The 57341-nt window shown below is 61.9% G+C and carries 49 protein-coding genes and 2 pseudogenes (2 of these 51 only partly in view); 36 read left to right on the plus strand and 15 right to left on the minus strand.

The features are described from left to right. The 5 genes in view from hisB to hisF are tightly spaced (at most 27 nt apart) and all read left to right on the plus strand, a layout consistent with a single transcriptional unit that may run on beyond the window. On the plus strand, positions 1-131 hold the 3' portion of the coding sequence (gene hisB / locus QQ992_RS01400) for an imidazoleglycerol-phosphate dehydratase HisB (protein ID WP_009682881.1). 463 nt of this gene lie to the left of the window's left edge; 131 of the gene's 594 nt are visible here — the last part of the coding sequence; its start codon lies off the left edge, out of view; its stop codon occupies positions 129-131. Then, positions 132-770, plus strand: a complete 639-nt coding sequence (gene hisH / locus QQ992_RS01405) for an imidazole glycerol phosphate synthase subunit HisH (RefSeq protein ID WP_016714499.1) — start codon at positions 132-134, stop codon at positions 768-770. It begins immediately after the preceding gene. Further along, positions 771-1031, plus strand: a complete 261-nt coding sequence (locus QQ992_RS01410; RefSeq protein ID WP_016714500.1) for a DUF2164 domain-containing protein — start codon at positions 771-773, stop codon at positions 1029-1031. A gap of 27 nt (positions 1032-1058) precedes the next feature. Then, entirely contained in the window at positions 1059-1796 is a 738-nt protein-coding gene (hisA, locus tag QQ992_RS01415) for a 1-(5-phosphoribosyl)-5-[(5-phosphoribosylamino)methylideneamino]imidazole-4-carboxamide isomerase (RefSeq protein WP_016714501.1), read from the plus strand. A gap of 10 nt (positions 1797-1806) precedes the next feature. After that, complete coding sequence (gene hisF / locus QQ992_RS01420; protein ID WP_013970495.1) at positions 1807-2577, plus strand: imidazole glycerol phosphate synthase subunit HisF; 771 nt, start codon at positions 1807-1809, stop codon at positions 2575-2577. Between the two features lie 135 nt (positions 2578-2712). Here the strand turns inward: hisF and choV are convergent, their stop codons facing one another. From choV to QQ992_RS01435, 3 genes are all read right to left on the minus strand, one after another. Beyond that, positions 2713-3891 carry a choline ABC transporter ATP-binding protein gene (choV, locus tag QQ992_RS01425; protein ID WP_286112015.1) on the minus strand — a complete coding sequence of 393 codons (1179 nt, stop codon included), beginning with the start codon at positions 3889-3891 and terminating at the stop codon, positions 2713-2715. Beyond that, the gene (gene choW, locus QQ992_RS01430) at positions 3888-4736 is read right to left on the minus strand and encodes a choline ABC transporter permease subunit (protein WP_174244689.1); all 849 of its coding nucleotides are present in this window, start codon (positions 4734-4736) and stop codon (positions 3888-3890) included. Before choW ends, choV begins: the two co-directional genes overlap by 4 nt. 81 nt (positions 4737-4817) lie before the next feature. Continuing rightward, positions 4818-5765 (minus strand): choline ABC transporter substrate-binding protein, encoded by a 948-nt coding sequence (locus tag QQ992_RS01435; protein ID WP_105947359.1) that lies wholly within the window; start codon positions 5763-5765, stop codon positions 4818-4820. A 453-nt stretch (positions 5766-6218) separates the two neighbouring features. On the opposite strand from QQ992_RS01435, the gene QQ992_RS01440 reads away from it, so the two are divergent. From QQ992_RS01440 to QQ992_RS01470, 7 genes are all read left to right on the plus strand, one after another. Then, positions 6219-7595, plus strand: coding sequence for an L-serine ammonia-lyase (locus QQ992_RS01440; protein WP_016714505.1), 1377 nt, complete (start codon positions 6219-6221; stop codon positions 7593-7595). Between the two features lie 406 nt (positions 7596-8001). Further along, positions 8002-9108: a choline metabolism transcriptional regulator GbdR gene (gene gbdR, locus QQ992_RS01445; protein WP_019096860.1), complete on the plus strand. Its 1107-nt coding sequence runs from the start codon at positions 8002-8004 to the stop codon at positions 9106-9108. Positions 9109-9228: 120 nt separating this feature from the next. After that, the gene (locus QQ992_RS01450; protein WP_286112016.1) at positions 9229-9729 is read left to right on the plus strand and encodes a sigma-70 family RNA polymerase sigma factor; all 501 of its coding nucleotides are present in this window, start codon (positions 9229-9231) and stop codon (positions 9727-9729) included. Between the two features lie 88 nt (positions 9730-9817). Continuing rightward, positions 9818-10780, plus strand: a complete 963-nt coding sequence (locus tag QQ992_RS01455) for a FecR family protein (protein ID WP_286112017.1) — start codon at positions 9818-9820, stop codon at positions 10778-10780. A gap of 245 nt (positions 10781-11025) precedes the next feature. Then, complete coding sequence (locus QQ992_RS01460; RefSeq protein ID WP_286112018.1) at positions 11026-13809, plus strand: TonB-dependent receptor; 2784 nt, start codon at positions 11026-11028, stop codon at positions 13807-13809. Between the two features lie 25 nt (positions 13810-13834). Further along, a complete protein-coding gene (locus QQ992_RS01465) occupies positions 13835-16618 on the plus strand; it encodes a M16 family metallopeptidase (RefSeq protein ID WP_286112019.1) in 2784 nt (927 codons plus the stop codon). Continuing rightward, the gene (locus QQ992_RS01470; RefSeq protein WP_286112020.1) at positions 16615-18282 is read left to right on the plus strand and encodes an ABC transporter ATP-binding protein/permease; all 1668 of its coding nucleotides are present in this window, start codon (positions 16615-16617) and stop codon (positions 18280-18282) included. The genes QQ992_RS01465 and QQ992_RS01470 overlap by 4 nt, the downstream gene beginning before the upstream one ends. Positions 18283-18400: 118 nt before the next feature. Here the strand turns inward: QQ992_RS01470 and QQ992_RS01475 are convergent, their stop codons facing one another. The 5 genes from QQ992_RS01475 to choX all read right to left on the minus strand — a co-directional run bounded on the left by QQ992_RS01475 (position 18401) and on the right by choX (position 22331). Continuing rightward, the gene (locus tag QQ992_RS01475; RefSeq protein ID WP_043202844.1) at positions 18401-18658 is read right to left on the minus strand and encodes a hypothetical protein; all 258 of its coding nucleotides are present in this window, start codon (positions 18656-18658) and stop codon (positions 18401-18403) included. A gap of 254 nt (positions 18659-18912) precedes the next feature. Continuing rightward, positions 18913-19386 carry a thioesterase family protein gene (locus QQ992_RS01480; RefSeq protein WP_286112021.1) on the minus strand — a complete coding sequence of 158 codons (474 nt, stop codon included), beginning with the start codon at positions 19384-19386 and terminating at the stop codon, positions 18913-18915. Between the two features lie 10 nt (positions 19387-19396). Beyond that, positions 19397-20362 (minus strand): L-carnitine dehydrogenase, encoded by a 966-nt coding sequence (locus QQ992_RS01485; protein WP_286112022.1) that lies wholly within the window; start codon positions 20360-20362, stop codon positions 19397-19399. Positions 20363-20381: 19 nt separating this feature from the next. Beyond that, entirely contained in the window at positions 20382-21266 is an 885-nt protein-coding gene (cdhC, locus tag QQ992_RS01490) for a 3-dehydrocarnitine:acetyl-CoA trimethylamine transferase CdhC (protein ID WP_060499148.1), read from the minus strand. A gap of 120 nt (positions 21267-21386) precedes the next feature. Next, positions 21387-22331, minus strand: coding sequence for a choline ABC transporter substrate-binding protein (gene choX / locus QQ992_RS01495; protein WP_286112023.1), 945 nt, complete (start codon positions 22329-22331; stop codon positions 21387-21389). A 147-nt stretch (positions 22332-22478) separates the two neighbouring features. Here choX and QQ992_RS01500 point away from each other — a divergent pair, with 147 nt between their 5' ends. Beyond that, a complete protein-coding gene (locus tag QQ992_RS01500; protein ID WP_286112024.1) occupies positions 22479-23423 on the plus strand; it encodes a GlxA family transcriptional regulator in 945 nt (314 codons plus the stop codon). 165 nt (positions 23424-23588) lie between these two features. Here the strand turns inward: QQ992_RS01500 and QQ992_RS01505 are convergent, their stop codons facing one another. Further along, positions 23589-23990 carry a lysozyme inhibitor LprI family protein gene (locus QQ992_RS01505; RefSeq protein WP_019096853.1) on the minus strand — a complete coding sequence of 134 codons (402 nt, stop codon included), beginning with the start codon at positions 23988-23990 and terminating at the stop codon, positions 23589-23591. 285 nt (positions 23991-24275) lie between these two features. On the opposite strand from QQ992_RS01505, the gene QQ992_RS01510 reads away from it, so the two are divergent. From QQ992_RS01510 to QQ992_RS01540, 7 genes are all read left to right on the plus strand, one after another. After that, positions 24276-25253 (plus strand): dipeptidase, encoded by a 978-nt coding sequence (locus QQ992_RS01510; RefSeq protein WP_003257506.1) that lies wholly within the window; start codon positions 24276-24278, stop codon positions 25251-25253. 76 nt (positions 25254-25329) lie between these two features. Then, positions 25330-25860 carry a DUF5943 domain-containing protein gene (locus QQ992_RS01515; RefSeq protein WP_008091518.1) on the plus strand — a complete coding sequence of 177 codons (531 nt, stop codon included), beginning with the start codon at positions 25330-25332 and terminating at the stop codon, positions 25858-25860. Positions 25861-25875: 15 nt separating this feature from the next. Then, positions 25876-27936 carry a dimethylglycine demethylation protein DgcA gene (gene dgcA / locus QQ992_RS01520; protein WP_019096852.1) on the plus strand — a complete coding sequence of 687 codons (2061 nt, stop codon included), beginning with the start codon at positions 25876-25878 and terminating at the stop codon, positions 27934-27936. A 198-nt stretch (positions 27937-28134) separates the two neighbouring features. Then, positions 28135-30087: a dimethylglycine demethylation protein DgcB gene (gene dgcB / locus QQ992_RS01525; protein ID WP_286112025.1), complete on the plus strand. Its 1953-nt coding sequence runs from the start codon at positions 28135-28137 to the stop codon at positions 30085-30087. After that, positions 30087-31319, plus strand: a complete 1233-nt coding sequence (gene etfA, locus QQ992_RS01530) for an electron transfer flavoprotein subunit alpha (RefSeq protein ID WP_286112026.1) — start codon at positions 30087-30089, stop codon at positions 31317-31319. Before dgcB ends, etfA begins: the two co-directional genes overlap by 1 nt. A gap of 10 nt (positions 31320-31329) precedes the next feature. Further along, the gene (etfB, locus tag QQ992_RS01535) at positions 31330-32100 is read left to right on the plus strand and encodes an electron transfer flavoprotein subunit beta (RefSeq protein ID WP_119368552.1); all 771 of its coding nucleotides are present in this window, start codon (positions 31330-31332) and stop codon (positions 32098-32100) included. A 743-nt stretch (positions 32101-32843) separates the two neighbouring features. After that, complete coding sequence (locus QQ992_RS01540; protein WP_286112027.1) at positions 32844-33755, plus strand: RHS repeat-associated core domain-containing protein; 912 nt, start codon at positions 32844-32846, stop codon at positions 33753-33755. A gap of 48 nt (positions 33756-33803) precedes the next feature. Here QQ992_RS01540 and gbca read toward each other — a convergent pair whose 3' ends face one another. Next, positions 33804-35096 carry a glycine betaine monooxygenase oxygenase subunit gene (gene gbca, locus QQ992_RS01545; protein ID WP_012270112.1) on the minus strand — a complete coding sequence of 431 codons (1293 nt, stop codon included), beginning with the start codon at positions 35094-35096 and terminating at the stop codon, positions 33804-33806. A 307-nt stretch (positions 35097-35403) separates the two neighbouring features. Between gbca and gbcB the strand changes: the two genes are divergently transcribed. After that, positions 35404-36504: a glycine betaine monooxygenase reductase subunit gene (gbcB, locus tag QQ992_RS01550; protein ID WP_105947343.1), complete on the plus strand. Its 1101-nt coding sequence runs from the start codon at positions 35404-35406 to the stop codon at positions 36502-36504. A 147-nt stretch (positions 36505-36651) separates the two neighbouring features. Here gbcB and QQ992_RS28000 read toward each other — a convergent pair whose 3' ends face one another. Then, entirely contained in the window at positions 36652-37524 is an 873-nt protein-coding gene (locus tag QQ992_RS28000; RefSeq protein ID WP_404943662.1) for a methyl-accepting chemotaxis protein, read from the minus strand. 30 nt (positions 37525-37554) lie between these two features. Beyond that, a pseudogene (locus QQ992_RS28005) lies at positions 37555-38331 on the minus strand (MCP four helix bundle domain-containing protein); the annotation flags it as partial. 223 nt (positions 38332-38554) lie between these two features. Here QQ992_RS28005 and QQ992_RS01560 point away from each other — a divergent pair. From QQ992_RS01560 to QQ992_RS28015, 4 genes and pseudogenes are all read left to right on the plus strand, one after another. Beyond that, on the plus strand, positions 38555-38782 hold the full coding sequence (locus QQ992_RS01560; protein WP_016714521.1) for a hypothetical protein: 228 nt from the start codon (positions 38555-38557) through the stop codon (positions 38780-38782). Next, the gene (locus QQ992_RS01565) at positions 38779-39081 is read left to right on the plus strand and encodes a cell division protein ZapA (protein ID WP_286112029.1); all 303 of its coding nucleotides are present in this window, start codon (positions 38779-38781) and stop codon (positions 39079-39081) included. Before QQ992_RS01560 ends, QQ992_RS01565 begins: the two co-directional genes overlap by 4 nt. Positions 39082-39482: 401 nt before the next feature. Next, positions 39483-40325: pseudogene (locus QQ992_RS28010) on the plus strand (PDC sensor domain-containing protein); the annotation flags it as partial. A 207-nt stretch (positions 40326-40532) separates the two neighbouring features. Continuing rightward, positions 40533-41237, plus strand: a complete 705-nt coding sequence (locus QQ992_RS28015) for a methyl-accepting chemotaxis protein (protein WP_433963113.1) — start codon at positions 40533-40535, stop codon at positions 41235-41237. Positions 41238-41374: 137 nt separating this feature from the next. On the opposite strand, the gene QQ992_RS01575 is transcribed toward QQ992_RS28015, so the two are convergent. Beyond that, positions 41375-42415: a threonine aldolase family protein gene (locus QQ992_RS01575; protein ID WP_286112031.1), complete on the minus strand. Its 1041-nt coding sequence runs from the start codon at positions 42413-42415 to the stop codon at positions 41375-41377. A gap of 338 nt (positions 42416-42753) precedes the next feature. Between QQ992_RS01575 and QQ992_RS01580 the strand changes: the two genes are divergently transcribed. The 7 genes from QQ992_RS01580 to fdhA all read left to right on the plus strand — a co-directional run bounded on the left by QQ992_RS01580 (position 42754) and on the right by fdhA (position 51688). Beyond that, entirely contained in the window at positions 42754-44007 is a 1254-nt protein-coding gene (locus QQ992_RS01580; RefSeq protein WP_003255681.1) for a serine hydroxymethyltransferase, read from the plus strand. 15 nt (positions 44008-44022) lie between these two features. Then, positions 44023-45273, plus strand: coding sequence for a sarcosine oxidase subunit beta family protein (locus QQ992_RS01585; RefSeq protein WP_003255680.1), 1251 nt, complete (start codon positions 44023-44025; stop codon positions 45271-45273). Positions 45274-45287: 14 nt separating this feature from the next. Further along, positions 45288-45623: a sarcosine oxidase subunit delta gene (locus tag QQ992_RS01590; RefSeq protein WP_012270119.1), complete on the plus strand. Its 336-nt coding sequence runs from the start codon at positions 45288-45290 to the stop codon at positions 45621-45623. Next, entirely contained in the window at positions 45620-48634 is a 3015-nt protein-coding gene (locus QQ992_RS01595; RefSeq protein ID WP_105947337.1) for a sarcosine oxidase subunit alpha, read from the plus strand. Before QQ992_RS01590 ends, QQ992_RS01595 begins: the two co-directional genes overlap by 4 nt. 77 nt (positions 48635-48711) lie before the next feature. Next, positions 48712-49344 (plus strand): sarcosine oxidase subunit gamma, encoded by a 633-nt coding sequence (locus QQ992_RS01600; protein WP_286112032.1) that lies wholly within the window; start codon positions 48712-48714, stop codon positions 49342-49344. A gap of 12 nt (positions 49345-49356) precedes the next feature. Then, positions 49357-50214, plus strand: coding sequence for a formyltetrahydrofolate deformylase (purU, locus tag QQ992_RS01605; protein ID WP_286112033.1), 858 nt, complete (start codon positions 49357-49359; stop codon positions 50212-50214). Positions 50215-50488: 274 nt separating this feature from the next. Then, a complete protein-coding gene (fdhA, locus tag QQ992_RS01610) occupies positions 50489-51688 on the plus strand; it encodes a formaldehyde dehydrogenase, glutathione-independent (RefSeq protein WP_012270123.1) in 1200 nt (399 codons plus the stop codon). 101 nt (positions 51689-51789) lie between these two features. Here the strand turns inward: fdhA and QQ992_RS01615 are convergent, their stop codons facing one another. Continuing rightward, positions 51790-52755: an RHS repeat-associated core domain-containing protein gene (locus tag QQ992_RS01615; RefSeq protein WP_286112034.1), complete on the minus strand. Its 966-nt coding sequence runs from the start codon at positions 52753-52755 to the stop codon at positions 51790-51792. 224 nt (positions 52756-52979) lie between these two features. Here QQ992_RS01615 and QQ992_RS01620 point away from each other — a divergent pair, with 224 nt between their 5' ends. Next, positions 52980-53561, plus strand: a complete 582-nt coding sequence (locus QQ992_RS01620) for a DUF2780 domain-containing protein (protein ID WP_286112035.1) — start codon at positions 52980-52982, stop codon at positions 53559-53561. Positions 53562-53683: 122 nt separating this feature from the next. Here the strand turns inward: QQ992_RS01620 and yihG are convergent, their stop codons facing one another. Beyond that, on the minus strand, positions 53684-54571 hold the full coding sequence (gene yihG / locus QQ992_RS01625) for a 1-acylglycerol-3-phosphate O-acyltransferase, YihG family (protein ID WP_286112036.1): 888 nt from the start codon (positions 54569-54571) through the stop codon (positions 53684-53686). Positions 54572-54753: 182 nt separating this feature from the next. On the opposite strand from yihG, the gene rloA2 reads away from it, so the two are divergent. The 3 genes from rloA2 to creC all read left to right on the plus strand — a co-directional run. Continuing rightward, positions 54754-55254 (plus strand): retropepsin-like aspartic peptidase RloA2, encoded by a 501-nt coding sequence (rloA2, locus tag QQ992_RS01630; RefSeq protein ID WP_019096441.1) that lies wholly within the window; start codon positions 54754-54756, stop codon positions 55252-55254. Positions 55255-55357: 103 nt separating this feature from the next. Then, a complete protein-coding gene (gene creB, locus QQ992_RS01635) occupies positions 55358-56038 on the plus strand; it encodes a two-component system response regulator CreB (RefSeq protein ID WP_286112037.1) in 681 nt (226 codons plus the stop codon). Beyond that, positions 56038-57341, plus strand: the 5' portion of a protein-coding gene (gene creC / locus QQ992_RS01640; protein WP_286112038.1) for a two-component system sensor histidine kinase CreC. Its footprint extends 130 nt past the window's final position; the window shows 1304 of its 1434 coding nt (coding positions 1-1304); it begins with the start codon at positions 56038-56040; its stop codon lies off the right edge, out of view. The genes creB and creC overlap by 1 nt, the downstream gene beginning before the upstream one ends.

The raw sequence follows: 57341 nt of genomic DNA on the forward strand, positions 1-57341 counted from the left end.
ACCTGCGTGGCCACAACACCCACCACCAGATCGAAACCGTGTTCAAGGCTTTCGGCCGCGCCCTGCGCATGGCCGTGACCCTCGACGAGCGCATGGCGGGGCAAATGCCGTCGACCAAAGGGTGCCTGTAAATGCAGACGGTAGCCGTAATCGACTATGGCATGGGCAACCTGCACTCGGTGGCCAAGGCGCTTGAGCATGTCGGCGCCGGCAAGGTGCTGGTCACCAGCGACGCTGCGGTCATCCGTGAAGCTGACCGCGTGGTGTTCCCGGGTGTAGGCGCGATCCGCGACTGCATGGCCGAAATCCGCCGCCTGGGCTTCGACAGCCTGGTGCGCGAAGTGAGCCAGGACCGTCCGTTCCTCGGTATCTGCGTCGGCATGCAGGCACTGCTTGAGCACAGCGAAGAGAACGACGGTGTCGACTGCATCGGCCTGTTCCCTGGCCAGGTGCGCTTCTTCGGCAAAGACCTGAAAGAAGACGGCGAGCACCTGAAGGTGCCGCACATGGGCTGGAACGAAGTGGGCCAGACCATCGACCACCCGCTGTGGCACGACATCCCCGACCGCGCGCGTTTCTACTTCGTGCACAGCTACTACATCAACGCCGGTAAGCCGGGCCAGGTGGTCGGTCGTGGCCATTACGGTGTCGATTTCGCCGCTGCGCTGGCTGATGGCTCGCGCTTTGCCGTGCAGTTCCACCCGGAGAAGAGCCATACCCATGGCCTGCAGCTGCTGCAGAACTTCGTTGCCTGGGACGGTCGCTGGTAAATGAGCAGGTCGAAGACCAAGGCCCCGGTCATCACCCTGGCCCCCGAGCAGGAGCGCGACGCGCTCGACACCCTCAAGCGCTTCCTCGAAGACCGTTTCGAGCTGCAGCTGGGGTCGTTCGAGGTGGCCGAGGTCCTCGAGCTGTTCAGCAAAGAAATTGCACCCCATTACTACAACAGGGCGATTGCCGATGTTCAGCTGCACCTCAAGGAGCGGTTCGAGAGCATCGAAAGTGATCTGTGGGCGCTCGAGAAGCCCTGAAACCCTAAGAACAGACAGGTTCCCAAGATGCTGATTATCCCCGCTATCGATCTGAAGGACGGTGCCTGCGTGCGCCTGCGCCAGGGCCGCATGGAAGACTCCACGGTATTTTCCGACGACCCGGTGAGCATGGCCGCCAAGTGGGTCGAGGGTGGCTGCCGCCGCCTGCACCTGGTCGACCTCAACGGCGCCTTCGAAGGCCAGCCGGTCAACGGTGAAGTGGTCACCGCCATCGCCAAGCGCTACCCGACCCTGCCGATCCAGATCGGCGGCGGCATCCGCTCGCTGGAAACCATCGAGCACTACGTCAAGGCTGGCGTCAGCTACGTCATTATCGGCACCAAGGCGGTCAAAGAGCCGGAGTTCGTGGCCGAAGCGTGCAAGGCCTTCCCGGGCAAGGTCATTGTTGGCCTGGATGCCAAAGACGGCTTCGTTGCCACCGATGGCTGGGCCGAAGTCAGCGCGGTACAGGTTATCGACCTGGCCAAGCGTTTCGAGGCGGATGGCGTGTCGTCGATCGTCTACACCGACATCGCCAAGGACGGCATGATGCAGGGCTGCAACGTGCCGTTTACCAAGGCCCTGGCTGAAGCCACCCGCATCCCGGTCATCGCTTCGGGCGGCATCCACAACCTGGGCGACATCAAGGCCCTGCTGGACGCCAAGGCTCCTGGCATCATCGGCGCCATCACCGGCCGTGCCATCTACGAAGGCACCCTCGATGTCGCCGAGGCCCAGGCCTTCTGCGACAACTACCAAGGCTGAGGACTGAACCATGGCACTGGCCAAGCGCATCATCCCTTGCCTGGACGTGGACAACGGCCGGGTGGTCAAGGGCGTCAAGTTCGAGAACATCCGTGATGCCGGCGACCCGGTGGAAATCGCCCGTCGCTACGACGAGCAGGGCGCCGACGAAATCACCTTCCTCGACATCACCGCCAGCGTCGATGGCCGCGACACCACCCTGCATACCGTCGAGCGCATGGCCAGCCAGGTGTTCATCCCGCTGACCGTGGGCGGTGGCGTGCGTACCGTGCAGGACATCCGCAACCTGCTCAATGCCGGTGCCGACAAGGTATCGATCAACACGGCGGCGGTGTTCAACCCGGAGTTCGTGGGCGAGGCGGCGGACCGTTTCGGTTCGCAGTGCATTGTTGTCGCGATCGACGCGAAAAAGGTGTCCGGGCCGGGTGAAGAACCGCGCTGGGAAATCTTCACCCACGGTGGGCGCAAGCCGACCGGGCTGGATGCAGTCGAGTGGGCGAAGAAGATGGAAGGCCTGGGCGCTGGCGAGATCCTGCTGACCAGCATGGACCAGGACGGCATGAAGAACGGCTTTGACCTGGGCGTTACCCGTGCCATCAGCGATGCGCTGGGCATTCCGGTGATTGCTTCGGGTGGTGTGGGTAACCTGCAGCACCTGGCTGACGGCATTCTGGAAGGGCATGCCAGTGCGGTGCTGGCGGCCAGTATCTTCCACTTTGGCGAGTACACGGTGCCTGAGGCCAAGGCCTACATGGCTTCTCGCGGGATTGTCGTTCGCTGAACCATTGATTGGGGCTGCTTTGCAGCCCATCGCAGGCAAGCCAGCTCCTACAGGGACCGCACACAGCTTTGAGCGAGCGCTGTACCTGTAGGAGCTGGCTTGCCTGCGATGGGCCGCAACGCGGCCCCAATTGCATCACCCGTGATTCTTGCCAAGCAACGCGTGATAAAGCTCGGTATCCCCAAGAATCCCCACTACCCGATCGTTATCCTGCAACACCAGCTTGTTGCCCGTCTGATAACGAATCTGCAGCGCCTCGCGCATGCCGATATCGGCGTGCACCACGGTCGGCCTGCGCTCCAGTAGCTCCACATCCTGCCCTGGTGCCCAGTTCTGCATGTCCAGCCCGTTCTGGCCCTGGCGTGCACGCTTCAGCGCGCCGCCTTCGCCCAGGTCCAGCCACGAATCGATACCCGGGTCCAGGCACACCGAGCCGTTCACCCGCTTGCAGTCGTCCAGGCTGCGCATCAGGCTGCGGCCACACAGCACGTTCAGCGGGTTGGTGTGGGCAACGAAGGTGCGCACGTACTCGTCGGCCGGGTTGAGCACGATTTCTTCTGGCTTGCTGTACTGGATGATCCGCCCGTCTTTCATGATGGCGATGCGGGTGCCCAGCTTCAGCGCTTCGTCCAGGTCGTGGCTGACGAACACGATGGTCTTGTTCAGCTTGCTCTGCAGGGTCAGCAGTTCGTCCTGCAGGCCTTGGCGGATCAGCGGGTCGAGGGCCGAGAACGGTTCGTCCATCAGCAGGATGTCGGCATCCATCGCCAGCGCCCGGGCCAGGCCTACACGCTGCTGCATGCCGCCAGACAACTCGTCCGGCTTCTTGTTGCGCCATTGGGTCAGGCCCACCAGCTCCAGCTTTTCGTCGACCAGCTTGCGCCGCTCTTTCTCCGGGCGGCCCTGCATTTCCAGGCCAAAGCTGATGTTCTCGCGCACCGTCAGCCAGGGCATCAGGGCGAATTTCTGGAACACCATGGCAATGCGCTTGGTGCGCATCATCTTCAGTTCGGCCGGGGTGCAGTGGGCAATGTCGATGTGCTTGCCTTCGTGCTCGACGAACAGCTTGCCGCGGCTGACGGTGTTCAGGCCGTTGATGCAGCGCAGCAGGCTCGACTTGCCCGAGCCAGACAGGCCCATCAGCACGCAGATCTCACCCTTGTTGATGTCCAGGTTGGCCTTTTCGACGCCCACCACCAGACCGGTCTGCTTGAGGATCTGCTCACGAGTCTTGCCTTGATCCAGCAGCGACAGCGCTTCGCGCGGCTTGTTGGAGAAGATGACGTCGACGTCTTCGAAACGAATGATGCTCATGCCTCACCCCTTACCGGCAGTTCCGGTTGCTTGCAGATACGGTCGAGCATGATCGCCAGCAGCACGATCGCCAGGCCCGCTTCGAAGCCCAGGGAAATATCGGCGGTGTTCAGTGCGTTGACCACAGGTTTGCCCAGGCCGTCCGCGCCGACCAGGGCGGCAATGACCACCATCGACAGCGACAGCATGATGCACTGGGTGACGCCGGCAGCGATGCTTGGCATGGCGTGCGGCAGTTCGATACGGGTGAGCAACTGGCGGCGCGAGCAGCCGAACGCTTTACCCGCGTCCATCAGCTCTTGCGGTACGTCGCAGATGCCCAAGTAGGTCAGGCGGATAGGCGCGGCGATGGCGAACACCACGGTAGAGATCAGCCCCGGCACCACGCCCAGGCCGAACAGGGTCAGGGTAGGGATCAGGTACACGAAGGTCGGCACCGTCTGCATCAGGTCCAGCACCGGGCGCATGGCGGTATAGAACATCGGTTTGTGCGCGGCAAGGATGCCCAGCGGCACGCCGATCACCACGCACACCACCGTGGCGAAGGTGACTTGCGCCAGGGTTTCCATGGTTTCCTGCCAGTAACCCAGGTTGAGGATCAGCAGGAACGACAGGGCAACGAACACGGTCAGCGCCCATTTGCGCTGGATCAGGTGCGCCAGGGCGGCGAACAGGGCGATGAGTACGAATGGGTTGAACCAGGTCAGGGCACTGGTGACGCCATGGATCATGAATTCCAGGCCTTGGGCGATAGCATCGAAATAGTTGGCGCCGTTCTGGGTCAACCACTCGACAAATGAGGCGATGTACTGCCCCAGGGGTATTTTCTGATCGATAAGCATGATAGCGAGCTTCCACCTGCATAGATTGAAATCAACCCGGGGCAGGCACGGTCCTGCCCCGAGGTAGCGCTATTGCGTAGTACGTTATTGCGCGAGCTTGGCCTTGGCTGCCTCAAGGCCCGGTTTGCCATCCACGGTGGTTACGCCGGCCAGCCAGGCATCCAGCTTGCCCGGGTTGTCCTTGAGCCATTTCTTGGCGGCGGCCTCGGGTTTCATCTTGTCGTCCAGGACATAGCCCATCATGGTGCTTTCATCCTTGAGCTCGAACGACAGGTTCTTCAACAGCTGGCCGACGTTGCTGCACTCCTGCGCATAGCCTTTGCGGGTGTTGGTCAACACGGTCGCCTTGCCGAAGTCGGGGCCGAAGAACTCGTCCCCGCCGGTCAGGTACTGCATCTTGAAGCGGGTGTTCATCGGGTGTGGTTCCCAGCCCAGGAACACCAGCGCCTCGCCGCGCTTCTGTGCGCGGTCGACCTGCGACAGCATGCCGGCCTCGCTCGACTGCACGATCTTGAAACCGGCGTCCTTCAGGCCGAAGGCGTTCTTGTCGATCATGCTCTGGATGGTGCGGTTGCCATCGTTGCCGGGCTCGATGCCGTAGATCTTGCCGTCCAGTTCCTTCTTGAACTTGGGAATGTCGCTGAAATCCTTCAGCCCCTTGTCGTACAGCGCCTGGGGTACCGCCAGGGTGTACTTGGCGTTTTCCAGGTTGGCGCGCACGGTTTCTACCGTGCCAGCGTCGCGGTACTGCTTGATGTCGTTCTCCATGGTCGGCATCCAGTTGCCGAGAAACACGTCCAGGTCCTTGCCGGTGGCCAGTGACTTGTAGGTCACCGGTACCGAGATCATGGTGGTGTGGGTCTTGTAACCCAGTGCTTCAAGCACAACGCTGGTGGTGGCGGTCGTGACCGTGATGTCGGTCCAGCCGACATCGGAGAAACGTACCGTCTGGCACTGCTCGGGCTCGGCGGCCTGGGCCAGCAACGGCGCGGACAGCAACGCAACCAGCAACAGCGAGGGTGAACCTTTCATGGATGGACTCCTGTGATTTTGTCTTCGGGTTCGCGTGGGTCGCCGGGCTTTCTCAGGGTCCGGTCGACCAGGCCTGCAGAGGGCAGGATGCGTGGCCGTGCTTTACGAGTCGCTTTCGATAATCCTCCAGCGCCGGGCAATCGCCTACTGGTGGGGTCGTAACCAGTACGGAACGGGTCGTATCCAGTATGGGCGATGTCGCTTATGGATTTTTCCACCCCCTCAGCCGCATTTTTACGTCACCAGGCCGCCGGAAAACGGCGAGGTGAGCGCTGCTCTCCCTGTAAAAAACGCGCGGCGCTGCTGGACAAAAGTACGTCGGTTGCAGACGGCGAGGGGGGCGGTAAAAGCCCGATGATGCTGGCATTCAAGGCGGCCCGCTGTTTGAGCCTAGCAGCTGCCCCGCCCTGCGCATGGCGCGCAGAGACAAGCCCAGCAAGAGGTGATTCGACAATGGCCATCAGCGTGTTCGACCTGTTCAAGATCGGTGTCGGGCCTTCCAGCTCCCACACCGTCGGCCCCATGCGTGCTGGCGCCCTGTTCGTCCAGGGCCTGCGCGAACGCGGCGAGCTGGAGCGTGTTAAGCGGATCGAAGTGCGCCTCTACGGCTCGCTGTCGGCCACCGGTATCGGTCATGGCACCGACAACGCCACCATCATGGGCCTGATGGGTGAATGGCCTGACGCCATCGACCCCACCCAGATCGTGCCGCGTATCGCCGACCTGCGTGAAACCAACACCCTGCAGCTGGATAGCCGCCTGCCCATCGAGTTTGTCTGGGCTCGCGACATGCTGCTGCTGGACGAGAACCTGCCGTACCACCCCAACGCCATGACCTTGATTGCCGAAGGCGAGCAGGGCGAGCTGCACCGCGATACCTATTACTCGGTGGGTGGCGGCTTCGTGGTCGATGCCGCCCAGGCCGCCAGTGGCGTGCTGGACGCCGATCAGACGGTGCTGCCGTACGATTTCAACAGCGCCGCCGAGCTGCTGCGCCTGTGCAAGCAAAACGACCTCAGCGTGTCGCAATTGATGATGGCCAACGAGAAGGTCTGGCGCAGCGAGGAAGAGATCCGCGCCGGCCTGCACAAGCTCTGGGAAGCCATGCAGGAGTGCGTCAACAACGGCCTTAAATACGAAGGCACGCTGCCCGGCGGGCTGAACGTGCGCCGCCGCGCCGCCAAGCTGCACCGCAGCCTGCAGGAAGTCGGCAAGCCCAATGTGATCGGCTCGACCATGAGCGCCATGGAGTGGGTCAACCTGTTCGCTCTGGCGGTCAATGAAGAAAACGCCGCCGGCGGGCGCATGGTCACCGCGCCTACCAATGGCGCGGCCGGCATTATCCCGGCGGTGTTGCATTACTACATGCGCTTCAGCGACGCGGTAAACGAGTCCAACGTGGTGGAGTACTTCCTCGCGGCGGCCGCTGTGGGCATCTTGTGCAAGAAGAACGCGTCGATTTCCGGTGCCGAAGTGGGTTGCCAGGGCGAGGTTGGCTCCGCTTGCGCCATGGCCGCTGCTGGCTTGGCCGAAGTACTTGGCGCCACCCCGCCACAGGTGGAAAACGCCGCTGAAATCGCCCTGGAGCACAACCTTGGCCTGACCTGCGACCCGGTCGGCGGGTTGGTACAGGTGCCGTGCATCGAGCGCAACGCGATTGCGGCAGTAAAGGCCATCAACGCAGTGCAGATGGCCCTGCGCGGTGACGGCGAACACTTCATCTCCCTCGACCAGGTGATCCGCACCATGCGCGACACCGGCGCCGACATGCACGACAAGTACAAAGAGACCTCGCGCGGTGGCCTGGCGGTCAGCGCTATCGAATGCTGATGCGCCGGTTTTGATCTGGCTACCACACGACGCCCCATTCTGGGGCGTTTGTGTTTCTGCCAGTCGCCTGCCGGTCGTCGGATGTCGTTATCGGTGCTAGCGTTGTCGGTGACACTCAAGAGTGTCGTTTCTGGGCAACCTACACTGCGCGTGTCACCAAATTGCTCAGCCGTTACACGCACGGCGCCTAGCACGCCCGTTTGCGAACACCCAGCCAACACGATCCAAGCACCTGATTTGCCAACCAAAGGCGTCGTTTTCAGGTTTTTTTGGACAGCCGTTCAATTTCAGGCACGGCGTTTGCGTTGAGATTGGCAACCAAGCCCCAGCACACGAAACCGGGGCCATAACAAGAAATCAGTGCCCGCCTGAGGCACACCCTGCATTTGTGTGAGGAGAAATCGCGATGACGTCGTACACCTCCGGGAACCCAACCCAGAACCGCACAACACCCCAGTCCATCGGGTTTCTTCTATTGGACAATTTCACCCTGATTTCCCTGGCATCAGCCGTTGAGCCGCTGCGCATGGCCAACCAGCTGTCTGGCCGAGAGCTGTACCGCTGGCATACCCTGACCGTCGATGGCGGTCAGGTGTGGGCCAGCGATGGCTTGCAGATCACCCCGGATGCTGCAATCAACAATGCACCGCCCATCGACACCGTGATTGTCTGCGGGGGGGTTGGCATTCAGCGTTCGGTCACCCGTGAGCACGTTACCTGGCTGCAAGCTCAGGCTCGCCAGTCGCGCCGTCTTGGTGCGGTGTGCACCGGCAGCTGGGCACTGGCCTGTGCCGGCCTGCTCGACGGCTTCGATTGCAGCGTGCACTGGGAGTGCCTGGCGGCAATGCAGGAAGCCTTCCCACGCGTGAACATGAGCACCCGGCTGTTCACCCTCGACCGCAACCGTTTCACCAGCTCCGGCGGTACCGCGCCGCTGGACATGATGTTGCACCTGATCAGCCGCGACCATGGCCGTGAACTGTCGGCGGCGATTTCCGAGATGTTCGTCTACGAGCGCATCCGCAACGAGCAGGACCACCAGCGCGTGCCGCTCAAGCACATGCTCGGCACCAACCAGCCGAAGCTGCAGGAAATCGTCGCGCTCATGGAGGCCAACCTCGAAGAGCCGATCGACCTGGACGAGCTGGCGGTGTACGTGTCGGTGTCGCGTCGGCAGCTTGAGCGGTTGTTCCAGAAGTACCTGCATTGCTCGCCATCGCGCTACTACCTGAAACTGCGCCTGATACGTGCGCGGCAGCTGCTCAAGCAAACGCCGATGTCGATCATCGAAGTGGCGTCGGTGTGTGGCTTTGTGTCCACGCCGCACTTCTCCAAGTGCTACCGCGAGTACTTCGGCATTCCGCCGCGTGACGAGCGCGTGGGTTCCAACACCGCGCAACAGGTAGCGATGATGCCGATCCCGCAGGCCATGACCCTGTCGCCGCACAGCGGGCCTATGGCCGCTCTGAGCCAGGCGCGCAACGAGTCGACATTTGCCAGCGTAAGGCTCTGACACCGTATCGCCTTCTTCGCGGGCGTGCCCGCGAAGAGGCCAACACAAATCCACATGTTGATAATGATTCTCGACTACGGGTAACATCGCCGCCCCCGAAACCCTCTGGCATACCACCCCGTGGCGGACGACAAACTCCAGCTCTACCTGGCCCATCGGGCGGCATTGCTCGACTATGCCGCGCCGATCGTTGGCTGCCGCGCCCGCGCCGAGGATGTGGTGCAAGAAGCCTGGCTGCGCTTCAGCCGTCAGCAGGACGATGCCGACATCCGCCACCCGGCCAGCTACCTGTACCGCATCGTGCGCAACCTGGCGCTCGACCATACCCGCCGCACCGCCACCGAAAAAGTCCAGCCAGGGGGTGACGAGATACTCGTTGAACTGCCCTCGGCCAGCGCATCACCTGAGCAGGTCGTTACCCGGCAGAACGAACTGGGTGCCATCAGTCGCGCCCTCGAAGCACTGCCGCAACGCACCCGTGTGGCGTTCGAGATGCACCGCCTGGGCGGCCATACCCTGCAGGAAGTAGCCACTCACCTGAATGTTTCCGTCAGCCTGGTGCACCAGCTGGTGCGCGATGCCTTGAGCCACTGCATGGCATGCCTGGAGGATGACCTGTGAAAAAAAACCAGGCGGGTGCGTCTTTTGCGGAGCGGGGCGACTTTGTGCGACCCTGCGCGCCCTTCAGCCCCCAGGAGACTTGCCCGACATGACGTCAGCAGACCTCATATCCAGCCGCCGCGAGCAGGCCCTGGACTGGCTCCTGCGCCTGCAGCAGTCTCCTCACGATCATCAGCTGAGGGATGAGTTCGAGCAATGGTGTGCCAGCGACGCGGCCAATGCCCAGGCCTACTTCAAGGCTGAACGGGTCTGGCAACTTACCGGTCAGCTCGCGCCGACCACCACCGAACTGTGGCCCAAGGCCGAAGTGCTAACGCTGCCGGTCAAGCGTCAATTCAGGAGACGCTGGTGGCTGGGCGCGGCCGTTGCAGCTTGCTTGCTGGTGGCTGTTGCGCCTTCTTTGAGCCTGCGATTGCAGGCTGACTACCGCACCGCACAGGGTGAGACCCGCGACGTTACCCTGGCCGATGGCAGCGTGGTGCAGATGGACAGCGATACCGCCATTGCCGTGGACTACAGCGGTGATCATCGGGATGTGAAGCTGCTCGCCGGCCAGGCGTTCTTCGAGGTGATGCCCGACAAGGCCAAGCCGTTTCATGTGCGTGCCGATGACGTGAAGGTCACAGTGACCGGCACGGCGTTCAACGTCGAGTTGCGGCCTGGTCGGGTAGGGGTGGATGTGCAGCATGGTTCGGTACGGGTTGAGGACACTTCCGATGCGCAGTTGCTGGCGGCCGCACTGACGGCCGGGCAGCGGTTGCGCTATGCCGATCGACGAGTGCAGTTGCAAGCCTTCGTTCCGTCGCAAGCGGCTGCCTGGCGGCAGGGGCAGTTGATTGCCGATGACCAGACGGTGGCTGAACTGGTGCAGGCGCTGGCGCCGTACATGCAGGGCAAGGTGATGCTGCGTGACGATACTTTGGGAGCCAAGCGGGTAACCGGCGTTTACGACCTGCGCAGGCCCGAGGCGGCCTTGCGAGCAGTGATCCGGCCGCATGGTGGCGAGGTGCGTAGCTATGGCCCTTGGCTGTTGGTGCTGAGCAAACCTTGAAATTGCCGGGGCCACTTTGCGGCCCTTTCGCGACACAAGGCTGCTCCTACAGTGACCGCGTATTCCCCCTGCAAAATTAATTTCAAAATTTTCTGAAAATTCCCCGCACTGCCCCGTCTTCTCCCCCGCGCGCAACAACTGATACCGATTCGTATTCTATTTTGCAGCCCGGCGATTGCCGGGGGTGGGGATGTGGGATGACTGAAACATCAAGCCGGAAGCCGCGCAGCGCGCGGGGTTGGTCGTTGCGCCTGAAGAACGCTGCGGGGGCAGGGCTTCTCGGGCTAAGTTGTCTCACCGGCTTGCCACTGGTGCACGCCCAGACGGACGCTGCTCATGTTGTGCTTGGTCAGGTTCATGCGTTTGACATTCCAGGCCAGGACCTTGCCATTGCCTTGATTTCGTTCGGCCAGCAAAGCGGACTGCAAGTCAGCGTCGAACCCGCCCTGCTCGACGGCCTGCAATCCACGGCGGTCAGCGGCAATCTCAGCAGCGAGGCGGCGCTTTCTCGATTATTGCAGAGCAGCGGTATCGCCTGGGAGTTCATAGACGGCACATTCGTTTTCCGCTTGCTGCACAGCGACAAAGACGGCCCGCTGGAACTGCACAACACGGTGGTGCTCGGGGCCACCGAGGAAAACAGTTACGGTGGTGCGACTGTGATTGGTAGCAAGGCGATCCAGGCCTTCCCCGGCGCAAACGGTGATATCACCACGTTGCTGCAGATGCACCCCAGCGTGCAGTTCAGCAACAACCAGCAGAGTTCGAACACACCCGGAGAAATCGCGCCGGCCGATATCAGCATCAATGGCGCCAAGTACTACCAGAACAACTTCATGATCGATGGCATCTCGATCAATAACGACCTCGACCCGGGCGCTCACGGCTACAACGATGTCCGTCAGTTCGACTCGACGCCCAGCCGCTCCCACGGCATCGCACTGGATGCCGACCTGCTGCAGGAGGTCAAGGTATTTGATAGCAACGTGCCTGCCGAATACGGTGGTTTCAACGGTGGTGTGGTAGATGCCATTACGCGTCGTCCGAGCAAGGACTTCCATGGAAAGTTCTCCTATGCGATGAGCCGTTCAGCCTGGACCCGTTACCACATTACCGAGGCCGATCAGGAGAGCTTCGACCAGTCCTCGGACGAGCAGTACCAGCCGGAATTCGAAAAGACGATTGTTCGGGGGATGCTCGAAGGCCACCTGACAGAAAACTTTGGCGCCATTCTGGCGTTTTCTCAGAAGAGCTCTGTTCTGCCGCTCAACGCCTTCTCGGACGGCTACAGCAGCCCTACCGAGTCCAACCGCAAGGACCAGACACGCGAACTAACCAACTACATGCTCAAGACCTACTGGAGCGTGAACGATCAGCTCAGTCTGGATACTTCGTTCGTCTATGGCCCAAGCGAGAACACCTACTTTCGCGCCAACCAGCGTAATTCAGAGTTCGTGACCGAAGAGGGCGGCTATCAAGGCTCGATCAAGGCGACCTGGTTGGCCCCCAGTGCCACATGGACTCACACCCTTGCCCTGACCAATCTCAGCAGCTCGAGGGACTCGGAACTGGATGACTACATCAAGTGGTACTACTCCGAAACCAAAAACTGGGGGCGGCCACTGACCAACACTTCAAGCAGTGCCGAGGGTGGCTACGGGGACCTGGAGCAAACCCAAAAAGGACTCGACTATGCGGTGAAGGCTGAATGGCTGCCATTCACGCTGGGAGGCATGACCCACTCGCTGGTGACAGGCATGGATCTCTCCTACAAGCACGCTATCTGGAAGCGCCCTAGTGAAGCGAGCAGCGTAACCACATTTAAGCGTGACAGCGGCGACGTCTGCGGCAACGACCCCTATTGCTCAGTGGGCCTGTTGCTCAATGGAAGCACACGCCAATGGGCATCGGCGATGAACGTTTACAGGGCTGCCGATATCGATGTCGAAGAGAACAAGTACGCCTTCTACCTCCAGGACACGATGCAACTCGGAAAACTGAGCCTGCGGCCGGGCTTGCGTTTCGAGGGTGATGATTACATGGAGAAGAAAACCATCGCCCCGCGCTTTGCCGGCGACTACGACTTCTTTGGCGACCGTACGACGGTGCTCACCTTCGGCGCCAACCGATATTACGGGCGTAACCTGTTCAAGATGCGTTTGAACGATGGCCGTGATCAATACAATGTGCGCTACACACGTGCCAGTCAGGATGCGCCTTGGGTGGAAATTTCCCGAGCGAAGAACGACACGCGTTTCTCGACTTTGGATATTCCTTACGACGACGAGCTGACTGTCGGCCTCGAGCAGATTTGGCTTGATACCTTGTTCAAGCTTAAGTACGTGAACCGCAAAGGTCACGACAAGATCGTGCGCTCTTATCACAGTGTCGAGGGCTTGCCGGCGCTGGAAGGCTATGCCAGTAACTACTACATCTACACCAATCAGGGCGAGAGCAAGAGCGATACAGTAACTCTGGAAATCACACCCCAGCAGGAGTTCAAGTACCTCGGCACACGCACCAGCATGCAGTTCGCCGCAGGGTGGCAACGTAGTGAGGATTCATACACAGACTACGACTCGATCCTCAGCAGTGAGGAATACGACGGCAACCCCGTACTGTACGACGGCAAGCGCATGGACTTCGTCGAACTGCCGCCGAACAACTTCAATCGCCCATGGACCGCTCGGTTGACCACGATCACCGAGATCCCCGCCTGGCATATGAGCATCAGCAACTTCCTGCGTTTCCGTAGCAAGTACAAACAGATCATCGACACCAATCGCAAGGTCGACCTCAATGGCGAAACCCTCAGCGTGTATGAGGCGGCGCAGGTTGGCAGTGCGATGACCTGGGACATGCAAGTGTACTGGGAGCTGCCTACGGCGAAAGATCAGGCCGTGTTCGCGTCTGTCGACATCACCAACGTCGCGGACAAGATCAACCCTACCGTCAGCGCTGGCAGCCAGGCCGTGACCCGCTACGAAGTCGGCCGCCAGTACTGGCTGGAAGTCGGCTACCGCTTCTAACACCATAAAAATCGTGGATACCCTGATGAAAAAGCTCATCGCGGGCCTGCTCGGCCCGCTGTTGCTCGGCGCCTGCGCCACACTGCCCGAGCCCGACGCACCGCTGCCCTGGGATGCCCAAGTGGTGCAGGGCCAACTGGCCAACGGCCTGGCGTACCGGCTGGTGCGCGACACCTCTCAGCCCGGCCGGCTGGACCTGCGCTTGACGGTAAAGGCCGGTTCGGTAGACGAAGCCGACGACCAGGTCGGTGTAGCGCATATGGTCGAGCACCTGGCGTTTCACAGCCGAGCGGGCAGCCAGCAGAAGCTGCGTGAACGTATGGCCGGGTTCGGCTGGTTGCAGGGCCGCCACTTCAATGCCGTGACCAACTACGAGCGCACCCAGTACCTGATCGGTCCGCCAGCCGGGGTGCGCCAGGCGCCACAAGCGTTACAGGCCCTGCATGACCTCGCCTTCGCCCGCGACTACAACGCTCAGGACCTGGAGCGCGAGCGGCCCATCGTGATCGAAGAATGGCGCGGCGGCCTGGGTGTGGCCCAGCGTATGAACGAGCAGCGCACCGCCTCGCAGCGTGTGGGCTCACGCTACCCCGGGCACCGCACCATCGGCAACGAAGCAGCGATCCGCTCGGCCAGCCTGCACAACCTGCAAGCCTTCCAGAACCGCTGGTACCTGCCCAACAACATGGTGTTGTCGGCGGTTGGCGATTTTGAACCCGAGGCCATGCGAGCCCAGATCGAGCAGGCCTTCGGTGCGGCCAAGGCGGGTCAAGTACCGGGCCGCGAGCAGCGCGAGCTGGCGCTGGACGACACGCTGAAAGTGTTCCGCCTGCAAGACCCGCAATCGGGCAGCAATCAGGTGGCGATGCTGTTCCGCTTGCATGAACCGGACAGCCGAGGCACCACACGCTCCGCATTGCGCGAGCGGTTGATCGACCGCATGACCCTGGCGGCCATGCTCGACAGCCTGCGCCGTCAGCCGCGAGAGCCCGGAGTACGCAGCCTGATTGCGCAGAAAACCCTGATCGGCGAGCACTCCACCGTGCTGGGTATCGCCGCTGGCGTGGAAGGCCAGGCCCATGACCAGGCACTGCAGCAATTGCTGACCGAAACCGAGCGCCTGCGTCAGCACGGTTTCAGCGAAGCCGACTTGCAGCGTGAGCGCGAACATATCCGTGGATTGGGCGACAAGACCCTGGCCAAGCAGGCGCCGCGTACGTTCGAGCAGTGGGTCGAGCAGCTCAACAACGCCGCCGTGCAGGACACCGCCGTCTCCGACCGGCACGCTATCGCAGCGCGTTACCTTGAAGTACTGGCCAGCATTTCGCTTGGCGACCTGAACGACCGCCTGCGGCGCTGGCTCGCCAGCCCTGACCGGGTATTGCAGGTCAGTGCGGCGGGTACTTCCGAGGTTACCTTGCCGACCGTGGCGCAGGTCGAGGCACGCCAGGCGAAGCTGGCCGCAAAAGCGCTGCCTGCACCCGTGCAAGTAGCATCGGCAACCGAAGCATCCCCACGCCTGCAAATGCCCGCTGCGCCGGCGGCGGCCGCCATCGTCGAGCGCAAGCGCTTCCCGGAGCAGCGTGTGGAACATTGGCGCTTGAGCAATGGTGATCGGCTGGTCTGGCTCAAACGCAATGGCCCGGAAGGCAAGTGGCTGCTGCAGGCCGACTCGACCGCAGGCTATCAGCTTGCGGGCACCCCGGCCTGGCGGCTGCAAATGGCCGCGCAACTGGCCATGCACAGTGGCCTGCCCGGTATGGATGCGCAGGCCCTGGCAACCTGGCGTCATGAACAGCGCGCCACACTGGGTTTCGACCATCAGCCGCAGCGCCTGCAGCTCAACCTTGGCGCAGCGCCGGAGCAACTGCTGGCGCTGATGCAGAGCTATCGGATAACCCAGCTGGCCAGCATCGACCCGGAACTGTTCACCACCTCGCGGGACGTGTTGCTGCAACGCCTGCACAGCCGCCCGGATGACGTACGCGGGCTGCAGGAACGCCAGCAGCGTGTGCTCAAGTACGGTGTCGACCACTGGCCGTCACCGGATACCGGCGCCCTCGAACAATTGACGGCCGAGCAGCTGAGTGCCGACTGGAAGCTTCTGGCCGGTGCGCCCGTGACGTATTACCTGATGGCGGATATGGCACCCGAACCGCTGGAGAAAATGGTCCGTGAAATGCTCGCAACCCTCCCGCGCAGCGCTTCGCTGGCCAGCCAGCAAGCCTTGCAGCAGCCAGGCCAACGCCGTGAAGACCTGGCCATCGCGTTGGAACCACGCGTGGTATTGCAAGCCAGCAGCTTCCAGCCCCAGGCCTGGAGCCCGGAGGCAGCTGTGCGGGTATCGGTCTTGCGCGACCTGGCCAACCAGCGCCTGAAAGCGCAACTGCGCGGCGAGGCCTCGGGTGTGTATCGCCTGCGTTTCGACAGCGAGCTGAATGCCGATACGCAGCGAATCGAAAGCAGCCTGAGCTTTACCTGCGACCCGGCCCGGGTCGATGAATTGTGGGCCATGGCGCAGAAGACCCTCGCCAGCTTGCAACCTGACGCCGATTGGGCGGTGGCCGAGCGCCGCGAACTGCTGCGTCAGGAAAGCAAGCGCCGGGATGACCCGCAAACCCAGTTCAAGCGCCTGATCCTCAGTGACCGCCGCTGGCACGACCCTCGCTACCTGCAAACCCAGGCGCAATTGCCAGAGGCACTGACCCTGCCTGAATTGCAACGGCAGGCTCAGCAGTTGTTCCCACGGGCCAATCAGGTGCAACTGCGCCTGTTGCCTTCCGCTTCGGCGCTGGAGCAGGCGCTGTGAAAACCCTGCGCACCTTCTACCGACTGAGCCGCCCGTTCTGGCACGACCGTCAGCAGTGGCAGGCCTGGCTCATGCTGGCAGCGGTGATTGGCCTGGGGCTGCTGGTGGTGCAGATCAATGTGCTGATCAATAGCTGGAGCAAGACTTTCTACGACACCCTTGCAGCGTTCGACACGTCCGGCCTTTATGGCTTGGTTGGCGAGTACGCGCTGTACCTGGGCAGCTATGTACTGATCGTCGTAGCCATGGACTACATCCGCAAAGGGCTGGAACTGCGCTGGCGTCAGGCGATGACCGGGCGCCTGACCGATGCCTGGCTGGCTGACCAGGCCTTCTACCGCCTGGGGCTGACCGGCGAGCCGGACAACCCCGACCAGCGCATCGCCCAGGATATCGACCTGATGGTTGGCCTGAGCATCGAGCTGGTGGCATCCCTGGTCATCAACCTGGCGCAGGTAGGCGCGTTCATGGTGATCCTGTGGAACCTGTCGGGGGTGCAAACCTTCAGCCTGTTCGGCGAGACGTTCACGGTTCATGGCTACCTGGTGTGGATCGTGCTGGCCTACACCCTGGCCGGCAGCCTGTTGACCCACCTGATCGGCAAGCCACTGCACGCGCTGAACTACGCGCGTGAGCACCGCGAGGCGGACTTTCGCGCCAGCCTGCTGCGCAAGCGCGACCATGCCGAGCAGATTGCGTTGTACCGGGGTGAAGCCGTCGAACGCGAACACCTGGCCGGGCGCTTTCGCGCCATTGCCGACAACTGGTGGCAACTGATGGGCCGCGAACGTAACCTCAGCCTGTTCACGGTCTCCTATGAGCGTTTGAGCCTGATCATTCCGGTATTTGCCGCCTTGCCGGCATTCATGGCCAAGGCCATTACCCTGGGTGGGCTGATGCAGATCCGCAGTGCCTTCAACGCGGTGCACGGCTCGCTTAGCTGGTTTATCAAGCTCTATCACAAGCTGGTGCGCTGGAGCGCGGCATTGCAGCGGCTTGAGCAGTTCGAGCAGGCCATTGTCGCCAGCCGAGTGCAGGTGACGGCGACTGCGCGCGGTGACTGCCTGTGCACGCGTGGGCTTACGCTCTGCCGGCCAGATGGCAGTGCGCTGCTAAGCGACCTGGACCTGGAAGTGGGGCAGGGACAGTGGTTACGCCTGGGAGGGCGCAGCGGTCTGGGCAAATCGACCTTGCTGCGTACCTTGCAGGGCTTGTGGCCTTATTGCCTGGGTGACTGGCAGCTGCCGCCGGGGCGCAGCCTGTTGTTGCCGCAGAAGCCTTACATGCCGAATATGAGTTTGCGTGGGTTGCTGGGTTATCCACAGGTACGGTCGTTTGACGATGTGCAGTTGATCGATGTGTTGGGAAAAGTGGGGCTTGGAGGCCTGACCGGGCAACTGGACAAGCAGGCAGAGTGGGACCGTGTGCTTTCTGGCGGGGAGCAGCAGCGGTTGAGCCTGGCGCGAGCGTTGTTGTATCGGCCGGATACCTTGTACCTGGATGAGGCGACCAGCCAGCTGGACCTGGACAGTGCCCGGGGCTTGCTGGAAATGCTCAGGCGAGAATTGCCGGGTTGTACGGTGGTGGGGGTTACCCACCAGGAAGGACTGGCGCGATTGTTTGACCGAACCGTTGAGTTAGAGAAGCTGGCCGAGCCTGTTTAAGGCAGGCCTGGCCCTTTCGCGGGGTAAGCCCGCTCCCACAAGTTATCCAATATCTGGGGCGCAGCTCAGATCACTGTGGGAGCGGGCTTGTCCCGCGAAGAGGCCGGAACAGGAAAAATCAGGCCCGTTTGTTGAAATTCGCCAGCGCCGGCAACAACTGTTTGTCGATGGCCTGGCGCACCGCCGGCAGAATCGTCGCGCTGCCGGTATACATCTGCTCGACCATGCCCTTCAGCGCCCGCGCATTAGGCTCGGTCAGCCCCCGCACCACGGCTTCGCAAGCCTGTTCGGCACTGGCCCCGGCCGGAATCTCGAACCCGCGTGCGCGCAGGTGGCCTGCCAGGTCGTCCTGATCAATCAAATCCGCATGCATCATGGCTGTTGTCCCTTTTATCGCTAAGAGAGTGCTGCTGTGATTTACGACCGATTCTGTGACGCCCGCGACATACCCGCAACAACAACATGTCGGCATGGCTGCTTTGGCTAAGAACAGGTCGTTTACGGCTAAATCCACCTGGCGGGAACTGCGCACACTCAAGCCATCTACAGCAACCGAGGGTTTGGTCACCCTCATTCATACACAGTGGATGTTGCTCGCTCTTGGCCCCGGATGCTCACGGCTTTCCGGGGTTATTTTTTTGCAAGGCCCATTACACGGCCTACATGAACGGGCGGTTGAAGTTGATGTTGTTCGTCCACTAGCCCCTGTAGTAACCCCGTGCTGTTCTCGCTGAACGGCGCCGACGTCGGCCCCGCCAGATCTACATGCAGCAGCATCTGCTCACTGGCCGCCAGCGCCTCATCGAACCCGGCCCGGTGCAGGCTGTGGTACACCTGCAGACGCTTGCGATCAAAACCGATGATCTGCGTCTGCACCCATACCTCGGTGCCCAGTTTCACTTCATGCAGGTAGTTGATGTGCGCCTCCAGGGTGAACAGCGAGTTGCCGCTCTGCCCACGGCTGTCGGCATCCAGGCCGATGCGCTCCATCAGTGCATCGGTGGCGTAGCTGAAGATCAGCAGGTAGAAGGCATCGCGCAGATGCCCGTTGTAGTCGACCCAGTCCTCCTGGACTGGGGTGCGGTAAGTGATGAGTGCGGGCATCAAGGTTTCCTCAATCGCTGAACGACATGCCGTGCGTTTCTTTGCTGGCCTTCACGGCTTCAAGGACCGCCAGCAGGGTGTCATCACGATAGCGCTCCAGCGCGGCGATGCTGCGTTCGCCCAGTTGCTCCGCCGTGCCGTCCACCACATCGTCGATCAGCTTGTCGGTCAGTTCCGGTGCCGGCAGGTAGGTCCAGGGCAGTTTGAGTGCCGGGCCGAACTGCGACATGAAGTGGCGCATGCCCGCGTCGCCACCGGCCAGGGTATAGGTGAGGAAGGTGCCCATGAACGACCAGCGAAGGCCCGCACCGAAGCGGATCGCGTCGTCGATTTCACCGGTAGTTGCAACGCCGTCGTTGACCAGGTGCAGGGCCTCGCGCCACAGCGCTTCGAGCAGGCGATCGGCAATGAAACCGGGGACTTCCTTGCGCACATGCAGCGGGCGCATGCCAAGCGTGGTGTAGATGGTCTTTGCCGCCTCGATGGCCTCAGGCGCAGTGCGGTTACCGCCGACGATTTCGACCAGCGGCAGCAGGTACACCGGGTTGAACGGGTGGCCGACCACGCAGCGTTCGGGGTGGGTGGCAGACTCGTAGAACTCGCTGGGCAACAGGCCTGAAGTACTGGAGCCAATGATGGCATCAGGTTTTGCAGCGGCGCTTATCTTGGCGTGCAGGTCGAGCTTGAGGTCCAGCCGCTCTGGCGCGCTTTCCTGAATGAAATCGGCGTCGCGTACGCATTCCTCGATGGTGGCAACGAACTTCAGGCGGTCCTGTGATGCACCGGCCGCCAGGCCCTGCTTCTCAAGCGCGGGCCAGGCATTGGCAATACGCTTGCGCAGCGCCTGTTCGGCGCCAGGTGCCGGGTCCCAGGCGACCACGTCGAGGCCGTGGGCCAAGGCGCGGGCGATCCAGCCGCTGCCGATCACGCCGCTACCCAGGGCGGCGAAGGTCTTGATCTCGGTGATGAAGGGCATGCGAATTCTCCTGATGGTTTCAGCGGCGCTTGAGGTTCATTTTTTCCCGGCCTTCGGCTGGGGTCAGTACACGGGCGCCAAGGCGCGAGATGATCTCCACTGCGCGCTCGACCAACTGGCCGTTGCTGGCCAGCACGCCACGGTCCAGGTAGAGGTTGTCTTCCAGGCCCACCCGCACGTTGCCGCCCAGCAGCACGGCCTGGGCCGCCATCGGCATTTGCATACGGCCGATACCGAAGCCGGCCCAGGTGACGTTGGCTGGCAGGTTGTCGACCATGGCTTTCATGGTGGTGGTGTCGGCCGGGGCGCCCCACGGGATACCCAGGCACAGCTGGAACAGCGGGTCGTCCAGCAGGCCTTCTTTCATCATTTGCTTGGCGAACCACAGGTGGCCGGTGTCGAAAATTTCCAGTTCGGCTTTCACGCCCAGTTCGGTGATGCGTTTGGCACCAGCACGCAGTTGCGCCGGGGTGGAAACGTAGATGGAGTTGCCGTCGCCGAAGTTGAGTGTGCCGCAGTCGAGGGTGCAGATTTCCGGCAGCAGTGCCTCGACATGCGCCAGGCGTTCCAGTGGGCCGATCAGGTCGGTGCCCGGGCCGAACTCCAGGGGCGTTTCGCCGGGGCCTATTTCCAGGTCGCCACCCATGCCGGCGGTGAGGTTGACGATGATGTCCACGTCGGCTTCGCGGATGCGCTCCATCACTTCGCGGTACAGCGCCACATCACGGCTGAAACGGCCGGTTTGCGGGTCGCGGACGTGGCAGTGGACGACGGTGGCGCCGGCTTTGGCAGCCTCTACGGCGGCTTCGGCGATCTGTTTGGGGGTGACTGGGACCAGGTGGCTTTTCGAGGCGGTGTCGCCAGCGCCGGTGAGGGCACAGGTGATGATGACGTCGTGGTTCATGGCGGTTCCTTGTATGGGCTTCAGGGCCTAATCGCGAGCAAGCTCGCTCCTACAGGGGGCCTGTTGGCCCCTGGCGTGTGCGAAACCTGTAGGAGCGAGCTTGCTCGCGATAGGGCCGGATCAGTTGGCAGTGAGCTTGAGGTTGTCCGCAGCCGGCTTGCCATCGAAGGTGGTCACACCTTCCAGCCAGCGGGCCTTGTCCTCGGGGTGGTCTTTCAGCCACTGGCGGGCCGATTCCAGCGCGTCCTTGTGGTCGAGCAGCGGCTGCATCATGCGGCTCTCGTCCTCGGCGCTGAAGTTCAGGTTGGCCAGCAGGCGGTGGGCGTTGGGGCAGCGTTCGGCGTAGTCCGGCGCGGTCACCGTCCATACCGTCGCGCGGCCTTCGTCTGGGCCGAGCGCATCCTGGCTATCACCCAGGTAGGCCATGTCGATGTTCACGTTCATCGGGTGCGGCGCCCAGCCGAAGAACACCACGGCTTCCTTGCGCCGCACGGCGCGGTCGACAGCGGCGAGCATGCCGGCCTCGCTGGACTCGACCAGCTGGAACTTGCCCAGGTCGAACTGGTTCTTGGTGATCATTGCCTTGATCTGGGTGTTGGCGCCGGAGCCCGGTTCGATGCCATAGATCTTGCCGCCTAGCTCTTTCTCGAACTTGTGGATGTCGGCGAAGGTCTTCAAACCCTTGTCGTAGAGGTATTTCGGTACGGCCAGGGTGGCGCGGGCGTCTTCCAGGCTTGGCTTGTCCAGTACCTTGACCTGGTTGGCGTCGATGAACGGGGTGATGGTCTGGGTCATGATCGGGTTCCAGTAACCCAGGAACATGTCCAGGCGTTTGTCGCGGATGCCGGCGAAGATGATCTGCTGCGAGGCGCTGGTCTGTTTGGTCTGGTAGCCCAGGCCATCGAGCAGCACCTGGGCCATGGCGCTGGTGGCGATGACGTCGGTCCAGTTGACCACGCCCAGGCGGACGTTCTTGCAGGCCGCAGGTTCGGCGGCGTAAAGCGGGGAGGTGGCGATGCTGCTCAGGGCAAGGGTCAACAGGCTGCGGCGGATCAAGCTGTGCATGGTGGCTCTCCATCGGCAGTGCATATTGTTATGGGGTTCCGACCTCTCTGGGCCGTGTGAACACGCTACGCTGCTGAAAGGGTGAAAAATCGCACCCTGGCGACCAACATTTGCACGGAGGCGACCACCTTTGCCGTGGAGCATGCAATGCCGCAAATCATTCATTTCCTGCTGTTACCCGGCTTTTCGGCCATGGGATTCATCAGTGCCCTGGAGCCCCTGCGGGTGGCCAACCGCTTCAAAGGGCCGTCGTATCGCTGGCAGGTGTTGAGCCTGGACGGTGGCGCCGTGCAGGCCAGCAACGGCATGTCGGTGAACGCCGATGCGGCGTTGGCAGCGGGCGAGCCTGCCGGCATCTTGCTGATCGTGGCTGGCTTCGACCCCCTGGCGTGCTATGGGCCGACACTGCAGCAGGCGCTGCGCCGCCTGGACCATGACGGGGTGATTCTGGGTGGCATCGATACCGGCGCCGTGGTACTGGCCGAAGCCGGCCTGCTCGACGGCCACCGTGCCACCGTGCACTGGGAGGCGCTGGAGGCATTCAAGGAAAACTACCCAAGCTTGCAGGCGACCCAGGAGCTGTTCGAGATCGACCGGCGGCGCATCACCTGTGCGGGTGGCACTGCCTCGATCGACCTGATGCTCGACCTGATTGGGCAAGCCCATGGCAGTGAGTTGGCGGTGCAGGTGTCGGAGCAGTTCGTGCTCGGGCGTATCCGTCAGCGACAGGATCACCAGCGCATGCAGATCGCCAGCCGCTATGGAATCAGTAACAAGAAGCTGGTGAAAGTGATTGGTGAAATGGAGCGCAACACCGAACAGCCGCTCAATACCCAGGTGCTGGCCGAGGCGGTGCAGGTGACCCGGCGGCAGCTGGAGCGGCTCTTTCGGGTGCACCTGGATGACACGCCCAGTGGGTTTTATCTGCGACTGCGGCTGGACAAGGCGCGGCAGTTGTTGCGCCAGACCGACATGAGTGTGCTGGAGGTGGGGGTGGCGTGCGGGTTCGAGTCGGCTTCGTACTTTACCCGCTGTTACCGGGCCAGGTACCAGCGTTGCCCGCGGGAGGACAGGTTGGCCAGGGCGGTGTGAGGTTCTTGAACCGATCGCTGACCTTTGTAGGAGCGGCCTTGTGTCGCGATAGGGCCGCAAAGCGGCCCCGGCTATTTCCGAGGCGAAGCTGAAAATGTGGGGCCGCTTCGCGCCCCTATCGCGACACAAGGCCGCTCCTACAGGGGATAGCGTTACGGTCAGTCCTTACTGCTGCCCAATGCTCTGCAAATACTCTGACCGGTCATCACTGCGCTGCGCCACGCAGGTATCCCAGGCCGCCTGAAACGCCTTGCTCCCGGGCTTCTCGGCATAGGTCTCAACCTTGCAATCCGCATCACGCAGCTGTGTCCACAGCTTCTCGGCCGCATCCATACGCCCGACCAGCGCGGTAGCCTGGTCGCCCTCGTCGGCATATTGGTCGCGAATACGCTGGATCAAGTCATCGTAAGCCGACTTCAGCTCCCGCTCGGCAGTCTGCTTGTTGAACGCAGCGCACGCGTAGGTCTGCTGGTCGGTCTCGACGTTGTCGCACGGGGTGCTTTCTTCCTCGCCGGCCTGGGCGCCCGATACGACAGCCAGCAGTACCAGCCATGCCAATGATTTCATCCGTTTTCTCCTCAACAGGCTGACGAATCGCAGGGATTCTCGCTCAGCCGAAGGCAAGGCGGTAGCTCTCTGACGAAATGTTCATAAAACGGCCAGAAACGTCGTTATCGAGACTGTCTCTCATCGCCACGCCGCATGCCAGAGGGCGTGTTGTCGCGCATTGACGCTTTCGGCAAACCCCCTGTCGTTTTTGCATCGGGGCGTCATTGGGCACAGGCATATGCTGGCCCCAAAGCGCCGGCAGAAGGTTTGGCGCAGCCCAACTCAATAAAAGGGGACAGCCTGATGAGCCCAGCCGAACTTCACGCCGACAGCATCGTCATCGACGGCCTGATCATTGCCAAGTGGAACCGCGAGCTGTTCGAAGACATGCGCAAAGGCGGGCTGACTGCGGCCAACTGCACGGTGTCGGTCTGGGAAGGCTTCAAGGCAACCGTCGACAACATCGCTGCCAGCCAGAAGCTGATCCGCGACAACAGCGACCTGGTGATGCCGGTGCGCACCACCGCCGACATCCGCAAGGCCAAGGAACTGGGCAAGACCGGCATCCTCTTCGGCTTCCAGAACGCCCACGCCTTCGAAGACCAGATCGCCTACGTGGACGTGTTCAAGCAGCTGGGCGTGGGCATCGTGCAGATGTGCTACAACACCCAGAACCTGGTAGGCACCGGCTGCTACGAACGCGACGGCGGCCTGTCGGGCTTCGGCCGCGAGATCGTGGCGGAAATGAACCGCGTCGGCATCATGTGCGACCTGTCCCACGTGGGTTCCAAAACCTCTGAAGAAGTTATCCTCGAATCGAAAAAGCCGGTGTGCTACTCCCACTGCCTGCCCTCGGGCCTGAAGGAGCACCCGCGCAACAAGTCGGACGAAGAGCTGAAGTTCATCGCCGACCACGGCGGGTTCGTTGGCGTGACCATGTTCGCGCCGTTCCTGGCCAAGGGCATCGACTCCACCATCGACGACTACGCCGAAGCCATCGAGTACACCATGAACATCGTTGGTGAAGACGCCATCGGTATCGGTACCGACTTCACCCAAGGCCACGGCCAGGACTTCTTCGAGTACCTGACCCACGACAAGGGCTACGCCCGTCGCCTGACCAACTTCGGCAAGATCATCAACCCGCTCGGCATCCGCACTGTCGGCGAGTTCCCCAACCTCACCGAAACCCTGCTCAAGCGCGGCCACTCCGAGCGCGTGGTACGCAAGATCATGGGCGAGAACTGGGTCAACGTCCTCAAGGACGTCTGGGGCGAGTAAGCCGCTCTCCAAGCCTGATAGCCCCTGCCAGCAACGCCGGGGCACCCACATAAAAATTTTATGGAGTTGAGTTTCCATGGCCAAGATCGCCCCGCAATTGCCAATCGAAGTCGACAGCGAGACCGGTGTCTGGACCAGCGACGCCTTGCCGATGCTGTACGTGCCGCGCCATTTCTTCGTCAACAACCACATCGGTATCGAGGAAGTGCTGGGCGCCGACGCCTACGCCGAAATCCTCTACAAGGCCGGCTACAAGTCCGCCTGGCACTGGTGTGAAAAAGAAGCCGAATGCCATGGCCTGGAAGGCGTGGCGGTGTTCGAGCACTACATGAAGCGCCTGAGCCAGCGTGGCTGGGGCCTGTTCGAAATCCAGGACATCGACCTGGATAAAGGCACCTGCAGCGTCAAGCTCAAGCACTCTGCGTTCGTGTACGTCTATGGCAAGTGTGGCCGCAAGGTCGACTACATGTTCACCGGCTGGTTCGCCGGCGCCATGGACCAGATTCTCGCTGCCCGCGGCAGCAAGATCCGCACCGTGGCCGAGCAGGTCTACGGCGGGTCGGAAGAAGGCCACGAAGATGGCCTGTTCGTTACAAAGCCGTTGTAAGCCGGAGATAGCGTCATGGCATTCGAAGCAATGTTCCAGCCGATCCAGATCGGCAAACTGACCATCCGCAACCGCGTGCTCAGCACCGCGCACGCCGAGGTCTACGCCACTGACGGCGGCATGACGACCGACCGCTACGTGAAGTACTACGAAGAAAAGGCCAAGGGCGGTATCGGCCTGGCGATCTGCGGTGGTTCGTCCGTCGTGGCCATCGACAGCCCGCAGGAATGGTGGGCGTCGGTCAACCTGTCGACCGACCGCATCATCCCGCATTTCCAGAACCTGGCCGACGCCATGCACAAGCATGGCGCCAAGATCATGATCCAGATTACCCACATGGGCCGTCGCTCGCGTTGGGACGGCTTCAACTGGCCGACCCTGATGTCGCCGTCGGGTATCCGTGAACCCGTGCACCGCGCCACCTGCAAAACCATCGAGGTGGAAGAGATCTGGCGCGTCATCGGCAACTACGCGCAGGCTGCGCGTCGTGCCAAAGAAGGCGGCCTGGACGGTGTGGAACTGTCGGCTGTGCACCAGCACATGATCGACCAGTTCTGGAGCCCACGGGTCAACAAGCGTACCGACGAATGGGGCGGCACCTTCGAAGGCCGCATGAAGTTTGGCCTGGAAGTGCTCAAAGCCGTGCGTGCCGAGGTCGGTGACGACTTCTGCGTGGGCATGCGTATCTGCGGTGACGAGTTCCACCCCGATGGCCTCAGCCATGAAGACATGAAGCAGATCGCCGCGTACTACGACGCCACCGGCATGCTCGACTTCATCGGCGTGGTCGGCTCGGGTTGCGACACCCACAACACCCTGGCCAACGTTATCCCCAACATGAGCTACCCGCCGGAGCCGTTCCTGCACCTGGCGGCCGGCATCAAGGAAGTGGTCAAGGTACCGGTGCTGCACGCGCAGAACATCAAGGACCCGAACCAGGCCACGCGCATCCTTGAAGGCGGCTACGTGGACATGGTCGGCATGACCCGTGCGCACATGGCCGACCCGCACCTGATCGCCAAGATCAAGATGGGCCAGATCGACCAGATCAAGCAGTGCGTCGGTGCCAACTACTGCATCGACCGCCAGTACCAGGGCCTGGATGTGCTGTGCATCCAGAACGCCGCGACCTCCCGTGAATACATGGGCGTGCCGCACATCATCGAGAAAACCACCGGCGTGAAGCGCAAGGTGGTCGTGGTTGGCGCCGGCCCTGCCGGTATGGAAGCTGCCCGGGTAGCGGCCGAACGTGGCCACGACGTGACCCTGTTCGAGAAGAAGGACCAGATCGGCGGGCAGATCACCATCGCCGCCAAGGCTCCGCAGCGTGACCAGATTGCCGGTATCACCCGCTGGTACCAACTGGAGCTGGCGCGACTGAAAGTCGACCTGCGTCTGGGCACCGCCGCTGACGTGGCCACCATCCAGGATTTGCGCCCGGATGTGATCGTGCTGGCCGTGGGTGGGCATTCGTTCCTGGAGCAGAACGAGCACTGGGGCGCCGCCGAAGGGCTGGTGGTCAGCAGCTGGGACGTGCTCGACGGCAAGGTTGCGCCGGGCAAGAACGTGCTGGTGTACGACACCATCTGCGAATTCACCGGCATGTCGGTGGCCGACTTCATCGCTGACAAGGGCAGCCAGGTGGAAATCGTCACCGACGACATCAAGCCGGGCGTGGCCATGGGCGGTACTACCTTCCCGACCTACTACCGCAGCATGTACCCCAAAGAAGTGATCATGACCGGCGACATGATGCTGGAAAAGGTCTACCGCGAAGGCGACAAGCTGGTGGCGGTGCTGGAGAACGAATACACCGGCGCCAAGGAAGAGCGCGTGGTCGACCAGGTGGTGGTGGAAAACGGCGTGCGCCCTGACGAGCAGCTGTATTACGCCCTGAAGGAAGGTTCGCGCAACAAAGGCCAGATCGACGTGGAGGCGCTGTTCGCCATCAAGCCACAGCCGATTCTCAGCCAGCCGGGCGAAGGCTACCTGCTGTACCGCATCGGCGACTGCGTGGCCCAGCGCAACGTGCATGCGGCGATCTACGACGCCTTGCGCCTGTGCAAGGACTTCTGAAGCAGCGGCAAGCTTCAAGCTGCAAGCTGCAAGGAGAAGCGATCAATGTCGGCTTCGCTTGCAGCTTAGGTCTTGAGAGTTGCTTGGGAATGACTCTGTAACGCAGCGGTGGACTGCAAGGTACAAGCATGAGGTAGGGGCGACGCAGCTTCTTCTTGCAGCTTGTAGCTTGCAGCTTGCAGCTCAAAGGTGCCTGCCATGTTGAACACCCTTCTACCCATCCTGCTGTTCGCTGCCCTTGGCCTGGCAGTGCTCGGCGCCCTGCGCCGGGTGCGCATGTGGCGGCGTGGCCGGCCGTCCAAGGTCAACCTGATCGGCGGCCTGCTGGCCATGCCGCGCCGCTACCTGGTGGACTTGCACCACGTGGTCGAGCGCGACAAGTACATGTCCAAGACCCACGTGGCCACCGCTGGCGGCTTCGTGCTGTCGGCCGTGCTGGCGATTCTGGTGCACGGTTTTGGCCTGCAAAGCAAAATCCTCGGCTACGCGTTGCTGGTAGCCACGGTGATCATGTTCAGCGGCGCCATCTTCGTCTTCAAGCGCCGCCTCAACCCGCCTTCGCGCCTGTCCAAGGGCCCGTGGATGCGCCTGCCGAAGAGCCTGATGGCGTTCGCCGTGAGCTTCTTCATCGCCACCTTGCCGGTTGCCGGCATCCTGCCTGCCAACACCGGTGGCTGGGTGATGGTCGGCGTCCTTGGCCTGGGCGTGCTGTGGGGCGTGTCGGAGCTGTTCTTCGGCATGACTTGGGGTGGCCCGATGAAACACGCCTTCGCCGGTGCCCTGCACCTGGCCTGGCACCGCCGCGCCGAACGTTTCGGGGGTGGCCGCTCCACCGGCCTCAAGCCGCTGGACCTGGAAGACCCGAACGCGCCGCTGGGCGTGGAAAAACCGGTGGACTTCACCTGGAACCAGCTGCTGGGCTTCGACGCCTGCGTGCAGTGCGGTAAATGTGAAGCCATGTGTCCGGCCTTTGCCGCCGGCCAGCCGCTGAACCCGAAAAAACTCATCCAGGACATGGTCATCGGCCTGGCCGGTGGCACCGACGCCCAGTTCGCCGGCAGCCCTTACCCGGGCAAGCCGATTGGCGAACACGGCGGCCACCCGCACCAGCCGATCGTCAATGGCCTGGTCGATGCCGAAACGCTGTGGTCCTGCACCACTTGCCGTGCCTGCGTCGAGGAATGCCCGATGATGATCGAGCACGTCGATGCCATCGTCGACATGCGCCGCCACCTCACCCTGGAAAAGGGCGCTACCCCGAACAAGGGCGCCGAGGTGCTGGACAACCTGATCGCCACCGACAACCCTGGCGGCTTCGCCCCTGGCGGGCGCATGAACTGGGCGGCCGACCTCAACCTGAAGCTGTTGTCCGAGGTGAAAACCACCGAAGTGCTGTTCTGGGTCGGCGATGGTGCCTTCGACATGCGCAACCAGCGCACCCTGCGTTCGTTTGTCAAAGTGCTCAAGGCTTCGGGCGTGGACTTTGCCGTGCTCGGCCTGGAAGAACGCGACAGCGGCGACGTCGCCCGCCGTCTGGGCGATGAAGCGACCTTCCAGCAACTGGCCAAACGCAATATCCAGACCCTGGCCAAGTACAAGTTCCAGCGCATCGTCACCTGCGACCCGCACAGCTTCCATGTGCTGAAGAACGAATACGGCGCCTTGGGCGGCGAATACCAGGTGCAGCACCACAGCACCTACATCGCCGAACTGATCGCGGCCAACAAGCTCAACCTTGGGCAGCACAAGGGCGGCAGCGTCACTTATCACGACCCGTGCTACCTGGGCCGTTACAACGGCGAGTACGAAGCCCCGCGTGAAGTGCTCAAGGCGTTGGGTATCGAAGTGCGCGAGATGCAACGTTCGGGTTTCCGTTCCCGTTGCTGCGGTGGTGGTGGCGGTGCGCCGATCACCGACATCCCGGGCAAGCAGCGTATCCCCGACATGCGCATGGACGACATTCGCGAAACCGAGGCCGAGCTGGTGGCCGTGGGTTGCCCGCAATGCACCGCCATGCTCGAAGGTGTGGTCGAACCGCGCCCACAGATCAAGGACCTGGCCGAGCTGGTGGCCGACGTGCTGATCGAAGAGGAATCGCCCGCTGCCCCAAAGCCGCAAGCGGCCAAACGTGAACCTGCGGAGGTGCACTGATGAGCGACATTATCCGCCGCGACCCACGCGCCGAGTGGATCGCCCGTAACCGCCTGCACCCGCTGCATGCGGCCATGCAGACGCAACAGACCAGCTGGATGGGGCCCAACGGCCTCATCCGCAAGAACCCCCATGCGATTGCCGCAGGCTTCATCGGCCCGGCCGGTATCAAGCGCATCGACCGCAGCGGCGCCCAGCAGGGCACTGGTGTGGGCGGGCGGCGCACCGCAGCGGCCGAGGTCAAGTTGCCGTTGCACCAGGTACCGGCGCCGGCGTTCTACATTGCCGTGGTGCCCGACATGGTCGGTGGCCGCCTCAGCAGCCACGACCGCGACCTGCTTGGCCTGGCCCACAGCCTGGCTGGCAGCGATGGTGCGGTGTTGGCGGTGGTGTTCAACGAACACAAGGAAAGCAACTTTCCCACAGCCGGCGTCGACCGCCTGCTGGTCATCGAAGGCGAAGCATTCGAGGGTTATGCACCGGAGCAACTGGTGCAGGGTTTGCGGGCTGTGGATAACCAGTTCACCCCGCGCCACTGGCTACTGCCCGACAGCCGCACCGGTGGCGGCGAGCTGGGCCGGCGCCTGGGTGCCGCGCTGGGCGAGCGCCCGGCGACGCGGGTGTGGCAGGTCAAGGATGGCCAGTGCATCGGCCGTGCCGGTGCCGGGCAGCAAGACCTGCAGCGCGCCGTGCCGCGCCTGATCCTGGCGGCGGCAGAATGTGCCGAACCGGTCAGCGAAACCCGCCACGAAGCGTTGCCGGTGGAGTTGTCCACAAGCGTGGCGCGCAGCCTGTCGCGTATCGAAGACCTCGGCTCGGTGGCCGTGGACCCGGCCACCATTGCCATGGCCGAAGCCGAGTTCATCGTCTCGGGCGGCAACGGGGTCAAGGACTGGGACCTGTACCACAAGGCTACCGCAGCCTTGGGCGCCACCGAAGGCGCCTCGCGGGTGGCGGTGGACGACGGCTTCATGCCGCGCAACCGCCAGGTGGGTGCTACCGGTACTTGGGTAACCGCACGCGTGTACATGGCTGTGGGTATCTCGGGCGCGATCCAGCACCTGCAGGGCATTGGCGCCTGCGACAAGGTGGTGGCGATCAACATGGACCCTGGCTGCGACATGATCAAACGGGCCGACCTGTCGGTGATTGGCGACAGCTCGGCGATTCTCAAGGCACTGATCGAGGCTGTGGACAACTTCCGCAGCGGCGGCCAGCGCGACGCGGCATAAGGGCACGAGCATGAGTACGAAAGTGATCAGCCTGGTTTCCATCGGTGCCCACCCAAGCTCCGGTCGCGCTCGCCGCGCCGAGCAGGATGCCCGCGCCGTGGAACTGGGGTTGCAACTGGCTGGGGATAACTTGCAGGTGGTGCATGCTGGCGACCCGCGCGAAGAGGCATTGCGCGCCTACCTGGGCATGGGCCTTGACCACCTGGACGTGCTGGAGCAGCCGGCTGGCGCCGATGTGCTGGGCGTGCTGGGGGATTACCTGCGCGATGCCGGGGCGCAGCTGGTGCTGACCGGCAGCCAGGCTGAAACGGGCGAGGGTTCAGGCATGCTGCCGTTTCTGCTGGCGGAAAAGCTCGGCTGGCCGTTGATTGTGGGCTTGGCCGAGGTGGAGTCGATCGACAACGGCACGGCCCAGGTGCTGCAAGCGTTGCCACGTGGGCAGCGGCGTCGGTTGAAAGTGCGCCTGCCGTTGCTGGCAACTGTGGATAACGCAGCGCCCAAGCCGCGCCAGAGTGCCTTCGGGCCAGCGCGCCGGGGTGTATTGGCGGCGCGTAACGTGACCATTGTCGAGGACGACCTGTTGGCCGAAGCCGAGCTGCAACCGGCCCGGCCACGGCCCAAGCGCTTGAAGGTGATCAAGGCCAAGAGCGGTGCCGACCGGATGAAGGCGGCGACCGCCAAGGCCAGTGGCGGTGGTGGCAAGGTACTGAAGGATGTTTCGCCACAGGAAGGTGCCGAGGCCATCCTCAAGCTGCTGGTGGAAGAGGGCGTGCTGCGCTGAAGCTGGAGGATTGGAGATTTCTCTGTGGGAGCGGCCTTGTGTCGCGATGGGCTGCGCAGCAGCCCCGGCAATCTTGAGTCGTAGTCGAGATCCTGGGGCCGCGCTGCGGTCCATCGCGACACAAGGCCGCTCTTACATTCAATACTCAGAACCGACCGAGCGCTTTTGCCCACCAAATCTGTTTGCCAAGCTGTGGACAAAGTGTTTGCGCAATGCTGTAGCCCTTTGAAATCAACGCCTTCAAAGAATTGATCAAATTTTGATCATCTATCCTGCCCCGCTTGCAACTCTCAGGCGTGGCAATTGCCCACAATCACTGTTGGCCGGTTTGTGGATAACATGTTCGCCCATCACTACAGGCCACGAGTTCTCTGGCTTTCAGGGAAATGATTGATTTTTAATCAATCGCCCTTGAAAACAGCTAGAGCCGCTGACTCATTAGGCCTTCCGGGGTTTTCCACAGGCTTTTAGACAGCTCGATGGTTTTTCCCACATTATTTGTTGGTGGCTCTGTGGACAATGTGTTTGCAGAGGGCTGGGAGCCATTAAACATGAGGCCTGTAGAGGATTGGTCAAAAAACACCCGGTCCAGCATGGAGCGGCATTCTTGATCGCTCAGCCTTTGTGTACAGCCGCAGCCATCACTTCTGTGGATAACCAATTCCGCCTAGCTGTTATTTCTGCCAGTATCCATTTGCTCTCCAGCCGATTAGCGTTGATGCAAAGACTTGGGAGTGGCACATATGAACTTCGTGCATCTGCTGGCGACCGATAGGTTGCGTTCTGTCATGAATGATTCGACAGGTGTACAACGGGCCTATGCGGCTTATGGCCTGGCAAGCATCCAAGGTGGGCCGGTGAGTGCTTTCTGTGGTGAATACAGAGATGCCTTAGCGGGGTGTTACCACCTGGGAAATGGGTATCGTCAGTTCAATCCGGCGATCATGCGCTTCCACGGTCCGGATGGGTGGAGCCCGTTCGGTGAGGGCGGTATCAATGCCTATGTTTACTGCACGGGTGATCCGATCAACAAGTCTGACCCCACGGGGCATTTCGGTTGGCTGCCTGTAGTGACTCAGGCGGCTTCGAGTATTTCGACGGCACTCGGAGCAATAAATCGCAGAGCTGCGGCTGTGGTCGAGCAGCGTATTCAAAGGTTTGCGGGACTGCCGGTCGCCCATGCACCTGCGCGAGCAGAGGCAGCGGACACGTTGTTTGGATATGCGGCTGGCCTCATGGGCGCTGGTGCGAATATTGCGCGGAGCCTCATCGACGCTCCAGCTGCTATAGCCGGTACAGTCGTAGGGCAGCTTGTATGGATAGGGGCTGCTGGGAGCGCCGGAGTTGCAGGTGGTACAAACCTGAATGCTTATCCGGTGTTCCGCTCGTGGACCAAAACTGCCAGAGCCAATGGCATGAACCGTGTGGGCGTGGCGTTTGAAGGCGCGGGGCAGATGCTTTTACCGCCTTTTGTTAGAAGGATCGCCGCACGGTGGTTGGTGCGGACCGCAGATAGGGTGGTTAACAGCATCACCTATCTATATGGCGGGCCAGGGAGTTCGCTTGCAAGAGGGTACGTTCCTGGTCAAGGGGAGGCGCTGACGAGCATGATGGTCGTGCGGCGTAATGGCGAGGTCGAAGTTACCGGTCGGTGAACCCAGCGCTACCGTGCCTCACCCTTTCGGGCGAGGCACGGTAGTCACTTACTGCGCCTGCACTTCCTTCAAATACGCCGCCGGCTCAGCCCCCAGGTTGTTCAGCATCCGCCCGCTGTACCAGTCAATGAAGTTCACCACCCCAAACTCATAAGTCTTCGAGTATGGCCCAGGCTGGTACGCGGTAGAGTTGATCCCACGCTGGTTCTCTTCCGCCAGACGGCGGTCCTGGTCGTTGGTGGCGTCCCACACCTTGCGCATACGCTCTGGGTCGTAGTCCACTCCTTCCACGGCGTCCTTGTGCACCAGCCACTTGGTGGTGACCATGGTCTCTTGAGCGCTGATCGGCCACACGGTGAACACGATCATGTGGTCGCCCATGCAGTGGTTCCACGAGTGCGGCAGGTGCAGGATGCGCATCGAGCCGAGGTCCGGGTTCTTGATGCGGCCCATCAGCTTCTGGCAGGCCTGCTTGCCGTCCATGGTCATCGACACGGTGCCCTTGAGCAGCGGCATGCGCACGATGCGGTTACGCAGGCCGTGGCTCTTGTGCAGGTACGGGATTTTCTCGGCTTCCCAGGCGGCGGCCGAGGCGGCCACGTGGTCCTTGAATTCCTGGCTGGCGCGCGGGTCGTTGGTGTCGTCCCACTCCAGCAGGGTTTGCAGCAACTCCGGGTGCGAACCGCTGCAGTGGTAGCACTCGCGGTTGTTTTCCAGCACCAGCTTCCAGTTGGCCTTTTCCATCAAGGTGGTTTGCACCGCCACCTTGGTGTTCTCCATGTCGTACGGTTCCATGTAGTGTTCCAGGGTGGCCAGGAACTCGTCGATGGCAGGCGGGTTTTCCGCCAGGCTGATGAAGATGTAACCGCCGGCCACCTTCACGTTCACCGGCTTCAGGCCGTACTGCTTCATGTCGAAGTCGGCGCCCATTTCGGTGCCGGCGAACAGCAGGCGGCCGTCCAGTTCGTAGGTCCACTGGTGGTAGTGGCACACCAGCTTGGCCACCTTGCCTTTGTCGCTGACGCACAGGCGCGAGCCGCGGTGGCGGCAGACGTTATGGAAGGCGTGCACCTTACCTTCGGCGCCACGCACCACCAGGATCGGGTTATTGCCGATCTGCAGGGTGATGTAGTTGCCTTTCGCCGGAATTTCGCAAGTCATGCCGGCGATCAGCCATTCTTTCTGGAAGATCTCCTGCATGTCGATCTGGAACAGACGCTCGTCGGTGTAGAAAGGCTGGGGCAGCGAGTAGGTTCGCTCGCGGGTCTGCAGCATCTCGGCGGTGGCCTTGCGTGCTGGCTCCAGTGGATCGCCCAGGCTCAGGGTTGCGGTGACGTCCATCGTGTATTCCTCGGGGCCGTGTGCGGCCGGCAAAAGGTGGCTAATCGTTGTTGTTGCCGCAAGGCTGCTCTCACGGCTCTTTGTTTAAACAGCTGGCTAGTTGTTTTGCCGTGGAGTGTGCGTCCGAAGCCGTCGCGAACCGTATCCATGGGCGACATGGCCGATGTGAATAACGACGCCACAGCCCTTGTAGCGCGGGGCTGGTCGCGATAAGCACGCCGATGTCGCTGGCAGGAATGTGCATCGCCCTCGGCTTGCGCATTATCCAAGCCATAAAAAGCCCAATAGTCGGCTGCTGGAGATGAACATGTCCGATACCTTCCTCAATCCGGTCACCACCCAGACCTGGGCCAACGGCCGCCACATCGTGCGCTGCGTCAAGGTCATCCAGGAGACCTGGGACGTGCGCACTTTCTGCTTCATGGCCGATCAGCCGATCATGTTCTTCTTCAAACCCGGGCAGTTCGTCACCCTGGAGCTGGAGATCGAAGGCAAGCCGGTGATGCGTTCCTACACCATCTCCAGTTCACCGTCGGTGCCGTACAGCTTCTCGATCACCGTCAAGCGCGTGCCGGGCGGCCTGGTGTCCAACTTCCTGCACGACACCATGCACGAAGGCGCCGAGCTGCCGGTGCATGGCCCGGTGGGGCTGTTCAACGCCATCGATTTCCCTGCAGGCAAGGTGTTGTACCTGTCGGGCGGCGTGGGCATTACCCCAGTCATGTCGATGGCACGTTGGTTCTACGACACCAACGCTAACGTCGACATGGTGTTCGTACACAGCGCCCGCTCGCCGAAGGACATCATCTACCACCGCGAGCTGGAACAGATGGCCTCGCGCATCCCCAACTTCAGCCTGCACATCATTTGCGAGAAGCATGGCCTTGGCGAGCCATGGGCGGGGTATCGCGGTTACCTGAACCAGCGCCTGATGGAACTGATTGCCCCGGACTACATGGACCGCGTGGTGTTCTGCTGCGGCCCGACGCCTTACATGACGGCGGTCAAGCGCATGCTCGAAGCGGTCGGTTTCGACATGAAGAACTACCACGAGGAATCGTTCGGTGCGACGCCGGCCGAGGCCAAGGCCGATGCAGTGGAGCACGCCGAGCAGGCGGCCGATGCACCGGAGCTGGACGTTTCCGACCTCAACCTGGTGGAGTTCATCGGTAGCGAGAAGAGCATCCGCGTTGCCCCGGGCGAAACCGTGCATGCGGCGGCGGCCAAGGTTGGCTTGATGATCCCGAAAGCCTGCGGCATGGGCATTTGCGGCACCTGCAAGGTGCTCAAGCTGGGCGGTGAGGTGGAGATGGAACACAACGGCGGCATTACCGAAGAGGATGAAGCCGAGGGGTATATCCTGTCGTGCTGCAGCGTGCCGAAAGGGGATGTGCGGATCGATTATTGATCCACTGATCCGAGATTGCAGGGGGCTGCTTCGCAGCCCATCGCGACACAAGGCCGCTCCTACAGATGCTGCGCAAGCCATGAAACTGCGCGGTAGCTGTAGGAGCGGCCTTGTGTCGCGATGGGCCGCAAAGCGGCCCCAGTGTTTTCAAGTTCGGAATCGGGCTACCAGGCCATTGAGGTCCACGGCCAACCGCGACAATTCGGCACTCGCCGCACTGGTCTGATGCGCCCCGGTAGCACTCTGCACCGACAGGTCATTGATGTTCACCAGGTTGCGGTCCACTTCCCGCGCCACCTGCGCCTGTTCTTCCGCCGCGCTGGCAATCACCAGGTTACGCTCGTTGATCTGCGCCACCGCCCCGGCAATGGTATCCAGCGCCATGCCCGCACCACGGGCGATGTTCAGGGTGGATTCGGCGCGTTCGGTGCTGGTGCGCATCGACTCTACCGCTTCTTCCGTACCGCCCTGGATGCTGCCGATCATGCGCTCGATTTCGCTGGTCGACTGTTGGGTACGATGGGCCAGTGCACGCACTTCGTCCGCCACCACGGCAAAACCACGGCCCGCTTCGCCGGCACGCGCCGCCTCGATGGCGGCGTTCAGTGCCAGCAGGTTGGTCTGATCTGCCAGGCCACGGATCACGTCGAGTACCTTGCCGATGTCGCGCGACTGTTCGGCCAGGTGGGTAATCAGTTTGGCAGTGGCTTGCACATCACCGCTCATGCGCTCAATGGCACCCACGGTCTCCATCACCAGGTCACGACCGTCGCCGGTGGAGCGGCTGGCTTCACTGGACGCTTCAGAAGTGCTCACGGCATTGCGCGCCACTTCTTCGACAGCACTGGTCATTTCAGTAACGGCTGTGGCGGCCTGTTCAATCTCGTTGTTCTGCTGTTGCAGGCCTCGGGCACTTTCGTCGGTGACGGCGTTCAACTCTTCGGCTGCCGAGGCCAACTGCGTGGCCGAGCCGGCGATCTGCTGCAGGGTGTCGCGCAGCTTGTCCTGCATGCGGGCCATGGCGCGTAGCAGGCGGGCGGCTTCGTCGGTGCCTTCGGCACGGATGACGTGGGTCAGGTCACCGTCGGCAACCTGTTCGGCGCTCTTGAGCGCTTCTTCGATCGGTTTGACGATGCTGCGGGTCAGCAGGAAGGCGCAGGCGAAGGTCAGCACGGTTGCGGCTACCAGCAGGCCGATCACCAGCGCAAAAGCCGCAGCGTACTGGTTGGCCGCCTTCTCGTTGGTGGCGCGGGTCTGGTCGGTGTTGATGCGCACCAGGGTGTCCATGACCTTGTTGATCTGCTCGGAATTGGCCAGCAGGTCACGGTTCAGCAGGTCGCGCAGCTCGTCCAGGCGGTCGGCCTGGCTCAGGGTGCGCATGCGCGACTCCAGCTGGCGGTACTGGTTGAGCAACTGGCTGTACTGGTCGAACGCGGCCTGCTCGTCGGCGGCGGTGATCATTGGCAGGTAGGCCTGGCGTGCGCGGTCGATCTGGCTGTTGCGCTGGTCCAGCAGGTTGAGGGTGTCGCGCTGGGTGTCCGGCTCGCGGTTGAGCAGCAGGCGGTAGGAGAGGGTGCGCATGCGCAGGTTCAGCGCGGTGAGCTCGTCGAGGATCTTGATGCTGGGCACGCTGACCTGTTCGATAGCCACGCCGGCTTGGCGGATGTTGCCCATTTGTATCAGCGAGAAGACACCAAGGCCAAGCATCAGCAGGCCGATCAGCGCGAAGCCCAGCAGCGCGCGCGGGGCGATATTCATGTTGCGTAGAGACATGGAGAGGAGCGTCCAGGCAAGGGGAAATAAGGTGCGCACAGTGCGACAAAACATGACTTGCCGGGCTATCGGTCGTGACTGGCCAGTCTTGAGTGCGACCGGTGAAAATTGTGAGGTGGCTAACCTTTTCCTGACCGGCGGTTGACGCAGGTCGGAACAAGGGGGCCGTTACCCTGTCAATCTGCGGGTTCGACACCTTATGAATCCGATATTTAATGGCGATGGGCGGCACTTTTCTTTATCGTGTGCGCCCCTCGCAACAACCTGAGATAGACCCATGCTGGAAGCTTCCCTGAATCAAATCGAGCAACTGGTCAGCGACCTGATGCAGAAAAACGCTCAACTCACCGAGCAGAACGCTACCCTCGGCACGCAATTGGCACAGGCCAAGGAAGAGAACGAAACCCTGCAGCTGTCGCTGATGGAGCAGGAAGAGAAAAACGGCAGCACCGCCGCCCGCCTCCAGGCCCTGGTTGATCGCGCCAGCGCTGGCGTCGGCGCATGAGATTGCACGAGCAGCCGGTCAATGTCGTGTCGATTCTCGGCATCGACTATTCGATCAAGGCGCCCGAAGGCCAGGAGGAAACCCTGGCCCAGGCGGTGCGGATGCTCAACACCGCCCTGAACGAGACCAAGCGTCAGTACCCGACCCTGATCGGTGACAAGTTGCTGGTGCTGGCTGCCCTTAACCTGTGCTCAAAGCAGGTTGAACTGCAGAAAGAACACCAGCAGACCCTGGCACGTACCCAGGCGCAGATCGACGCCACGGTGGACGCCATCGTGCGGACCATTGCCGAGTCCTGATCGATAGCTGGGGGCGCTTCGCGCCCCTTTCCGACCGGTCCGGCGCCCCGGCAAGGCCGCTCCTACAGGGATTCGCGTTCACCTGTAGGAGCGGCCTTGTGTCGCGATGGGCTGCAAAGCAGCCCCAAGACCCAACTCATTGTTCCAGGTCACTGGATTAACTGGATACGCAAGTGTATACACTTCTCGCAAAGCAATAATGTGCGGGGAGTAGGGGCATGCGTATCTGGCGTAAAAGCATCCAGTGGCAGTTGATCACCAGCATGGGCGCCGCCCTGCTGGCCAGCATCCTGGTGGTGGTCATCATTTTCACCGTGGCGCTCAACCGCCTCACCGATCGCTACCTGGTCGACACTGCGCTGCCGGCCAGCATCGAAGCCATCCGCAACGACATCGAGCGCATGCTCGGCCAGCCGCTGGTAGCTGCTACAGACATTGCCGGCAATACCCTGCTGCGCGACTGGCTGGCCGCTGGCGAAGACCCGGCCCAGGCCCCGCAATTCATCGAATACCTCGCCGCCGCCAAGCAGCGCAACAAGGCTTTCACCACCCTGTTTGCCTCGACCGAAACCGGCCACTATTACAACGAGAATGGCCTTGATCGCACCCTCAGCCGCAGCAACCCCAAGGACAAATGGTTTTACGGCTACATCGACAGCGGCGCCGAGCGGTTCATCAACATCGACATTGACGGTGCCACCGGCGAGCTGGCGCTGTTCATCGACTACCGCGTGGAAAAGCACGGCCAATTGGTGGGCGTGGCCGGCATGGGCCTGCGCATGACCGAACTGTCGAAGCTGATTCACGACTTCAGTTTCGGCGAACACGGCAAAGTATTTCTGGTGCGTAACGATGGCTTGATCCAGGTGCATCCGGACGCTGCCTTCAGTGGCAAGCGCCAGCTTGCCGAGCAGCTTGGCGCGGACGCAGCCAAGGTCGTCATGACCGGAGGCGAAGGCCTGCGCAGCAGCCGTTTCAGTCGCGACCGCGAAGGCTACCTGGCGCTTGGCTTGCCCCTGCGCGACCTCAACTGGACCCTGGTGGCCGAAGTGCCAGAGTCGGAAATCTACGCGCAAATGCATCAGGCGGTATGGCTGACCAGCCTGATCGGTGGCGGTGTGGCCCTGGTTTCGCTGCTGCTGGTGGTGGTGCTGGCGAGGGGGTTGGTGCGGCCTATCAGCCGGGTAACCGCTGCGCTGGTGCAGATTGGCAGCGGCGCAGGCGACCTAAGCCACCGCCTGGATGATTCACGCCAGGACGAACTGGGTGACCTGGCCCGGGGTTTCAACCGCTTCCTCGACAGCCAGCGCAGCCTGATTGGCGAGGTGTTGCAGACTTCCGAGCGGCTGCATCGGGCGGTTGAGCAGGTGACTCAAGTGGTGGACAACACCGCCGAGCGTTCCGGACGGCAGCAGGAAATGACTGAGATGGTCGCCACCGCTGTACACGAGATGGGCCTGACCGTGCAGGACATAGCCCGCAATGCCGGTGATGCGGCGCAGGCCTCGCAGTCGGCACGGGACGAGGCCTTGCAGGCGCGTGAGGTGGTGCAACGCTCGATTCGTGGTATCGAGGGTATGTCGGGCGACATCGGCAAGGCCGCTGATGCCGTCAGCCAGTTGGCCGATGAAGTCGCCTCGATCGATGAAGTGCTCGCGGTAATCCGTAGCATTTCTGAACAAACCAATTTGCTGGCGTTGAACGCTGCCATCGAGGCCGCACGGGCAGGGGAGATGGGGCGTGGATTTGCTGTGGTGGCCGATGAGGTGCGTACGTTGGCCCGGCGTACGCAGCTGTCCACCGACGAAGTGCAGCAGATGATCCAGCGCTTGAAGCAGGGCGCGGGTTCGGCGGTGAGCTCGATGCAGGCGGGGCAGCAGGCGACTGGCAGTGGCGTGGAATCGAGCCAGCGCACCGGGGCGTCGCTGGGGGCGATTACCGATCAGGTGGAGCACATCAGCGACATGAACCATCAGGTGGCTACGGCGACTGAAGAGCAGTCGGCGGTGACTGAGGAAATCAACCGGACAGTGCAGGGCATTTCCGATCTGGCGCGGGAGACGGCGTCGGAGGTGCAGGGGTGCCGAGAAGAGTGCCGGGCGTTGCGAGGGTTGGCTGATGACCTGGCGCGGCAGATGGGCGGGTTCAGGCTTTAGATTGCTGGGGCCGCTTTGCGGCCCATCGCGACACAAGGCCGCTCCTACAAATGACCGCATTCCCAGGCCGGAAACGCGGTCATTTGTAGGAGCGGCCTTGTGTCGCGATAGGAGGGCAAAGCCCTCCCGGCAATCTCTCAGCCAGCAATGATCGCGCGGATATCCGCCGCCAGCTCCCGCACCCGCTCTTCCTCGGTATCCCACGAGCACATGAACCGAGCCCCGCCACTACCAATAAAGGTATAGAACCGCCACCCCTTGCCCCGCAGCGCTTCAATCGCAGGCTCGGGCATCTGCAGGAACACGCCGTTCGCCTCCACCGGGAACATCAGCTCCACCCCCGGCAAGTCACTCACCAGCGAGGCCAGCAACTGCGCGCAATGGTTGGCGTGATTGCCATGGCGCAACCAGGCGCCATCTTCCAGCAGGCCCACCCACGGTGCCGACAGGAAGCGCATCTTCGAGGCCAGTTGCCCGGCCTGCTTGCAGCGGTAGTCGAAGTCTTCGGCCAGCTGGCGGTTGAAGAACAGGATCGCCTCACCCACGGCCATGCCGTTCTTGGTGCCGCCAAAGCACAGCACATCTACACCGGCCTTCCAGGTCAGCTCGGCCGGGCTGCAACCCAGGAACGCGCAGGCATTGGTAAAGCGCGCGCCGTCCATGTGCAGGTTAAGGCCCAGCTCCTTGCAGGTGGCGCTGATCGCTTTGAGCTCATCTGGGCGATAAACGGTGCCTACTTCGGTGGCCTGTGTGATGGTGACCACACGTGGTTTTGGGTAGTGGATGTCCTGGCGCTTGAGCGCCACTTCACGGATGGATTCCGGCGTCAGCTTGCCGTTGACGCTGGCCGCCGTCAGCAGCTTGGAACCGTTGGAGAAGAACTCCGGCGCACCGCATTCGTCGGTTTCGACGTGCGCGGTCTCGGAGCAGATGACGCTGTGGTAGCTCTGGCACAGCGAGGCCAGGGCCAGGGAGTTGGCGGCGGTGCCGTTAAAGGCGAAGAACACTTCGCAGTCGGTTTCGAACAGGTTGCGGAAGTATTCCGAGGCGCGCTCGGTCCACTGGTCGTCGCCGTAGGCGCGGTCGTGGCCGTGGTTGGCCTTTTCCATTGCTGCCCAGGCTTCGGGGCAGATACCGGAATAGTTGTCGCTGGCGAATTGTTGGCTCTTATCTGTCATGACACGGTCCTGTGAACGACGCAGAACAGCACTCTAAACCATCGATTCAGCAGTTGCCTATACAAGCTGTGCATAGGCTGGTTTTTGGGCTGCCTGTGCTGGCCTCATCGCGGGCAAGCCCGCTCCTACAGGAGAGCGCAGGCCGTGAGGGCAACGCCTCACTTGTAGGAGCGAGCTTGCTCGCGATGAGGCCGGTACGGTCAACACAAAACCGAATGTCGTAAACGCGCCATTGCAAGGCGTGCGCAGGCATCTGACCCGCCCCGACCAGTCATAACATCGCCACAAAGGGCCACAGTGCCCCACGACAAAAAACGATCGCTGCCGGGAGATACACGATGTTCAGCAAGCAAGACCAGATCCAGGGTTACGACGACGCACTGCTGGCGGCGATGAATGCCGAAGAACAGCGCCAGGAAGATCACATCGAGCTGATCGCCTCGGAGAACTACACCAGCAAGCGCGTCATGCAGGCCCAAGGCAGCGGCCTGACCAACAAGTACGCCGAAGGCTACCCGGGCAAGCGCTACTACGGTGGCTGCGAGCACGTGGACAAGGTAGAAGCCCTGGCCATCGAGCGCGCCAAGCAGCTGTTCGGCGCCGACTACGCCAACGTCCAGCCGCATTCCGGCTCGTCGGCCAACGGCGCCGTCTACCTGGCCCTGCTGCAGGCCGGTGACACCATCCTCGGCATGAGCCTGGCCCACGGCGGCCACCTGACCCACGGCGCTAAAGTGTCGTCCTCGGGCAAACTGTACAACGCCGTTCAGTACGGCATCGACACCAACACCGGCCTGATCGACTACGACGAAGTCGAGCGCCTGGCCGTCGAGCACAAGCCGAAAATGATCGTTGCCGGCTTCTCGGCCTACTCCAAAACCCTCGACTTCCCACGCTTCCGCGCCATCGCCGACAAAGTCGGTGCGCTGCTGTTCGTCGACATGGCCCACGTTGCCGGCCTGGTTGCTGCTGGCCTGTACCCGAACCCGATCCCGTTCGCTGACGTGGTGACCACCACCACCCACAAGACCCTGCGCGGCCCACGTGGCGGCCTGATCCTGGCCAAGTCGAACGAAGAGATCGAGAAAAAGCTGAACGCCGCCGTATTCCCGGGCGCCCAGGGCGGCCCGCTGATGCACGTGATCGCCGCCAAGGCCGTGTGCTTCAAGGAGGCGCTGGAGCCAGGCTTCAAGGCCTACCAGCAACAAGTGATCGAAAACGCCCAGGCCATGGCCCAGGTGTTCATCGACCGTGGCTACGACGTGGTGTCCGGTGGCACCGATAACCACCTGTTCCTGGTCAGCCTGATCCGCCAGGGCCTGACGGGTAAAGATGCTGACGCCGCCCTGGGCCGCGCGCACATCACCGTCAACAAGAACGCCGTGCCGAACGACCCGCAGTCGCCGTTCGTCACCTCGGGCCTGCGCATCGGTACCCCGGCCGTCACCACCCGTGGCTTCAAGGTTGCCCAGTGTGTGGCCCTGGCCGGCTGGATCTGCGACATCCTCGACAACCTCGGTGACGCCGACGTCGAAGCCGATGTGGCGAAGAACGTCGCTGCCCTGTGCGCCGACTTCCCTGTTTACCGCTGAGTGGAGTAAACGACCATGCAACGCTACTCGGGCTTCGGCCTTTTCAAACACTCCCTCAGCCACCACGAAAACTGGCAGCGCATGTGGCGCACGCCCACCCCTAAAAAGGTGTACGACGTGGTTATCGTTGGCGGTGGCGGCCATGGCCTGGCCACGGCCTACTACCTGGCCAAAGAGCATGGCATCACCAACGTTGCCGTGATCGAGAAGGGCTACCTGGGCGGCGGCAACACCGCCCGTAACACCACCATCGTGCGTTCCAACTACCTGTGGGACGAGTCGGCGCACCTGTACGAGCACGCCATGAAGCTGTGGGAAGGCCTGTCTCAGGACCTTAACTACAACGTCATGTTCTCCCAGCGCGGCGTCTACAACCTGTGCCACACCCTGCAGGACATGCGTGACTCCGAGCGCCGCGTCAGCGCCAACCGCCTGAACGGCGTGGATGGCGAGCTGCTGAACACCGCCCAGGTTGCCGCAGAGATCCCGTACCTGGACTGCTCCAAGAACACCCGCTACCCGATCCTGGGTGCCACCGTGCAGCGCCGTGGCGGCGTGGCCCGTCACGACGCCGTGGCCTGGGGCTTCGCCCGTGCGGCCGACGCCCTGGGCGTTGACCTGATCCAGCAAACCGAAGTGATTGGCTTCCGCAAGGAAAACGGCGCGGTCATCGGTGTGGAAACCAACAAAGGCTTCATCGGCGCCAAGCGCGTTGGTGTGGTCACCGCCGGTAACTCCGGGCACATGGCCAAGCTGGCCGGCTTCCGCCTGCCGCTGGAATCGCACCCGCTGCAAGCCCTGGTCTCCGAGCCGATCAAACCGATCATCGACAGCGTGATCATGTCCAACGCCGTACACGGCTACATCAGCCAGTCCGACAAGGGCGACCTGGTGATCGGTGCCGGTATCGACGGCTGGGTCGGCTACGGCCAGCGCGGTTCGTACCCGGTGATCGAGCACACCCTGCAGGCCATCGTCGAAATGTTCCCCAACCTGTCGCGCGTTCGCATGAACCGCCAGTGGGGCGGCATCGTCGATACCTCGCCGGACGCCTGCCCGATCATCACCAAGACCCCGGTCAAGAACATGTTCTTCAACTGCGGTTGGGGTACTGGCGGCTTCAAGGCGACCCCGGGTTCGGGCAACGTCTTCGCCGCAAGCCTGGCCAAGGGCGAAATGCACCCACTGGCCGCGCCGTTCTCCATGGACCGTTTCTACAACGGCGCACTGATCGACGAACACGGCGCCGCCGCCGTCGCCCACTAACCGGAGACACCGTCATGTTGCATATTTTCTGTCCCCACTGCGGCGAGCTGCGCTCCGAAGAAGAGTTCCACGCCTCTGGCCAGGCGCACATCGCCCGCCCGCTGGACCCTAACGCCTGCTCCGACGAGGAGTGGGGCACCTACATGTTCTACCGTGACAACCCACGCGGGATTCACCATGAACTGTGGGACCACGTTGCCGGCTGCCGCCAGTACTTCAACGTCACCCGCGACACCGTGACCTACGAGATTCTGGAAACCTACAAGATTGGCGAGAAGCCGCAAGTGACCGCCAACGGTAAAGCTGCAAACGCACCGTCGACCGTCAAAGGCCAAGGGGAAAAAGTATGAGCCAGACCTATCGCCTCGCCAGCGGCGGCCGTATCGACCGCAGCAAGGTCCTGAACTTCAGCTTCAACGGCAAGACCTACCAGGGTTATGCCGGTGACAGCCTGGCCGCCGCGTTGCTGGCCAACGGCGTCGACATCGTTGGCCGCAGCTTCAAGTACTCGCGCCCACGCGGCATCATCGCCTCGGGTACCGAAGAGCCGAACGCCATCCTGCAGATCGGCTCCAGCGAAGCCACCCAGATCCCGAACGTGCGTGCCACCCAGCAGGCGCTGTACGCAGGCCTTGTCGCCACCAGCACCAACGGCTGGCCGAACGTCAACAACGACGTCATGGGCATCCTTGGCAAGGTGGGCGGCAGCATGATGCCGCCGGGCTTCTACTACAAAACCTTCATGTACCCGAAATCGTTCTGGATGACGTACGAGAAGTACATCCGCAAAGCCGCAGGCCTTGGCCGCGCGCCGCTGCAGAACGACCCGGACAGCTACGACTACATGAACCAGCACTGCGACGTGCTGATCGTCGGTGCCGGCCCTGCTGGCCTGGCCGCTGCACTGGCCGCTGCGCGCAGCGGTGCCCGCGTGATCCTGGCCGACGAGCAGGAGGAGTTTGGCGGCAGCCTGCTCGACACCCGCGAAACCCTCGACGGCAAGCCTGCCGCTGACTGGGTAAACGCCGTGGTCAAAGAGCTGGAAGGCCTGCCAGAAGTGACCCTGCTGCCACGCGCCACGGTCAACGGCTACCACGACCATAACTTCCTGACCATTCACGAGCGCCTCACCGACCACCTCGGCGACCGCGCCCCGATCGGCCAGGTTCGCCACCGCGTGCACCGTGTACGCGCCAAGCGCGTGGTACTGGCTGCCGGCGCCCACGAGCGCCCGCTGGTGTACGGCAACAACGACGTGCCGGGCAACATGCTGGCCGGTGCCGTTTCTACCTACGTTCGCCGCTACGGCGTGGCCCCAGGCCGCAAGCTGGTGCTGTCGACCAACAACGACCACGCCTACCGCGCCGCGCTGGACTGGCACGACGCTGGCCTGCAAGTGGTCGCCATCGCCGACGCCCGCCACAACCCACGTGGTTCGCTGGTTGAAGAAGCGCGTGCCAAAGGCATTCGCATCCTCACTTCCAGTGCCGTGGTCGAGGCCAAAGGCAGCAAGCACGTCACTGGCGCCCGCGTGGCCGCCATCGATGTGCAGGCGCACAAAGTTACCAGCCCAGGCGAAACCCTCGAGTGCGACCTGATCGCGTCCTCGGGCGGCTACAGCCCGATCGTTCACCTGGCCTCGCACCTGGGCGGTCGCCCGGTATGGCGTGACGACATCCTCGGCTTCGTGCCAGGCGATGCACCGCAGAAGCGCGAGTGCGTGGGTGGGATCAATGGCGTCTACGCCCTTGGCGACGTGATTGCCGATGGTTTCGAAGGCGGCGTACGCGCAGCCACCGAAGCAGGCTTCAAGGCAACCGTCGGCACCCTGCCAAAAACCGTTGCACGCAAGGAAGAGGCCACCGTGGCGCTGTTCCTGGTGCCGCACGACAAAGGCACCAAGGGGCCGAAGCAGTTCGTCGACCAACAGAACGACGTGACCGCCGCCGGTATCGAACTGGCCACCCGCGAAGGCTTCGAGTCGGTCGAGCACGTCAAACGCTACACCGCGCTGGGCTTCGGTACCGACCAGGGCAAACTGGGCAACATCAACGGCCTGGCCATCGCCGCCCGTTCGATCGGCATCACCATCCCGGAAATGGGCACCACCATGTTCCGCCCCAACTACACGCCGGTTACCTTCGGCGCGGTAGCGGGCCGTCACTGTGGTCACCTGTTCGAGCCGGTGCGCTTCACCGCCCTGCATGCCTGGCACGTGAAGAACGGCGCCGAGTTCGAAGACGTCGGCCAGTGGAAGCGCCCGTGGTACTTCCCGAAAGCCGGTGAAGACATCCATGCCGCCGTGGCCCGTGAATGCAAGGCCGTGCGCGACAGCGTGGGCCTGCTGGACGCCTCCACCCTGGGCAAGATCGACATCCAGGGCCCGGACGCGCGCGAGTTCCTCAACCGCATCTACACCAACGCCTGGACCAAGCTCGATGTGGGCAAGGCCCGCTACGGCCTGATGTGCAAGGAAGACGGCATGGTCTTCGACGACGGCGTAACTGCCTGCGTTGGCGACAACCACTTCATCATGACCACCACCACCGGCGGCGCCGCCCGCGTACTGCAGTGGATGGAGCTGTACCACCAGACCGAATGGCCAGAGCTGAAGGTGTACTTCACTTCGGTCACCGACCACTGGGCCACCATGACCCTGTCCGGCCCCAACAGCCGCAAGCTGCTGAGCGAGCTGACCGACATCGACATGGACAAGGAAGCCTTCCCGTTCATGACCTGGAAGGAAGGCAACGTGGGCGGCGTGCCAGCCCGTGTGTTCCGTATCTCGTTCACCGGTGAACTGTCGTACGAAGTCAACGTGCAGGCCAACTACGCCATGGGCGTGCTGGAACAGATCATCGAGGCCGGCAAGAAGTACAACCTGACCCCGTACGGCACCGAGACCATGCACGTACTGCGTGCCGAGAAGGGCTTCATCATCGTTGGCCAGGACACCGACGGTTCGATGAACCCGGACGACCTGAACATGAGCTGGTGCGTGGGCCGCAACAAGCCGTTCTCGTGGATCGGCCTGCGTGGCATGAACCGCGAAGACTGCGTGCGCGAGAACCGCAAGCAGCTGGTAGGCCTGAAGCCGGTCGACCCGACCAAATGGCTGCCGGAAGGCGCCCAGCTGGTGTTCGACCCGAAACAGCCGATCCCGATGGACATGGTTGGCCACGTGACCTCCAGCTACGCGTCCAACTCCCTGGGCTACTCGTTCGCCATGGGCGTGGTCAAAGGCGGCCTCAAGCGCATGGGCGAGCGCGTGTTCTCGCCACAGGCGGATGGCAGCGTGATCGAGGCGGAGATCGTGTCTTCGGTGTTCTTCGATCCGAAGGGTGAGCGGCAGAACGTCTAAAGGCCCCCGGATAGCGGCGCAGCCCAAAAACCGGTGCTGCGCTGCCCTGACGAACAAGAATTCAAGGCAGGTAAGAAATGAGCGCTATCAACGTCTTCCAGCAAAACCCCGGCGCCGAGGCCAAGGCCCAGTCGCCACTGCACCACGCCGACTTGGCCAGCCTGGTTGGCAAAGGCCGCAAGAACGCAGGCGTGACCCTGCGTGAACGCAAGTTCCTCGGCCACCTGACCATTCGTGGCGACGGCCACAACCCGGAATTCGCCGCAGGCGTGCACAAGGCCCTGGGCCTGGAGCTGCCGGTGGCCCTGACCGTGGTCGCCAACAACGACATGTCGCTGCAATGGGTCGGCCCGGATGAATGGCTGCTGATCGTACCCGGTGGCCAGGAACTGGCGGTCGAGCAAAAGCTGCGTGCAGCCCTTGAAGGCCAGCACATCCAGGTGGTGAACGTGAGCGGCGGGCAAAGCCTGCTGGAACTGCGCGGCCCCAACGTGCGCGAAGTGCTGATGAAGTCCACCAGCTATGATGTTCACCCGAACAACTTCCCGGTGGGCAAGGCTGTGGGCACCGTGTTCGCCAAGTCGCAACTGGTGATCCGCCGCACTGCAGAAGACACCTGGGAACTGGTGATTCGCCGCAGCTTCTCCGACTACTGGTGGCTGTGGCTGCAGGACGCCTCGGCCGAGTACGGCCTGAGCATCGAAGCTTAAGGAGCGCAGAACATGAGTCGGGCACCGGATACCTGGATTCTCACCGCCGACTGCCCGAGCATGCTCGGCACCGTCGACGTGGTGACGCGTTACCTCTTCGAGCAGCGCTGCTACGTGACGGAGCACCACTCCTTCGATGACCGGCAGTCGGGGCGTTTCTTCATTCGCGTGGAGTTCCGCCAGCCGGATGATTTCGACGAGGCGGGCTTCCGGGCCGGCCTTGCCGAGCGCAGCGAAGCGTTCGGCATGGCGTTCGAGCTGACCGCCCCGAATCACCGCCCCAAGGTGGTGATCATGGTGTCCAAGGCCGACCATTGCCTGAACGACCTGCTGTATCGCCAGCGCATTGGCCAGTTGGGCATGGACGTGGTCGCGGTGGTGTCCAACCATCCCGACCTCGAACCGCTGGCCCAGTGGCACAAAATTCCTTACTACCACTTCGCCCTCGACCCCAAGGACAAGCCTGAGCAAGAGCGCAAGGTGCTGCAGGTGATCGAGGAGACTGGCGCCGAGCTGGTCATCCTCGCCCGTTATATGCAGGTGCTGTCGCCTGAGTTGTGCAGGCGCCTGGATGGCTGGGCGATCAACATTCACCACTCGTTGTTGCCAGGGTTCAAAGGCGCCAAGCCTTATCACCAGGCGTACAACAAGGGCGTGAAGATGGTCGGCGCGACTGCGCATTACATCAACAACGACCTGGACGAAGGGCCGATCATTGCCCAGGGCGTTGAAGTGGTGGACCACAGTCATTACCCGGAAGACCTGATTGCCAAAGGGCGCGATATCGAATGCCTGACCCTGGCGCGGGCCGTGGGGTATCACATTGAGCGGCGGGTGTTCCTTAACGCCAATCGGACGGTCGTTCTCTGAACAATTCTGGGGCTGCTGCGCAGCCCTATCGCGACACAAGGCCGCTCCTACAGGCGATCGCGTTCCCCTGTAGGAGCGGCCTTGTGTCGCGATAGGGCCGCAAAGCGGCCCCAGCTTTTGGTCTGCCGTAAAAAGGCATCCCTCTGTCGTTTTCAGTCAGTGCATCTCGCCCCATCAGGCCCACAATTCCCTGCATTCCAGAAACACATGCCGCCCATGGATGGCGGCGCGTTCAACCACCGCTGCATAAATACAAATCAAGCGAGGTAAGAGCATGTCTGGCAATCGTGGAGTGGTATATCTCGGCGCCGGCAAGGTCGAGGTGCAGAAGATCGACTACCCGAAAATGCAGGACCCGCGCGGCAAGAAGATCGAGCACGGCGTGATCCTGAAGGTGGTCTCCACCAACATCTGCGGCTCCGACCAGCACATGGTCCGCGGCCGCACCACTGCCCAGGTCGGCCTGGTTCTGGGCCACGAAATCACCGGTGAAATCGTCGAGAAGGGCAGCGACGTCGAGCGCATGCAGATCGGTGACCTGGTGTCGGTACCGTTCAACGTCGCCTGCGGCCGCTGCCGCTCCTGCAAAGAGATGCACACCGGCGTGTGCCTCACCGTCAACCCGGCCCGCGCCGGCGGTGCCTACGGCTACGTCGACATGGGCGACTGGACCGGTGGCCAGGCCGAGTACGTGCTGGTGCCGTACGCCGACTTCAACCTGCTGAAACTGCCTGAGCGCGACAAGGCCATGGAAAAGATCCGTGACCTGACTTGCCTGTCCGACATTCTGCCCACTGGCTACCACGGTGCCGTCACTGCCGGCGTAGGCCCAGGTAGCACCGTTTACGTCGCGGGCGCTGGCCCGGTCGGCCTGGCCGCGGCTGCCTCAGCCCGTCTGCTGGGTGCTGCCTGCGTGATCGTTGGCGACCTCAACCCGGCCCGCCTGGCCCACGCCAAGTCGCAAGGCTTCGAAGTGGTCGACCTGTCCAAGGACACCCCACTGCACGAGCAGATCGTCGATATCCTTGGCGAGCCTGAAGTGGACTGCGCCGTTGACGCTGTGGGCTTCGAGGCCCGTGGCCATGGCCATGAAGGTGCCAAGCATGAAGCTCCGGCCACCGTGCTGAACTCGCTGATGCAGGTCACCCGTGTAGCCGGCAGCATCGGTATCCCGGGCCTGTACGTGACCGAAGACCCGGGTGCGGTGGATGCTGCCGCCAAGATCGGCGCGCTGAGCATTCGCTTTGGCCTGGGCTGGGCGAAGTCGCACAGCTTCCACACCGGCCAGACCCCGACCATGAAGTACAACCGCCAGCTGATGCAGGCGATCATGTGGGACCGGATCAACATCGCTGAGGTTGTGGGCGTGCAGGTGATCAACCTGGATCAGGCGCCGGAAGGGTATGGCGAGTTTGATGCGGGTGTGCCGAAGAAGTTTGTGATAGACCCGCACAAGATGTGGGGTGCGGCGTAATAAACGTGGATTGAAAGGAGCCCCTCAATTCGAGGGGCTTTCGTAGCATAAACTGTTTCATTGCGGTCGATAAGTCTTATGCTCACAGTTTGCTCTTGAATTTAACGCCTGAGTACCTTCTGTACGTTCTCTGGGAACGGTGTATAGCCTTCCTTGAATAAGAGGTTTGTAATTTCTTCTGCGTACATATCACCAAATCTGAAAGCGTTTTTTTGTAGGTTACGGTGTTCTGTTTTGGAGAGGTCAGAGGGTTTTGGTCCTCTCGCTATAGAGTAATTTTTTGTTGCGAGTTGTTCAAGAACATTCAAGTACTCTGCATTATCCCCCGTTATTTTGTTTACTGGAAGAGGGGCTGAAGGTTCATGCTTGGCTAAATCTTCTAAGGTTGGAGCTGTAGCTGTGGTGTCAATGTTGTGAATGCTTTTAGCTCTTTTCATGCTGGCGCGCGACGGATCGATGATTTTTCCTGTACCTTCAAAGTTTGGATTGAAGCCACTAGGGCTAGAGTACTCGGAGGGTTGCTTTAAATCTGTTAAGGATTTGCTTAGGGCGCTGCCTGACGGTTTTATTTTATTTTTTGAGAACAGCTTTCTAACATGTCTGAATGGGTTCGTCATGTGCCCAGTGGGGTCGGTGTTGTTTATCGGGTCACCGCTGCAGTAGCTATAGCAGTTTATACTGCCAATCGAGAAAGGGCTGAGGCTGTCTGGAGAGTGGAATCGCATTAGTGCAGGGTTATATGTGCGATAGCTACCAAGCAAATAGGTCTCATTATCTAAGGTTAACTCTCCAGTAAAACCAGTGAAAGAAAGAGCTGGATGTTTGGATTTGATGTGTCCGTAGGGTGAGAAATTTTTGACAGAATTGATTTTGTTGCGAATGATAGTAACGGGTGAGCCCAAGGCATCTGTCGATAGAACAACTGCTGCGTTGATTGTGGGGCTGCTTGTTATTTCTGTTATTGGATTATGGTCGTTTCGAAAAATGGAAGTTTTGGTGTCGCCGTCAATGATGGTCGTAATTGTGTTGTTTTGAAGGAAAAACAAACGTTTACTGTTGAGAGTCATGAGATGTTCCTTTGTTGGCTCACGCGTTTAAAATTAGGGTGGAGAGGCTTTGAGCTTTGAGCTACTCGGGATTTTTCGCAACTAGTAAAACTGCTAGTTCAAAATTGACCTAAAAGAGAGTTGGCCTCCATTTTTGATTCTGGCAGTTGGTCAGGAACAAACTCCCAATCCACCAGTCGAATGCCTCGTTTCCCAGGCCATCCCGGCCCACGAGGTCCCTCCCGATGAAAGCATTCACCCTGGCAACCCTGATGACCCTGGCCGCAAGCCCGGTGTTCGCCTTCAACCTCAGCGACGCCGCCAACGCCGTGTCGGCCATGCAAAACCAGCATCAGAACCCGCAAGGCCAGGTACAGGCGCCCGAGGCGCAGGCCAATTTGCTCAATACCTTGGGCAGCGAACTCAAGATCACCCCCGAACAGGCCGTGGGTGGGGCAGGGGCGATGCTGGGGCTGGCGCGCAATAACCTGAGCAGCGAGGACTATGGCCAACTGACCAAGGCCGTACCGGGGCTGGACCTGCTGGCCGGTGCCAATGCGCTGGGTGGTTTGAGCGGGTTGGGCGAGTTGTTGGGCAAGAACAGCGAAAGCCAGTCCGCTTTAAGCAATGCGCTGGGCAGCAATGTGGAAAACCGTAGCGACCTGGACACCGCGTTCAAGGCGCTGGGCATGGATACCGGGATGATCGGGCAATTTGCGCCGTTGATTCTGCAGTACCTGGGGCAGCAGGGGATTGCCGGGTCGTTGCTGCAGAACCTGGGTAGCCTGTGGACAACGCCAGCGCCGTTGGTTCAGCCGTCCGTCTGAGGTTCTTGTAGCGCCAGAGCAGGCCCTATCGCCGGCAATCCAGCTCTCACAGGACGCTCACAGGCCTGAGCCCTATGCAGCTCCTGTGGGAGCTGGCTTGCCGGCGATAGGGCCATTACAGGTCATCCCATCTCGGCCCGCAGTTGCTCAATCCGCTGGTCCTTCTCCACCCAAAGCTGATTCACCCAGGCCTGCACCGTCTGTCGAAACTCAGGATCATTCTCGTAATCCCCCGCCCACAACGCCGGATCCAGCTCACGCACCTGAATATCGATAATCACCCGGCTAATGCTGCCATTGAGCAAATCCCAGAACCCCGGTGCCTTGTTGCCCGGGTACACGATGGTCACGTCCAGCAGCGCATCCAGCTGCTCACCCAACGCTGCCAGCACAAACGCCACGCCACCCGCTTTGGGCTTGAGCAGGTAGCGATACGGCGACTGCTGTTCCAGCCGCTTGGCCTCGGTAAACCGGGTGCCTTCCAGGTAGTTCACCACGGTCACCGGCTGGCGCTTGAACAGCTCGCAGGCGGCCTTGGTGATTTCCAGGTCCTTGCCCTTGAGCTCTGGGTGCTTCTCCAGAAAGGCCTTGCTGTAGCGCTTCATGAACGGGTAATCCAGCCCCCACCAGGCCAGGCCCAGCAGCGGTACCCAGATCAGCTCTTTCTTCAGGAAAAACTTGAAGAACGGCGTACGGCGGTTGAGGCTTTCGATCAGCGCGGGGATGTCGACCCAGGTCTGGTGGTTGCTCACGGCCAGGTACGAGGTGTCTTTGCGCAGGTTCTCGACGCCGCGAATGTCCCATTGGGTAGGAATGCACAAGGCGAAGATGGCCTTGTCGATTTCCGACCAGGTTTCGGCCACCCACATCACCGCCCACGAGGTATAGTCGCGGCCACGGCCCGGCAACACCAGTTTGAGCAGGGCGAAGACCAGCAGCGGGCAGATCAACACCACGGTATTGAGCAGCAGCAGGGTGGTAGTGAGAATGCCGGTCAGCAGGCGACGCATAAAGAGACTCTTGTTGTGGGAGATAAACGGTTGGCAATGATAAGCAGCGCCGTGGCCTACGCCAAATGTCCAATGCCCGACGGCAGGGACAAATGTTTCACAACATGTTGGTTAACCTTGTGACAGCGAACCTATCCTGCCCGTGCAGTCTAAGCACTGACCCCTCTCAAGGAAGCCTGCCTGTGAAACCTCTGCTTGCCCTGTTGTCGTTGTTGGCACTGCCGGTAATGGCCGCCGAGCCCACCATCTACGGCCGTTACGAGAACATCACCCTGCCCGAGCTGGGCGAAACCCTGAAGGCCAAGATGGACACCGGTGCCTTCACCGCCTCGCTATCGGCCAAGGACATCGAACTGTTCACCCGTGATGGCGAGGAATGGGTGCGCTTCCGTCTGGCCACGAAAGACTCGGACGGCAAGGTGTACGAGCACAAGGTATCGCGCATCAGCAAAATCAAAGGCCGTGCCGATGAAGAGGAAGAAGGCGATGCGCCGGAAATCTCCAAGCGCCCGGTTGTAGACCTGGAGCTGTGCCTGGGTGACGTGAAGCGCACCGTGGAAGTGAACCTGGTGGACCGCAGCAGCTTCAACTACCCGCTGCTGGTGGGTTCCAAGGCCCTGCGCGAGTTCAAGGCTGCCGTGAACCCCGCCAAGAAGTTCACTGCTGGCAAGCCTGACTGCTAAGCAGCTGCAAGCCCTTAGCTGCAAGCTGCAAGGGAGAGCAGATCAGTGTAAGTTCACATGATCCGCTTTTACTTGAAGCTTGCAGCTTGAGGCTTGTAGCTCGATGCCCCATATCCTCATCGTCGAAGACGAAGCCGCCATCGCCGACACCCTGGTCTACGCCCTGCAGGCCGATGGCCACAGTACTGAATGGGTGACCCTGGGCAGCACCGCCCTCGACCAGCAACGCCAGCGCCCGGCCGACCTGATCATCCTCGACATCGGCCTGCCCGACATCAGTGGCTTCGAAACCTGCCGCCAGTTGCGCCGTTTCACCGAGGTGCCGGTGATGTTCCTCAGTGCCCGCGACGGTGAAATCGACCGGGTGGTAGGCCTGGAAATCGGTGCCGACGACTACGTGGTCAAACCCTTCAGCCCGCGCGAAGTGGCCGCACGGGTACGCGCGATCCTCAAGCGCATGGCACCCCGGGCCGAGCCTGCCACCGATACCGCGCAGTTCCAGCTCGACACCCTGCGCATGCAGATCACGTACCGTGGTCAGCCACTCACCCTGACCCGCCATGAGTTCCGTCTGCTGCAATCCCTGCTGGAACAACCGCAGCGGGTGTTCAGCCGCGAACAACTGCTCGACGCCTTGGGCGTGGCCTCCGACGTGGGCTACGAGCGCACCATCGACAGCCATATCAAGAGCCTGCGCGCGAAACTGCGCCAGGTAGCGGGCGACGCCGAGCCGATCCAGACACACCGCGGCCTCGGCTACAGCTACAGCCCGGACCATGCCTGATGCGCCTGGGCATCCGGATTTTCCTGGTGTACTTCCTGTTCGTCGGGTTGGCGGGTTACTTTTTGCTCAATACCGTGCGCGAACAAATTCGCCCGGTGGTGCGCCAGTCGTCTGAAGAAACACTGGTCGACACCGCCAACCTGCTGGCCGAGATCCTGCGTGATGACGTCAAGGCCGGTACTTTGAACCAGAGCCAGTTGCCTGAAGTGCTCAAGGCTTACGGCTTGCGCAGCCCCGGCGCGCAAATCTGGGGCCTGGCCAAAACCCAGGTCAGCCACCGCATCTATGTCACCGATGCCAAGGGTATCGTGCTACTGGATTCCACCGGCGAGGCCCTGGGCAAGGACTATTCGCAGTGGAATGATGTGCTGAAGACCCTGCGTGGCGAGTACGGCGCCCGCTCCACCCGCAGCGATCCCAACGATGAAAGCACCTCGGTGATGCACGTAGCTGCACCGATCATGGATGAGAGCAAGATCATCGGCGTGGTCACCGTGGCCAAGCCCAACAGTTCGCTGCAGCCGTACATCGACCGTTCCGAACAGCGTTTGCTTACTCTGGGCCTAGGGCTGATCGGGCTTGGCTTGCTGATCGGCGCAGCGTTGTCGTGGTGGTTGTCTCGCTCACTGCGTCGGCTGGCCCGTTATGCTCAGGCCGTCAGTGAAGGCGAGCGTGCTGCGTTACCCCATTACAAGGGTGGCGAGCTGGCGCATTTGGCTCAGGCTGTGGAGCGCATGCGCACGCAGCTGGAAGGCAAGGCCTATGTCGAGCGTTACGTGCATACCCTGACCCACGAGCTGAAAAGCCCGCTGGCGGCCATACGCGGGGCGTCCGAGCTGTTGCAGGACGAGATGCCGGCCGACCAGCGCGCGCGGTTTGCCGGCAATATCGAGCGTGAGAGCGAGCGTTTGCAGCAGATGGTCGATCGCCTGCTCAACCTGGCCCGGGTCGAGCAGATGCAGGCGCTGGAAGACGAGCAGCAGGTGGCACTGGCGGCGCTGGTGGACGAGTTGTTGTTGGCCCATGCGGCGCGCATCGACGGGGCCAGTCTGCACGTGCGTCAGCGGGTGCCGGCCGGGTTGCGTCTGCTGTGTGATCCGTTCCTGATGCGCCAGGCGCTGGCCAATCTGCTGGATAACGCGCTGGACTTCACCCCCGAAGGGGGCGCGCTGCTGTTCGACCTTGAGCGCGATGGCGAGCGGGTGGCGTTGAGCCTGTTCAACCAAGGGCAGGCGATACCGGCGTATGCCATCGGGCGGGTCAGCGAGCGGTTCTACTCGCTGCCGCGGCCAGGGAGTGGGCG

It is taken from the genome of Pseudomonas kurunegalensis, from assembly GCF_030291635.1.
Classification (GTDB): Bacteria; Pseudomonadota; Gammaproteobacteria; order Pseudomonadales; family Pseudomonadaceae; genus Aquipseudomonas; species Aquipseudomonas monteilii.

What these genes read in the sequence shown, in the direction of transcription:
- hisH (WP_016714499.1), top strand. Translation starts at nt 132, where the DNA reads ATGCAGACGGTAGCCGTAATCGACTATGGCATGGGCAACCTGCACTCG.
- QQ992_RS01410 (WP_016714500.1), top strand. Translation starts at nt 771, where the DNA reads ATGAGCAGGTCGAAGACCAAGGCCCCGGTCATCACCCTGGCCCCCGAG.
- hisA (WP_016714501.1), top strand. Translation starts at nt 1,059, where the DNA reads ATGCTGATTATCCCCGCTATCGATCTGAAGGACGGTGCCTGCGTGCGC.
- hisF (WP_013970495.1), top strand. Translation starts at nt 1,807, where the DNA reads ATGGCACTGGCCAAGCGCATCATCCCTTGCCTGGACGTGGACAACGGC.
- choV (WP_286112015.1), bottom strand. Translation starts at nt 3,891, where the DNA reads ATGAGCATCATTCGTTTCGAAGACGTCGACGTCATCTTCTCCAACAAG.
- QQ992_RS01435 (WP_105947359.1), bottom strand. Translation starts at nt 5,765, where the DNA reads ATGAAAGGTTCACCCTCGCTGTTGCTGGTTGCGTTGCTGTCCGCGCCG.
- QQ992_RS01440 (WP_016714505.1), top strand. Translation starts at nt 6,219, where the DNA reads ATGGCCATCAGCGTGTTCGACCTGTTCAAGATCGGTGTCGGGCCTTCC.
- gbdR (WP_019096860.1), top strand. Translation starts at nt 8,002, where the DNA reads ATGACGTCGTACACCTCCGGGAACCCAACCCAGAACCGCACAACACCC.
- QQ992_RS01455 (WP_286112017.1), top strand. Translation starts at nt 9,818, where the DNA reads ATGACGTCAGCAGACCTCATATCCAGCCGCCGCGAGCAGGCCCTGGAC.
- QQ992_RS01465 (WP_286112019.1), top strand. Translation starts at nt 13,835, where the DNA reads ATGAAAAAGCTCATCGCGGGCCTGCTCGGCCCGCTGTTGCTCGGCGCC.
- QQ992_RS01475 (WP_043202844.1), bottom strand. Translation starts at nt 18,658, where the DNA reads ATGATGCATGCGGATTTGATTGATCAGGACGACCTGGCAGGCCACCTG.
- QQ992_RS01480 (WP_286112021.1), bottom strand. Translation starts at nt 19,386, where the DNA reads ATGCCCGCACTCATCACTTACCGCACCCCAGTCCAGGAGGACTGGGTC.
- QQ992_RS01485 (WP_286112022.1), bottom strand. Translation starts at nt 20,362, where the DNA reads ATGCCCTTCATCACCGAGATCAAGACCTTCGCCGCCCTGGGTAGCGGC.
- cdhC (WP_060499148.1), bottom strand. Translation starts at nt 21,266, where the DNA reads ATGAACCACGACGTCATCATCACCTGTGCCCTCACCGGCGCTGGCGAC.
- choX (WP_286112023.1), bottom strand. Translation starts at nt 22,331, where the DNA reads ATGCACAGCTTGATCCGCCGCAGCCTGTTGACCCTTGCCCTGAGCAGC.
- QQ992_RS01500 (WP_286112024.1), top strand. Translation starts at nt 22,479, where the DNA reads ATGCCGCAAATCATTCATTTCCTGCTGTTACCCGGCTTTTCGGCCATG.
- QQ992_RS01505 (WP_019096853.1), bottom strand. Translation starts at nt 23,990, where the DNA reads ATGAAATCATTGGCATGGCTGGTACTGCTGGCTGTCGTATCGGGCGCC.
- QQ992_RS01510 (WP_003257506.1), top strand. Translation starts at nt 24,276, where the DNA reads ATGAGCCCAGCCGAACTTCACGCCGACAGCATCGTCATCGACGGCCTG.
- QQ992_RS01515 (WP_008091518.1), top strand. Translation starts at nt 25,330, where the DNA reads ATGGCCAAGATCGCCCCGCAATTGCCAATCGAAGTCGACAGCGAGACC.
- dgcA (WP_019096852.1), top strand. Translation starts at nt 25,876, where the DNA reads ATGGCATTCGAAGCAATGTTCCAGCCGATCCAGATCGGCAAACTGACC.
- dgcB (WP_286112025.1), top strand. Translation starts at nt 28,135, where the DNA reads ATGTTGAACACCCTTCTACCCATCCTGCTGTTCGCTGCCCTTGGCCTG.
- etfA (WP_286112026.1), top strand. Translation starts at nt 30,087, where the DNA reads ATGAGCGACATTATCCGCCGCGACCCACGCGCCGAGTGGATCGCCCGT.
- etfB (WP_119368552.1), top strand. Translation starts at nt 31,330, where the DNA reads ATGAGTACGAAAGTGATCAGCCTGGTTTCCATCGGTGCCCACCCAAGC.
- QQ992_RS01540 (WP_286112027.1), top strand. Translation starts at nt 32,844, where the DNA reads ATGAACTTCGTGCATCTGCTGGCGACCGATAGGTTGCGTTCTGTCATG.
- gbca (WP_012270112.1), bottom strand. Translation starts at nt 35,096, where the DNA reads ATGGACGTCACCGCAACCCTGAGCCTGGGCGATCCACTGGAGCCAGCA.
- gbcB (WP_105947343.1), top strand. Translation starts at nt 35,404, where the DNA reads ATGTCCGATACCTTCCTCAATCCGGTCACCACCCAGACCTGGGCCAAC.
- QQ992_RS28000 (WP_404943662.1), bottom strand. Translation starts at nt 37,524, where the DNA reads ATGGCCCGCATGCAGGACAAGCTGCGCGACACCCTGCAGCAGATCGCC.
- QQ992_RS01560 (WP_016714521.1), top strand. Translation starts at nt 38,555, where the DNA reads ATGCTGGAAGCTTCCCTGAATCAAATCGAGCAACTGGTCAGCGACCTG.
- QQ992_RS01565 (WP_286112029.1), top strand. Translation starts at nt 38,779, where the DNA reads ATGAGATTGCACGAGCAGCCGGTCAATGTCGTGTCGATTCTCGGCATC.
- QQ992_RS28015 (WP_433963113.1), top strand. Translation starts at nt 40,533, where the DNA reads ATGGGCCTGACCGTGCAGGACATAGCCCGCAATGCCGGTGATGCGGCG.
- QQ992_RS01575 (WP_286112031.1), bottom strand. Translation starts at nt 42,415, where the DNA reads ATGACAGATAAGAGCCAACAATTCGCCAGCGACAACTATTCCGGTATC.
- QQ992_RS01580 (WP_003255681.1), top strand. Translation starts at nt 42,754, where the DNA reads ATGTTCAGCAAGCAAGACCAGATCCAGGGTTACGACGACGCACTGCTG.
- QQ992_RS01585 (WP_003255680.1), top strand. Translation starts at nt 44,023, where the DNA reads ATGCAACGCTACTCGGGCTTCGGCCTTTTCAAACACTCCCTCAGCCAC.
- QQ992_RS01590 (WP_012270119.1), top strand. Translation starts at nt 45,288, where the DNA reads ATGTTGCATATTTTCTGTCCCCACTGCGGCGAGCTGCGCTCCGAAGAA.
- QQ992_RS01595 (WP_105947337.1), top strand. Translation starts at nt 45,620, where the DNA reads ATGAGCCAGACCTATCGCCTCGCCAGCGGCGGCCGTATCGACCGCAGC.
- QQ992_RS01600 (WP_286112032.1), top strand. Translation starts at nt 48,712, where the DNA reads ATGAGCGCTATCAACGTCTTCCAGCAAAACCCCGGCGCCGAGGCCAAG.
- purU (WP_286112033.1), top strand. Translation starts at nt 49,357, where the DNA reads ATGAGTCGGGCACCGGATACCTGGATTCTCACCGCCGACTGCCCGAGC.
- fdhA (WP_012270123.1), top strand. Translation starts at nt 50,489, where the DNA reads ATGTCTGGCAATCGTGGAGTGGTATATCTCGGCGCCGGCAAGGTCGAG.
- QQ992_RS01615 (WP_286112034.1), bottom strand. Translation starts at nt 52,755, where the DNA reads ATGACTCTCAACAGTAAACGTTTGTTTTTCCTTCAAAACAACACAATT.
- QQ992_RS01620 (WP_286112035.1), top strand. Translation starts at nt 52,980, where the DNA reads ATGAAAGCATTCACCCTGGCAACCCTGATGACCCTGGCCGCAAGCCCG.
- yihG (WP_286112036.1), bottom strand. Translation starts at nt 54,571, where the DNA reads ATGCGTCGCCTGCTGACCGGCATTCTCACTACCACCCTGCTGCTGCTC.
- creB (WP_286112037.1), top strand. Translation starts at nt 55,358, where the DNA reads ATGCCCCATATCCTCATCGTCGAAGACGAAGCCGCCATCGCCGACACC.